47 protein-coding genes (1 of these 47 running past the window's edge) are annotated in these 57,671 nt (G+C 75.1%); 27 read left to right on the top strand and 20 right to left on the bottom strand.

From position 1 onward, the window contains the following. On the bottom strand, positions 1 to 446 hold the 5' end (the start) of the coding sequence (locus ACZ402_RS04165) for an ATP-binding protein (RefSeq protein ID WP_375824168.1). Its footprint begins 886 nt before the window's first position; only the first 446 of its 1,332 coding nucleotides appear in the window; its start codon is at positions 444 to 446; its stop codon lies beyond the left edge, outside the window. A gap of 38 nt (positions 447 to 484) precedes the next feature. Then, a complete protein-coding gene (locus ACZ402_RS04160; RefSeq protein ID WP_031316534.1) occupies positions 485 to 1,168 on the bottom strand; it encodes a response regulator transcription factor in 684 nt (227 codons plus the stop codon). Positions 1,169 to 1,273: 105 nt separating this feature from the next. Here ACZ402_RS04160 and ACZ402_RS04155 point away from each other — a divergent pair, with 105 nt between their 5' ends. The 5 genes from ACZ402_RS04155 (at position 1,274) to ACZ402_RS04135 (ending at position 11,681) form a co-directional block, all read left to right on the top strand. After that, complete coding sequence (locus ACZ402_RS04155) at positions 1,274 to 2,839, top strand: sensor histidine kinase (protein ID WP_375824167.1); 1,566 nt, start codon at positions 1,274 to 1,276, stop codon at positions 2,837 to 2,839. Next, positions 2,836 to 3,579: a response regulator gene (locus ACZ402_RS04150; protein WP_375824166.1), complete on the top strand. Its 744-nt coding sequence runs from the start codon at positions 2,836 to 2,838 to the stop codon at positions 3,577 to 3,579. The genes ACZ402_RS04155 and ACZ402_RS04150 overlap by 4 nt, the downstream gene beginning before the upstream one ends. A gap of 251 nt (positions 3,580 to 3,830) precedes the next feature. Beyond that, positions 3,831 to 4,655 carry an ABC transporter ATP-binding protein gene (locus tag ACZ402_RS04145; RefSeq protein WP_375824165.1) on the top strand — a complete coding sequence of 275 codons (825 nt, stop codon included), beginning with the start codon at positions 3,831 to 3,833 and terminating at the stop codon, positions 4,653 to 4,655. A gap of 23 nt (positions 4,656 to 4,678) precedes the next feature. Next, a complete protein-coding gene (locus ACZ402_RS04140) occupies positions 4,679 to 7,213 on the top strand; it encodes an ABC transporter permease (RefSeq protein ID WP_375824164.1) in 2,535 nt (844 codons plus the stop codon). A gap of 112 nt (positions 7,214 to 7,325) precedes the next feature. Continuing rightward, complete coding sequence (locus tag ACZ402_RS04135; RefSeq protein WP_375824163.1) at positions 7,326 to 11,681, top strand: FtsK/SpoIIIE domain-containing protein; 4,356 nt, start codon at positions 7,326 to 7,328, stop codon at positions 11,679 to 11,681. Positions 11,682 to 11,700: 19 nt separating this feature from the next. On the opposite strand, the gene ACZ402_RS04130 is transcribed toward ACZ402_RS04135, so the two are convergent. Next, positions 11,701 to 12,162, bottom strand: a complete 462-nt coding sequence (locus ACZ402_RS04130) for a hypothetical protein (protein WP_375824162.1) — start codon at positions 12,160 to 12,162, stop codon at positions 11,701 to 11,703. Between the two features lie 236 nt (positions 12,163 to 12,398). On the opposite strand from ACZ402_RS04130, the gene ACZ402_RS04125 reads away from it, so the two are divergent. Then, positions 12,399 to 12,647, top strand: coding sequence for a WhiB family transcriptional regulator (locus ACZ402_RS04125; protein WP_021481972.1), 249 nt, complete (start codon positions 12,399 to 12,401; stop codon positions 12,645 to 12,647). A gap of 192 nt (positions 12,648 to 12,839) precedes the next feature. Here ACZ402_RS04125 and ACZ402_RS04120 read toward each other — a convergent pair whose 3' ends face one another. After that, a complete protein-coding gene (locus ACZ402_RS04120) occupies positions 12,840 to 14,321 on the bottom strand; it encodes a sensor histidine kinase (protein WP_375824318.1) in 1,482 nt (493 codons plus the stop codon). A gap of 155 nt (positions 14,322 to 14,476) precedes the next feature. Here ACZ402_RS04120 and ACZ402_RS04115 point away from each other — a divergent pair, with 155 nt between their 5' ends. From ACZ402_RS04115 to ACZ402_RS04085, 7 genes are all read left to right on the top strand, one after another. Further along, positions 14,477 to 14,977, top strand: coding sequence for a DUF2505 domain-containing protein (locus ACZ402_RS04115; protein ID WP_375824161.1), 501 nt, complete (start codon positions 14,477 to 14,479; stop codon positions 14,975 to 14,977). Positions 14,978 to 15,239: 262 nt separating this feature from the next. Next, positions 15,240 to 16,574, top strand: coding sequence for an ABC transporter substrate-binding protein (locus ACZ402_RS04110; RefSeq protein WP_375824160.1), 1,335 nt, complete (start codon positions 15,240 to 15,242; stop codon positions 16,572 to 16,574). 122 nt (positions 16,575 to 16,696) lie between these two features. Further along, entirely contained in the window at positions 16,697 to 17,821 is a 1,125-nt protein-coding gene (locus ACZ402_RS04105) for a carbohydrate ABC transporter permease (RefSeq protein ID WP_375824159.1), read from the top strand. Next, positions 17,818 to 18,738 carry a carbohydrate ABC transporter permease gene (locus tag ACZ402_RS04100; protein ID WP_375824158.1) on the top strand — a complete coding sequence of 307 codons (921 nt, stop codon included), beginning with the start codon at positions 17,818 to 17,820 and terminating at the stop codon, positions 18,736 to 18,738. Before ACZ402_RS04105 ends, ACZ402_RS04100 begins: the two co-directional genes overlap by 4 nt. 139 nt (positions 18,739 to 18,877) lie before the next feature. Continuing rightward, positions 18,878 to 20,413, top strand: a complete 1,536-nt coding sequence (locus ACZ402_RS04095) for a glycoside hydrolase family 1 protein (protein WP_375824157.1) — start codon at positions 18,878 to 18,880, stop codon at positions 20,411 to 20,413. A 55-nt stretch (positions 20,414 to 20,468) separates the two neighbouring features. After that, the gene (locus ACZ402_RS04090) at positions 20,469 to 21,485 is read left to right on the top strand and encodes a LacI family DNA-binding transcriptional regulator (RefSeq protein WP_375824156.1); all 1,017 of its coding nucleotides are present in this window, start codon (positions 20,469 to 20,471) and stop codon (positions 21,483 to 21,485) included. An 80-nt stretch (positions 21,486 to 21,565) separates the two neighbouring features. Then, a complete protein-coding gene (locus ACZ402_RS04085; RefSeq protein WP_375824155.1) occupies positions 21,566 to 22,756 on the top strand; it encodes a DNA glycosylase AlkZ-like family protein in 1,191 nt (396 codons plus the stop codon). 132 nt (positions 22,757 to 22,888) lie between these two features. Here the strand turns inward: ACZ402_RS04085 and ACZ402_RS04080 are convergent, their stop codons facing one another. Beyond that, positions 22,889 to 26,497 carry a proline dehydrogenase family protein gene (locus ACZ402_RS04080; RefSeq protein ID WP_375824154.1) on the bottom strand — a complete coding sequence of 1,203 codons (3,609 nt, stop codon included), beginning with the start codon at positions 26,495 to 26,497 and terminating at the stop codon, positions 22,889 to 22,891. A 53-nt stretch (positions 26,498 to 26,550) separates the two neighbouring features. On the opposite strand from ACZ402_RS04080, the gene ACZ402_RS04075 reads away from it, so the two are divergent. The 3 genes from ACZ402_RS04075 to ACZ402_RS04065 all read left to right on the top strand — a co-directional run bounded on the left by ACZ402_RS04075 (position 26,551) and on the right by ACZ402_RS04065 (position 29,655). Next, entirely contained in the window at positions 26,551 to 27,300 is a 750-nt protein-coding gene (locus ACZ402_RS04075) for a helix-turn-helix transcriptional regulator (RefSeq protein WP_375824153.1), read from the top strand. A gap of 136 nt (positions 27,301 to 27,436) precedes the next feature. Then, positions 27,437 to 28,243, top strand: coding sequence for an aldo/keto reductase (locus ACZ402_RS04070; RefSeq protein ID WP_375824152.1), 807 nt, complete (start codon positions 27,437 to 27,439; stop codon positions 28,241 to 28,243). A gap of 86 nt (positions 28,244 to 28,329) precedes the next feature. Further along, the gene (locus ACZ402_RS04065; protein ID WP_375824151.1) at positions 28,330 to 29,655 is read left to right on the top strand and encodes a Glu/Leu/Phe/Val family dehydrogenase; all 1,326 of its coding nucleotides are present in this window, start codon (positions 28,330 to 28,332) and stop codon (positions 29,653 to 29,655) included. Between the two features lie 84 nt (positions 29,656 to 29,739). Here ACZ402_RS04065 and ACZ402_RS04060 read toward each other — a convergent pair whose 3' ends face one another. The 3 genes from ACZ402_RS04060 to ACZ402_RS04050 all read right to left on the bottom strand — a co-directional run bounded on the left by ACZ402_RS04060 (position 29,740) and on the right by ACZ402_RS04050 (position 32,747). Beyond that, positions 29,740 to 30,564: a tryptophan-rich sensory protein gene (locus tag ACZ402_RS04060; RefSeq protein WP_375824150.1), complete on the bottom strand. Its 825-nt coding sequence runs from the start codon at positions 30,562 to 30,564 to the stop codon at positions 29,740 to 29,742. 165 nt (positions 30,565 to 30,729) lie between these two features. Beyond that, complete coding sequence (gene hemQ / locus ACZ402_RS04055) at positions 30,730 to 31,464, bottom strand: hydrogen peroxide-dependent heme synthase (protein WP_375824149.1); 735 nt, start codon at positions 31,462 to 31,464, stop codon at positions 30,730 to 30,732. A gap of 53 nt (positions 31,465 to 31,517) precedes the next feature. After that, positions 31,518 to 32,747, bottom strand: coding sequence for a ferrochelatase (locus ACZ402_RS04050; RefSeq protein WP_375824148.1), 1,230 nt, complete (start codon positions 32,745 to 32,747; stop codon positions 31,518 to 31,520). A 204-nt stretch (positions 32,748 to 32,951) separates the two neighbouring features. Here ACZ402_RS04050 and ACZ402_RS04045 point away from each other — a divergent pair, with 204 nt between their 5' ends. Further along, on the top strand, positions 32,952 to 33,983 hold the full coding sequence (locus tag ACZ402_RS04045) for a DUF2804 domain-containing protein (protein ID WP_375824147.1): 1,032 nt from the start codon (positions 32,952 to 32,954) through the stop codon (positions 33,981 to 33,983). Between the two features lie 130 nt (positions 33,984 to 34,113). Here ACZ402_RS04045 and ACZ402_RS04040 read toward each other — a convergent pair whose 3' ends face one another. From ACZ402_RS04040 to ACZ402_RS04020, 5 genes are all read right to left on the bottom strand, one after another. Further along, positions 34,114 to 35,187, bottom strand: coding sequence for a carbohydrate ABC transporter permease (locus ACZ402_RS04040; RefSeq protein WP_375824146.1), 1,074 nt, complete (start codon positions 35,185 to 35,187; stop codon positions 34,114 to 34,116). After that, positions 35,184 to 36,149, bottom strand: a complete 966-nt coding sequence (locus tag ACZ402_RS04035) for a carbohydrate ABC transporter permease (RefSeq protein ID WP_375824144.1) — start codon at positions 36,147 to 36,149, stop codon at positions 35,184 to 35,186. Before ACZ402_RS04035 ends, ACZ402_RS04040 begins: the two co-directional genes overlap by 4 nt. A gap of 158 nt (positions 36,150 to 36,307) precedes the next feature. Next, complete coding sequence (locus ACZ402_RS04030) at positions 36,308 to 37,708, bottom strand: ABC transporter substrate-binding protein (protein WP_375824143.1); 1,401 nt, start codon at positions 37,706 to 37,708, stop codon at positions 36,308 to 36,310. A 123-nt stretch (positions 37,709 to 37,831) separates the two neighbouring features. Next, positions 37,832 to 39,529 (bottom strand): glycoside hydrolase family 13 protein, encoded by a 1,698-nt coding sequence (locus ACZ402_RS04025; RefSeq protein WP_375824317.1) that lies wholly within the window; start codon positions 39,527 to 39,529, stop codon positions 37,832 to 37,834. A 514-nt stretch (positions 39,530 to 40,043) separates the two neighbouring features. Next, complete coding sequence (locus ACZ402_RS04020; RefSeq protein WP_375824142.1) at positions 40,044 to 41,075, bottom strand: LacI family DNA-binding transcriptional regulator; 1,032 nt, start codon at positions 41,073 to 41,075, stop codon at positions 40,044 to 40,046. A gap of 278 nt (positions 41,076 to 41,353) precedes the next feature. Between ACZ402_RS04020 and ACZ402_RS04015 the strand changes: the two genes are divergently transcribed. The 4 genes from ACZ402_RS04015 to ACZ402_RS04000 are packed head-to-tail and all read left to right on the top strand — an operon-like array spanning position 41,354 to position 46,760. Further along, complete coding sequence (locus ACZ402_RS04015; RefSeq protein WP_375824141.1) at positions 41,354 to 43,207, top strand: beta-N-acetylhexosaminidase; 1,854 nt, start codon at positions 41,354 to 41,356, stop codon at positions 43,205 to 43,207. Continuing rightward, positions 43,204 to 44,880: an N-acyl-D-amino-acid deacylase family protein gene (locus ACZ402_RS04010; RefSeq protein WP_375824140.1), complete on the top strand. Its 1,677-nt coding sequence runs from the start codon at positions 43,204 to 43,206 to the stop codon at positions 44,878 to 44,880. The genes ACZ402_RS04015 and ACZ402_RS04010 overlap by 4 nt, the downstream gene beginning before the upstream one ends. 52 nt (positions 44,881 to 44,932) lie before the next feature. Then, entirely contained in the window at positions 44,933 to 46,300 is a 1,368-nt protein-coding gene (locus ACZ402_RS04005; RefSeq protein WP_375824138.1) for an alanine racemase, read from the top strand. Positions 46,301 to 46,352: 52 nt separating this feature from the next. Continuing rightward, positions 46,353 to 46,760: a RidA family protein gene (locus ACZ402_RS04000; RefSeq protein ID WP_375824136.1), complete on the top strand. Its 408-nt coding sequence runs from the start codon at positions 46,353 to 46,355 to the stop codon at positions 46,758 to 46,760. Between the two features lie 85 nt (positions 46,761 to 46,845). Here the strand turns inward: ACZ402_RS04000 and ACZ402_RS03995 are convergent, their stop codons facing one another. Beyond that, a complete protein-coding gene (locus ACZ402_RS03995; RefSeq protein ID WP_375825992.1) occupies positions 46,846 to 47,505 on the bottom strand; it encodes a manganese efflux pump MntP in 660 nt (219 codons plus the stop codon). Between the two features lie 209 nt (positions 47,506 to 47,714). Here ACZ402_RS03995 and ACZ402_RS03990 point away from each other — a divergent pair, with 209 nt between their 5' ends. Continuing rightward, the gene (locus ACZ402_RS03990; RefSeq protein ID WP_375825991.1) at positions 47,715 to 48,926 is read left to right on the top strand and encodes an AAA family ATPase; all 1,212 of its coding nucleotides are present in this window, start codon (positions 47,715 to 47,717) and stop codon (positions 48,924 to 48,926) included. Between the two features lie 48 nt (positions 48,927 to 48,974). Here the strand turns inward: ACZ402_RS03990 and ACZ402_RS03985 are convergent, their stop codons facing one another. The 3 genes from ACZ402_RS03985 to ACZ402_RS03975 form a co-directional block, all read right to left on the bottom strand. Beyond that, positions 48,975 to 50,183, bottom strand: coding sequence for a glycerate kinase (locus tag ACZ402_RS03985; protein ID WP_375825990.1), 1,209 nt, complete (start codon positions 50,181 to 50,183; stop codon positions 48,975 to 48,977). Between the two features lie 69 nt (positions 50,184 to 50,252). Then, a complete protein-coding gene (locus tag ACZ402_RS03980) occupies positions 50,253 to 50,798 on the bottom strand; it encodes a MarR family winged helix-turn-helix transcriptional regulator (RefSeq protein WP_375825989.1) in 546 nt (181 codons plus the stop codon). 59 nt (positions 50,799 to 50,857) lie between these two features. After that, a complete protein-coding gene (locus ACZ402_RS03975; protein WP_204542751.1) occupies positions 50,858 to 51,619 on the bottom strand; it encodes an isoprenyl transferase in 762 nt (253 codons plus the stop codon). Positions 51,620 to 51,965: 346 nt separating this feature from the next. Here ACZ402_RS03975 and trhA point away from each other — a divergent pair, with 346 nt between their 5' ends. Next, positions 51,966 to 52,673 carry a PAQR family membrane homeostasis protein TrhA gene (trhA, locus tag ACZ402_RS03970; RefSeq protein ID WP_375825994.1) on the top strand — a complete coding sequence of 236 codons (708 nt, stop codon included), beginning with the start codon at positions 51,966 to 51,968 and terminating at the stop codon, positions 52,671 to 52,673. Between the two features lie 10 nt (positions 52,674 to 52,683). Here trhA and ACZ402_RS03965 read toward each other — a convergent pair whose 3' ends face one another. Genes ACZ402_RS03965 through mca form a run of 3 tightly spaced genes read right to left on the bottom strand, consistent with a single transcriptional unit; the run spans position 52,684 to position 54,823 of the window. After that, positions 52,684 to 53,490: a carbon-nitrogen hydrolase family protein gene (locus ACZ402_RS03965; RefSeq protein ID WP_375825988.1), complete on the bottom strand. Its 807-nt coding sequence runs from the start codon at positions 53,488 to 53,490 to the stop codon at positions 52,684 to 52,686. Positions 53,491 to 53,492: 2 nt separating this feature from the next. Further along, positions 53,493 to 53,885, bottom strand: coding sequence for a hypothetical protein (locus tag ACZ402_RS03960; RefSeq protein ID WP_375825987.1), 393 nt, complete (start codon positions 53,883 to 53,885; stop codon positions 53,493 to 53,495). Beyond that, the gene (gene mca, locus ACZ402_RS03955; RefSeq protein ID WP_375825986.1) at positions 53,882 to 54,823 is read right to left on the bottom strand and encodes a mycothiol conjugate amidase Mca; all 942 of its coding nucleotides are present in this window, start codon (positions 54,821 to 54,823) and stop codon (positions 53,882 to 53,884) included. The genes ACZ402_RS03960 and mca overlap by 4 nt, the downstream gene beginning before the upstream one ends. Positions 54,824 to 55,019: 196 nt before the next feature. On the opposite strand from mca, the gene ACZ402_RS03950 reads away from it, so the two are divergent. The 4 genes from ACZ402_RS03950 (at position 55,020) to ACZ402_RS03935 (ending at position 57,515) form a co-directional block, all read left to right on the top strand. After that, positions 55,020 to 55,454 carry a DUF4307 domain-containing protein gene (locus tag ACZ402_RS03950; protein WP_253053047.1) on the top strand — a complete coding sequence of 145 codons (435 nt, stop codon included), beginning with the start codon at positions 55,020 to 55,022 and terminating at the stop codon, positions 55,452 to 55,454. 299 nt (positions 55,455 to 55,753) lie between these two features. Further along, positions 55,754 to 56,236 carry a transcription elongation factor GreA gene (gene greA / locus ACZ402_RS03945; RefSeq protein ID WP_375825985.1) on the top strand — a complete coding sequence of 161 codons (483 nt, stop codon included), beginning with the start codon at positions 55,754 to 55,756 and terminating at the stop codon, positions 56,234 to 56,236. Positions 56,237 to 56,532: 296 nt separating this feature from the next. Next, the gene (locus ACZ402_RS03940) at positions 56,533 to 56,892 is read left to right on the top strand and encodes a hypothetical protein (protein WP_375825984.1); all 360 of its coding nucleotides are present in this window, start codon (positions 56,533 to 56,535) and stop codon (positions 56,890 to 56,892) included. Next, the gene (locus ACZ402_RS03935; RefSeq protein ID WP_375825983.1) at positions 56,889 to 57,515 is read left to right on the top strand and encodes an endonuclease domain-containing protein; all 627 of its coding nucleotides are present in this window, start codon (positions 56,889 to 56,891) and stop codon (positions 57,513 to 57,515) included. The genes ACZ402_RS03940 and ACZ402_RS03935 overlap by 4 nt, the downstream gene beginning before the upstream one ends. Positions 57,516 to 57,671: the final 156 nt, after the last annotated feature.

The following is a 57,671-nucleotide window of genomic DNA, read 5'->3' as shown; positions in this document are numbered from 1 at the left end:
GCCATCCCGATGCCCGCGGCGAACGCGACGATGGCCGCGGCCACGACGAGCAGCACGACCTGCGCCGCCCGGAGGTACGCGTCCCAGTAGGAGACGGTGAGCGTGACGAGCGCACCCGACTCGGAGTGCAGCGGTTGCTCGATCCCCCGCCCGGTGATCTCCTCGCCCGCCGTGAGCACCGTCCCGTCGGGCAGGGTGACGTAGACCTGCGCCGGAGGGTCGCTCGCGCGGGGCTGGACCGCGTCCGTGATGACGTAGTCCGGGATCTCGTCGCCCGCGGCGAGGCGCGCGTCGATCGAGCGCGAGAGACGCTCGACGCGCGACGTGACGTCGTCGACCTCCCCCTGCAGCACGAACCGCGCGCCGTAGAACGCCAGCGGGAACCCGAGGAGGATGACGGCGACGGCCACGGCCGCCACCGTCGCCTGCAGCATCCGACGCCGCACGCTGCTCCTCGCTCCCCGTGTCCCTCGTCCCCGGTCGGTCAGCTCTCGCCGGTCTCGAAGCGGAAGCCGAGACCGCGGACGGTCGAGATGTAGCGCGGCGCGTTCGCGTCGTCGCCGAGCTTGCGGCGCAGCCACGACACGTGCATGTCGAGCGTCTTGGTCGAGCCGACCGGCTCGGAGCCCCACACGTCGCGCATGAGGGCGTCGCGCACGACGACCGAGCCAGCGCTCGCGACGAGCACGCGCAGCAGCTCGAACTCCTTGGTGGTCAGGTGCAGCTCGCGCTCGCCCTGGAACGCGCGGTGCGCGGAGACGTCGATGCGGACGTCCTGCGCCGCGAGCTCCTCCTCGTCCACCTGCTCGCCGTGCGAGCGGCGCAGGAGCGCCCGGACCCGGGCGAGCAGCTCGGCGAGCCGGAACGGCTTCGTCACGTAGTCGTCGGCGCCGGCGTCCAGGCCCACGACGAGGTCCACCTCGTCGGCCCGGGCGGTGAGCACGAGCACCGGGGTGGTGAGACCCTTGTGCCGGATCTCGCGCGCGACGTCGAGGCCGTCCATGTCCGGAAGGCCCAGATCGAGCACCACGATGTCCGCACCGCTCGCGGAGTCGATCGCTCCTTGACCAGTTCCTTGGACGACGACGTTGTAACCCTCACGTGTCAGTGCGCGCGCCAAAGGTTCGGCAATCGCCGGGTCGTCCTCCGCTAGCAGTACGTGGGTCATTCGCTCATGCTAGGGCATCAGTACGACTTCGGTCCCATCGTGTCTCGTGAACTCTGCGACCCTGGTCGGACGCCCCGTCGCCGCCCTCTGCCTAGGCTTGACGGCATGGGATGGTACGAGCGGCTCGGGCAGTGGTCCGACGAGCACCGGTTCGGTGTGGACCTCACCGTCACGCTCGTCCTCGCCGTCGTGTTCGTGCCCGCGTCCGCGGCGTTCTCCTCGGCCGGCGCGAGCGGCGTCGGCACGAGCGGCGGCTGGGCCGCGTTCTGGGCGGCGCTCCTGCTCGCGCCGCTGCCCTGGCGCCGGTCCCGACCGCTCGCGTCGGCGATCACGGTGTACTCCGTCGCGCTGGTGCACCTGCTGGCCGGCTACTTCCTGATCTTCCCCGCCGACTTCGCGGTGCTCGTCGCGCTCTACTCCGTCACGGTCTACGGGCCGCGCTGGGCGCACCGGACGGCCATCGTGTCCTCCCTCGTCGGCGCGGTCGTCCTCGGGGTGGCGCTGGGCCTCATGTCCGGTCGCCTCACCGACCTCGCGACGATGGTCTTCTTCACGTCCGCGTTCGGCGGCATGACGTTCCTCGCGGTGTGGGCGTTCGGCCTCGTGCGCCGCTCCCGGCGCGAGACGATCGCCGCGCTCGTCGACCGCGCGGAACGCCTCGAGGTCGAGCGCGACCAGCAGGCGCAGATCGCGACCGCCGCCGAGCGCGCCCGCATCGCGCGCGAGATGCACGACATCGTCGCCCACTCGCTCTCCGTCATCATCGCCCAGGCCGACGGCGGCCGGTACGCCGCCGCGCACGACCCCGACGCCGCGACGCGCGCGCTCGCGACCGTGTCCGAGACGGGGCGCACCGCGCTGGCGGACATGCGCCGGCTCCTCGGCGTCCTCCGGACGGAGCAGCCGCGCGTCGTCGCGCCGCCGGGGGCCGCCGTCGGGCCCGGGGGGACCCTCGCGCTGCCGGGACGGGGCCCGGCGGGCGCGCCGCCCGCCGGCTCGCCGTACGGGCCGGCCGCACCCGGCCACCCGGCGCCCGCGAGCGGCGCGACGGCGGCGCTCGAGCGCGCCCCTCAGCCCGACACCGCCGACCTCGAGACGCTCGTGGCCCAGGTGCGCGACAGCGGCATGCGCGTGTCCTTCGTCCGCGTCGGGCAGGCGCGCCCGCTGCCGCCCGGGGCGGGGCTCACGGTCTACCGCGTGTGCCAGGAGGCGCTGACCAACGTGCTCAAGCACGCCGGTCCCGACCCGGAGGTCACCGTCGTCGTGCGGTGGGGCGTCGCGACCCTGGACCTCGAGGTCGAGGACGACGGGCGGGGCGCGTCGACCAGCGCCGCGGCGCGCCAGGACGCCCGGCCCGGGGGCTACGGCGTGCTGGGCATGCGCGAGCGGGCCGCGCTCTTCGGCGGGACCGTCCAGGTGGGCCCGCGTCCCGGCGGCGGCTTCCGCGTGCACCTGCGCATCCCCGTGCCCGCCCTGCCGGGCGCGGCTCCCGGTCCGGGGGCCCTCCCCCGGCCCCCGGGGCCGGTCGTCCCCGCACCCGCCCCCGCGCCGTCGGGCAGGATGGCCCCGGGCCGCCCGGTCACGCCGACGGCCGCGCCACCACCGCCACCGCCGGCCGGGGCCGACCCCTCGCGCCCGGCCCTGCACCGACCGACCGACAGGACACCATGACCGACGCCTTCCCCGACCTCGACGGGGCGTACGCCGCCGACCCGCTCGCTCCCCTCGAGCCCGTGCGCATCGCGCTCGTCGACGACCAGCAGCTCGTGCGCGCGGGCTTCCGCATGGTGATCGACTCGCAGCCCGACCTCACGGTCGCGGTCGAGGCCGGCGACGGCCTGCAGGCGCTGCGCCTCCTCGCGGACCACCCGGTCGACGTCGTGCTCATGGACGTCCGCATGCCGCACCTCGACGGGCTCCAGACGACGGCCCGGCTCACCGCAGCGGCGGCCGACGGCGGGCACGCGCCCAAGGTGATCGTCCTCACCACGTTCGACCTCGACGAGTACGTGCTCGAGGCCATCCGCTCCGGCGCGAGCGGGTTCCTGCTCAAGGACGCGCCGCCCGAGGAGATGCTCGCCGCCATCCGCACGGTGCACCGCGGCGACGCCGTGATCGCGCCGTCCTCCACCCGGCGCCTGCTCGAGCACCTGGTGACCGCCCTGCCCGCGGAACAGGCCGACGACTCCCCCGCGCACGCCGCCGTCGAGGGCCTCACCGAGCGCGAGCGCGAGGTGCTCGTGCTCATGGCGCGCGGCCGGTCCAACACCGAGATCGCGAGCGACCTGTTCGTCGCCGAGGCGACGGTCAAGACGCACGTCGGGCGCATCCTCGCCAAGCTCGGCGCGCGCGACCGCGTGCAGGCCGTCGTCACGGCCTACGAGACGGGCCTGGTCCGCCCGGGCGCCTGACCCGCCGCGACCCGACGGCGCCCCACCGGTCCCCGGACCCGTGGGGCGTCGTCGTGTCAGCCCTCGACGCGGGGCCCTCTACGACCACGGGATGACCTGCCTCCCGTGCAGGACCCGACCCTCGCCGGACGCGGCGGGCCGGGCCGGTCCGTAGCGTCGTCCACGATCCCCGGCGCGCGCCTCCGACCCTGGTCGGCGTGAGCGCGCGACGGACCCGACGACCGTCCTCGACGACGAACCCAGGAGATGACGTGGACACGACCGTGTACCGACCCACCGACCCCGCACCCGCCGGCCCGCCCGCGGTGCGGGCCCGCTCGCTGCGCAAGACCTACGGCGCGGGCGAGGCGGCGGTGCACGCGCTCGACGGCGTGGACGTGGACTTCGAGCGCGGCCACTTCACGGCCATCATGGGGCCGTCGGGCTCGGGCAAGTCGACGCTCATGCACCTGCTCGCCGGGCTGGACACCGCGACGAGCGGCCACGCCTTCATCGGCGACACCGAGGTCACGGGCCTGAACGACAACGCGCTCACGCAGCTGCGCCGCGACCGGGTGGGGTTCGTGTTCCAGTCGTTCAACCTGCTGCCCATGTTCACCGCGGAGCAGAACATCACGCTGCCCGTCGAGCTCGCGAGCGGCAAGGTCGACCGCGCGTGGTTCGACACCCTGGTGCGCACGCTCGGCCTGGAGGCGCGCCTCAGCCACCGGCCGAGCGAGCTGTCGGGCGGGCAGCAGCAGCGCGTCGCCATCGCGCGCGCTCTCATCGCCGGGCCGGAGGTCGTCTTCGCCGACGAGCCGACGGGCAACCTCGACTCGCGCTCGGGCGCCGAGGTCCTGAGCTTCCTGCGCCGGTCCGTCCGCGAGCTCGGCCGCACGATCATCATGGTGACGCACGACCCGACGGCCGCCGCGTACGCGGACCGCGTCGTGCTCATCGCCGACGGGCGGATCGCGGGCGACATCAGCGACCCGACGCCCGAGTCGGTGCTCGCGGGGCTCGACGCGCTGCGCACGCTCGAGGCGCCCGGCGCCGACGGCTCCGCCCCGACCGCGTCGCAGGCGGTGCGCGCCTGATGCTCCGCCTCACCCTGGCGCAGATGCGCCGCAGCATCGGCCGCCTCGTCGCGGCCGGCGTCGCGATCGTCATCGGGACGGCGTTCGTCACGGCGACCCTCATCGCGGGCAACGTCATCACCCAGACCACGAACGACTCGATCGCCGCGCAGTTCGCGGACGCGGACCTCGTCGTCTCCGCGCCGAGCGACCTCACGGCGTCCGACGTGGACGCCCTGCGCTCCGTCGCGGGCGTCGACGCGGTGGACGCGGTCCAGTTCACCTACCTCGACCTGTCGCACGGCGCGAAGCGCGTGTTCCAGCTCGGCGTCCCCGCACCCTCCGACCCGCGCTTCGAGGCGCTCGAGGTCGTCGAGGGCTCGATGCCGACGGCGCCCGGCCAGCTCTCGCTGCCGACCGCCGTCGCCGAGCGCCTGGGCGTCGGCATCGGCGACACCGTCACGAGCTCGCGCAACGTGTGGGACGCCTCCGCGCCCGACGGCGGCGCGTACGAGGAGGTCCGCGACGAGCTGACCGTCGTCGGGACGACCGACGACCCCTACGGGGCGTACGCCCAGATGGGCGGGGCCGTCGTCGTGACGGCGGAGGACGTGGCCGCGTGGGAGGCCGCCCAGGCGAGCCCCGACGACGCGGAGCGCCTGTACTCCGCGGCGATGGTCGGCCTCGCGCCGGGCACCGACCTCGAGACCGCGCGCGCCGACATCGTCGCCGCGTCGCCGGACGAGGCCGAGGCCGTCACCCCCGCCGAGCACGCCCAGGCGCAGGCCAAGAAGATGACGGGCGGCCAGGACGTCTTCACGTACGTCATCCTCGGCTTCGCCGCCGTCGCGCTGCTCGTCGCGGCACTCGTCATCGCGAACACGTTCCAGGTGCTCGTCGCGCAGCGCACGCGCACCCTGGCCCTCCTGCGCGCCGTCGGCGCGAACCGCTCGCAGCTCGCCCGGTCGGTCCTGTCCGAGGCGACGATCCTGGGCGTCCTGGCGTCCGTGGGCGGCATCCTGCTCGGCTGCCTGCTCACCCAGGTCGCGCTCCTCGTGGCCCGCGGTGCCGACCTGGGCGTGCCGATCCCGGCGACCATCACGGTGACGCCCGCGGTCGTGCTCGTGCCTCTGCTCGTGGGAACCCTCGTGACGGTCGTCGCGTCGTTCGCCCCGGCCCGGGCCGCCACGCGCGTCGCGCCGCTCGAGGCGCTGCGCCCCGCCGACGCGCCGAGCCTGACGCGCGGCGGGGGCCGCGTGCGCCTCGTGATCGCGACCCTGCTCACCCTCGGGGGCCTCGCCGTCCTCGGCGGAGGGATCTGGCTCGGCAGCACCGGCAGCCCCGAGATCGGCCTCCTCGCCGGGGTCGCGGGCGGCGCCCTGTCGTTCGTCGGCGTCCTCGTCGGCGCCGTGTACTGGCTGCCGGGCGTCGTGTCGTTCGTGGGCCGGCTGCTCGCCGGCACGGGGTCGACGGCGCGGCTCGCCACCGCGAACACGCTGCGCAACCCGCGCCGCACCACCGCGACCAGCACCGCGCTGCTCATCGGCGTCACGCTCGTCGCGATGATGTCGACGGGCGCCGCGAGCGCCCGCACGTCGCTCGACGCGGCGCTCGACGACCAGTACCCGGTCGACGTCCTCGTCGCGACCGACGCCTACGGGTCGACCGAGGACGCGGTGCCGAGCGACGTGGTGCGCGCCGTCTCGGGGACCGAGGGCGTCTCGCGCGTCGTCGAGCTCTCCGCGGCGACGGTCACGCTGCTCGACGGCGCCGAGATGACGATGCACGGGGTGGACCCGGACCAGGCGCGCGCCGTCGTGCGGTCGCCCGAGGTGCTCGCGGCGTTCGCCCCGGGCACGGTCATGGTCCCCGAGGCCGACGCCGAGGCCTGGGACGTCGCCGAGGGCGACACCCTGGAGCTCACCGGGCCGGACGGGGCGACCCTCGACGTGACGGCCCACGTCGGGGCCATCGGGGACGGCTGGCTCCTCGACGCGGACGACGCGAGGACCCTGGCCCCGGACGCCCTCGTGTCCCGGCTGTGGGTCGGGCTCGACGACACGGGCGACGCGACGCAGGTCGTGCCCGCGATCCAGGACGCGATCGTCGAGTCGGACACGCCGGTGGAGGTGGCCGGCATCGCCGTCGAGCGTGCGGCCATGCAGAGCGTCATCGACACGATCCTCGGGGTCATCGTGGGCCTCCTCGCGGTCGCCGTCGTCATCGCGCTCATCGGGGTGGCGAACACGCTGTCGCTCTCCGTGATCGAGCGGCGCCGCGAGTCGGCGACGCTGCGGGCGATCGGCCTCAGCCGGGCACAGCTGCGGTGGATGCTCGCGATCGAGGGCATGCTCATCGCCGGCGTGGGCGCGGTCCTCGGCATCGTGCTGGGCGTCCTGTACGGCTGGGCCGGTGCCGCGACGGCGCTGAGCGTCATGGGCGACGTGTCGCTCGCGGTGCCGTGGCGGGACGTCGCGCTCGTGCTCGTCGTGGCACTCGTGGCAGGGCTCGTCGCGTCCGTCGTGCCCGGCCGGACGGCCGCCCGCACGTCGCCCGTCGCGGCGCTCGCCGTGGACTGAGCCCGGCTCGCCGGGCCCCACGGTCGACGCGCGCCCCTGTGGACGGACCTCCGTCCACAGGGGCGCGCTCGTTCCCCGGCAGGGAGGCCGCGCAGTCGGGCACCATCGGCGCGTGCCGCCTGCTTCAGCCCTCCCCTCCCCCACCACCGGTCCCGCGTCGTCCGGCCCGGAGCACGCCGTGCACGCGGGCGAGGCGTGGTTGCGGGTCACGGTGCACCCGGGCACGGACGTCCTGCTCCCTCCCGGGGCGCGTCTCGGCGACGTGCGCGCCGGTGTCGCCAATCTCGTGTGCCGCCCGGAGCTGCGCACGGCCGCCCTGCTCGTGGACGGCGTCCCGGTCGACGACGACCAGCGCTGCGGGACCCGCCCCCTGCTCCCCGGGGCGACGCTCGCGGTCGCGCCCCACGGCGGGAGCACGGTCACGGGGGCGTCCCGCCCCGACGACGCGCTCGCCGCCCCGCTCCACGTCGCCGTCCTCGCCGGGAGGGACGCGGGGCGGCTCGTCGCGGTCCCGGAGGGCCAGGGCCGGACGCGGGTCGACGGGCTCGACGTCCACCGGCGCGTCACGCGCCGCGGCGTGCGGGTCCGGGTCCGCGCGCCGCGCGGCTCCCGGCGCGTGCCCGACGACGCGGCGGTCCTCGTCGCGCGGCCCGCCCGGGCCGGTCGCCGGGTCGCGTCGTGGCGCGCAGTCCGCTGGCGTGCGGGCGACGCCCTCGCCACCCCGCGGGGCGTCTACGCCCTGCGGCCCCGCCCCGTCCTGGTGCACGGGCCTCGCACCGGCCCCGCCGACCCCTCGTCCGTCGATGCGGAACGGGGCCGGCCGAGCGCCGGCCTCCTCGCGACCGCGGCCGCCCCCGCGGTCGCCTCGCTCGCCCTCGCCGTGACCTTCCGCCAGCCGCTCTACGCGCTGCTCGCGCTCGCCGGGCCGCTGGCGCTCCTCGTCCCCGCGCTCGTCGAGGCCCGCCGACGCCGCGCCGCGCGCCGGACCGCGCAGCCCCACCGGCCGGGCCCCGACGGCGCGGGTCCTCCCGGCGCCGACGTCGCCCGCGCGACGACGCCCGTGGACCCCCTGCGGCCGCGGCCCGCCGACGCGCTCACCTGGGCGGTGGTCGCCCGGCTCGCACCGGCCACGCCTCTCCCCGGGACGGCTCCGCCGAGCCCCGGCGTCGGTCCCGACGGCCCCCCGGTCGCCCCGGCCCGGCCGGTTCGGCTCCCCGACGGCTGCGCCGCCGTCGTCGGTCCGCGCCCCGCCGCGCTCGCCGCCGCACGGGCCGTGCTCGGCGAGCTCCTGTCGACGGGCGCGGTGCCGATCGTCCGGCACCCGCCGCACGCCGCGACCGACTGGGCCTGGTGCCGCTGGCTCCCGCGCGCGAGCGCCGTCGAGACGCTGGAGTCCGCACGGCCTCCGACCGGTGCGGCGACCGTGCTCGTCGTCGACGGCGCCCCGCCCGCCGGCGAGCTGGCGCGGGCCTGGGAGCGGCTCGGGCCGGCGGGGACCGACCTGCTCCTCGTGCTCGACGACGCGGCCCGCGTCCCGGCGTGGTGCCGGACGGTCGTGGACGTGACCGGGCCGACCGCCGTGGTCACCGGCCCGGACGGAGCGCGCACCGTGCGCGAGCACGTCGGGGCGGGCGAGGACTGGGCGGTCGCGCTCGCGCGCCGGCTCGCCGCGGCGGACCACCTCGGCCGGCTGGTCGGCACCGCGCCCGCCGAGCACGACCCCGGCGACCCGACCTCCCCGTCGCTCCCGGCGGACGTCGCGCTCGGCGACCTCCTCGGCCTGCCGACGTCGCCGGACGACCTCACCGGGTGGGTCCGCGCCCGCTGGCAGGACGCGGACCGCCGCGACCGCACCGGTCTGCGCGCCGTGCTCGGCGTCGGCCCCGGGGGCGACCCGGTGGCGGTGGACCTCGTCCGTGACGGCCCGCACGTGCTCGTCGCCGGGACCACCGGCGCGGGCAAGTCGGAGCTCCTGCAGACCCTCGTCGCGGGGCTCGCGCTCGGCCGCTCGCCGGAGGAGCTGTCGCTCGCGCTCGTCGACTTCAAGGGCGGCGCGAGCTTCGGCGCGTGCGGGCGCCTGCCGCACGTCGTGGGCACGGTGACCGACCTCGACCCGGGCCTCGCGGGCCGCGCGCTCGCCGGGCTGCGCGCGGAGCTGCACCGGCGCGAGCGCGTGCTCGCCGCGGCGGGGGCGACGAGCGTCGACGAGCTGCCCCGGGGGCGTCTGCCGCGGCTCGTCGTCGTCGTGGACGAGTTCCGCGCGCTCGCCGACGACCTGCCCGACCTCCTGCCCGGCCTGCTGCGCGTCGCCGCCCAGGGCCGCTCGCTCGGCGTGCACCTCGTGCTCGCGACGCAGCGTCCCGCCGGTGCGGTGAGCGCGGACGTACGGGCCAACATCACCCTGCGGCTCGCCCTGCGGGTGGTCGACGTCGCCGACTCGCGCGACGTCGTCGAGTCGCCGCTCGCGGCGGTCGTCCCGGCCTCGGCGCCGGGGCGGCTCGTCCTGCGCCGGGGCGCCGAACCGCCGCTCGCGGTGCAGTGCGCCCGCGCCGGCGCGCCGGCGCGCGTCCGGCCGTCGGGTGCGCGCGCCGCTCCCCCGTGGGGCGCCGCACGCGGGCTCCTCCGCGGAAGCTCCCCGGCCGACGACGCTCCCGGCACGGGAGCGCCCCTACCCGGGGACGACCAGCTCCCCCGGATCGTGGCCGCGGCCCGCGACGTCGCGGAGCGCACCGGTCTGCGCCCGGCGCCGCCGCCGTGGCTGCCCGCCCTGCCCGACCGGGTCGGGCAGGACGACCTCGCCGACGTCGTGCGCGCGGCCCCCGCCGTGACCCACCACGGCCCCCTCGGGTCCGGCCCGCGCCCCGACGACCCCGCGCACCGCGGCGACGGTCCGTCCGACCTCGTGGACGGCACCGCGCTCACCGCGACCGCGACGCTCCCCCTCGCGCTCGGCGACGCGCCCGACCTCCAGCGCCGGACGGTCGTCCGGTGGGACCCGCACGACGGGCACCTCGCGGTGCTGGGCCGCGCGCGCTCGGGCCGGACGACGGCCCTGCGTGCCGTGGGGTGGGCCGCTCTGGAGCGCGGGTGGACGGTCCACGCGGTCGGGCCGGGGCTCGCCGACCTCGCGGCCCACCCGGGCACCGGGACGGTCGTCGACCGCGGCGACCCGCGCCGCCTCGTGCGCCTCCTGCGGCTGCTCGCCGGTCACGACGACGGGCAGGAGCGCCCCGCGGGGATCGACGCCGCCGACCGGGCGCTCCTGCTCGTGGACGACGTCGACGCCGTCCGGTCGGTGCTCGCGGGGGTGGCCGGCGGGGCCGGTGCGGACGCGCTGGCGGACGCGCTCGCCGGCCCCGCCGCCGTCGCCGTGTCGTGCGCCGGCCCGACGGTCGCGGGGCTGTCGTCGCTGGTCGGGGTGCGTGCGGTCATGGTGTCGCGCGACCGCCACGACGACGTCTCGCTGGGCGTGCCGTCGGCGCTCGCGGGGCGGGGAGGTCCGGCGGGGCGCGCCGTGTGGCTCGGGACCGACGAGCCGGTCCTGTGCCAGGTCGCCCTGCCCGCGCAGCCGCTGTCGGGGCCCGTTCCCGGGGGGACGACGCCCCCGGCCGCCGACACCGGGACGGGTCCTCGACGCGGAGACGCGCGCCCGGGAGCGTTCCGGCTCCTGCCGCTGCCCGAGCGGGTCGTGCCTGCCGACCTCGCCTCCCCCGTCCCACGCCCGCCGGTGTCCGGGCCGCGCCCGGCTCGGGACGACGCGCTCCGGGTCCCGGTGGGCCGGGGCGGCGACGCCGTCGGGACCGTCACGCTGGACGTGTCGCGAGGAGCGCTCGTGGTCGGGCCGCCCGGCTCGGGACGCACGAGCGCGCTGGCCCTCCTCGCGCGGCACCTCGCGCGCGCGGGCGTCCTGCGCGCTGTCGTCGCCCGCGACGACACGCTCGCCGCGGCGGCCGGTCCTCCGACGGCCGTCGTGCGGCGCTACGCGCCGGCCGACGTCGGCGCCCTCCTCGACGCCGTCGCCGGCACGCGCGAGAGCGCGCGCGGGACGCCGCGGGAGGACGCGCCCGACGGCGGGACGCCGGGACCGCCCGGGGTGGTCGTCGTCGACGACCTGGACGTCCTCGTCCAGCTCTGCGTGGTCGAGGGCGAGCGTCTCGCGGCAGCGTGCCGGGACGGCCTCGTGCTCGTCGCGTCCGCGACGACCGGCGGGGCGGCGTCGGCGCTGCGCGGTCCGCTCGCCGACCTGCGCGGCGTGCGCGCCGGCGTCGTCCTGGCGCCGGGTGAGCGCGGCAGCGCCGAGGTGTTCGGTCGCGGCCTGGAGTGGCTCGCCGAGCCGGGGCGGCCGCGGCCCGGGCGCGGGGTGCTCGTCCAGGGCGCCCGGCTCACCCCGGTGCAGCTCGCGCTGCCGCTGGCAGGCGATTGGCCGTCAGGGGCGTCCGGGGACGAGCCGTCGGGGCGTCGGCCGTGACGCGCCGGGTGCCGAGACGTCAGGCGGCGGCCCGGGAGTCGCGGGTCGTCGCCTCGACGACCGGGCGCAGCATGAGCAGGACCAGGACCACGACCGCGAGCACGAGCGCCGCGACGACCCACGGCGTCACGCCGACCTGGAGCGAGCTGATCGCGACGACGCCCTGCAGGATCTGCCACGTCGCGACGGGCGACCGCGCCCAGCGCTGCCCGCGCAGCAGGCCGCGCAGGCTCGCGGCGAGCACCGCGGCGACGCCCAGCGCGAAGACGACGAGGAACGCGCTCACCCCGAACGACTGCGACCCGCCGCGCACGAGCTCGACGAGGAGGAGGACGGCACCGACCACGAGGACGGCGACCTCGATCCCGACCCCGACGAGGAGCGCGGTCAGCGCCAGGGGTCGCGGCGCGCCGTCGGGCACCGCGCCAGGCGTCGTCGGGGGCTGCTCGGGCGGGTGTCCGGAGGGCTTGCGGGGAGGCACGATCACCCAGCGTACGCGCCGACCTGCGGCTTCACACCCGTGTGACGAAGACCTCACGATTCATGCGACGGAAACTCTCTCGTAACCCCTTGTGCTGCGCTTCACGAGGTGTGAACCTGGTTCAAGCATCAATCACCCCCGCCTCGAGCCCTGGTCCAGGCAGCCCCCTGCCGGGCATCACCGCGACGAGTCATCACCTCGCGACCAGGCTCCCCTCTGCCAAGGAGACGACGACCATGGACTGGCGCCACCGCGCAGCCTGCCTCGACGAAGACCCCGAGCTCTTCTTCCCGATCGGCAACACGGGCCCCGCGCTCCTCCAGATCGAGGAGGCGAAGGCCGTCTGCCGCCGCTGCGACGTCGTCGACACGTGCCTCAAGTGGGCCATCGAGTCCGGGCAGGACGCGGGCGTCTGGGGCGGCCTCTCCGAGGACGAGCGCCGCGCCCTCAAGCGCCGCACCGCCCGCGCGCGTCGCGCCGGCTGACACGCTCCACCGCGTTCCGCCCGCCACGGGCGTCGAGCAGCAGTCGACGACAGGCCGTCACCCTCCGGGGTGGCGGCCCGTCGTCGTCTCAGGCGTTCGAGCCGTGCGGTCGCGCCATGCGGTCGAACCGGGCGGTCGCGCCAGACGGCCGCGCCAGATGGTCGAACCTGGCGGTCGCGCCGGCCCGCAGGCTCAGGCCTGCCGGTTGCCGTCGCGCAGGACGAGGGCGAGCACGACCTGCGTGCCCCCGCCCGGCCGCGGCGACCACTCGATGGTGCCGCCGAGCTCGTTCGTCACGAGCGTGCGCACGATCTGCGTACCCAGCCCGCTCTTCGCGGCCTTGCCCGCCCGGGCGACGTCGCCGTCGGGCATGCCGACGCCGTCGTCCGCGACCACGATGCGCAGGGCGGAGCCCTCGCGCTCGACCGCGACCTCGACGGTCCCCGTGTCCTGCTTCGCGAGGCCGTGCTCGACGGCGTTGGTGACGAGCTCGGTGAGGATGAGCGCGAGCGGGGTCGCGTCCTCCGCGGGCACGAGGCCGAAGCTCCCGGTCCGGACGGTGCGCACGCTCGTGTCCGCCGACGCGACGTCGGCGGCGAGGCGCAGGGCCCGGCCCACCATGTCGTCGAACTCGACCTCCTCGTCGAGGGTCTGCGACAGGCTCTCGTGCACGAGCGCGATCGTCGCGACGCGGCGCATGGCCTCCTCGAGCGCCGCGCGGGCCTCGGGCACGTCCATGCGCCGGGCCTGCAGGCGCAGGAGCGCGGCGACGGTCTGGAGGTTGTTCTTCACGCGGTGGTGGATCTCGCGGATCGTCGCGTCCTTGGTGATGAGCTCGCGCTCGCGCCGCCGCAGCTCGGACACGTCGCGGCACAGCAGGACGGCGCCGATGCGCTGGCCCGACTCGGTGAGCGGCAGCGCGCGCAGCGACAGGGCGACGCGCTGCGCCTCGATCTCCGTGCGCCACGGCGCCCGGCCCATGACCACGAGCGGGAGCGACTCGTCGACGGGGTTCTGGTGCTCGATGAGGTCTGCCGTCACCTCGGCGAGCGACCGCCCGACGAGCGGGCCGATGACGCCGAGGCGGTGGAAGCAGCTCAGCGCGTTGGGGCTCGCGTAGAGGACCTCGCCCTCGGAGTTCAGCCGGATGAGGCCGTCGCCGACGCGCGGCGCACCGCGGCGCGGGCCGGTCGCGGCGTTGGGGAAGGGGAACTCGCCGCGCGAGATCATCGCGACGAGGTCGTCCGCGGCCTCGACGTAGTTGAGCTCGAGGCGGCTGGGCGTGCGCCCGCTGCCGAGGTTCGTCTGCCGCGCCACGACCGCGATCGCGCTCCCGGAGTGCACGACCGGGATGGCCTCCTCGCGCACGGCGTACGCGCCGAACCAGCGCGGCTCGCGCGAGCGCTGCGAGCGGGCCTCGGTGAGGGCACGCTCGAGCTGGGGGCGCTGCCCCTCCGGCGCGAACGAGCCGACGATGTCGTCGTAGTGGACGGTCGCCCCGGTCGACGGGCGGCACTGCGAGACCGCGACGAAGTTCCCGTCGGTCGTGGGGAGCCACAGCACGAGGTCGGCGAACGCGAGGTCGGAGATCACCTGCCAGTCGCCCACGAGCAGGTGCAACCACTCGTTGTCCGCCGGGCTGAGGTCGGCGTGGCGGGAGATGAGGTCACTCATGGCAGACACGGACCCCAGCGTAGAGGGGTCGGACGGGTAGAGTCCCCTCAGCGCCCGCGCGCGCGGTCGCCCGAACCCGTCGACCGACCTGCGACCGACCTGTGGCCGACCCGCCCGGGCCGGCGGCAGGTCGACCCAGGGCCCGAGGAGGTCCCGTGCACCTGAGCGTCGAGCTCCGCTACCCCGCCGCCGTCCCCGTGGTCGGCGCCATGCTCGCCGACGAGGAGTTCGTCCGCTGGCGCGCCGCGCGCTCGGGGGGCGACGGTGCCCGCGTCGAGCAGGTCGACGTCACCGGCGACGCCGTCGAGGGGTTCACGGTGACGGTCCGCCGCACCCTGCCCACCGACCAGATCCCGGCCCACGTCCGGTCCTTCGTCGGCGGCCAGCTCGAGATCCGGCAGGCCGAGGCGTGGGAGCCGGAGCGCGACGGCGAGCGGTCGGGGACCGTGTCGCTCGAGATCACCGGCGCCCCGGTGCGGCTCACCGGCACGGTCACCCTCTCCCCGGACGGCGACGGCGCCGTCGAGCGCTACGCGGGCGAGGTGAAGGCGTCGGTGCCCCTGTTCGGGGGCGCGATCGAGCAGGCCGCCGCGGGGGCCGTCCGCGCCGCCCTGGCGGCGGAGGAGGCCGCGGGCCGGGAGTGGCTCGCCCGCTGAGCACGCGCGGGGGCTCGTCCCCGCCCGCGGAGCCGGTCTCGAACCGGTAACGATTTCCCGCAAAGCCGACCACCCGGTAGGTCACGAAAACGTCCTGACCTGCGCAGATGCTTGTGTGGGAGCGCGACCACACCCAGTCACCACCTTCCGGCGCTTGACACGGGTTCGGCGGGGAAAGCACGATCACCCCGTTGTGTGGAAGCGCTACCACTTGGAGGTGGGAGCGCTGCCACGACCCCGCCCCACCGACAAGGGAGTCACCGTGCTGAGCAGCACCCGTACGACCCGCCGGCCCCGCAAGGCGATCGCCGCCGTCGCAGGCCTCGCGGCCATCACCCTCACCCTGACCGCGTGCTCGAGCGGCTCCGGCTCGAACGACGACGAGACGGGCTCCGGCGACGGCGAGAAGATCACCCTCACCGTCGCCACGTTCAACGACTTCGGCTACACCGACGAGCTCCTCGCGGCGTACACGGAGGCGCACCCGAACGTCACCGTGAAGCAGACCAAGGCCGCCAAGTCCGAGGACGCGCGCACCAACCTCACCACCAAGCTCGCCGCCGGCGGCGAGGGCCTGGCGGACATCGAGGCCATCGAGGTCGACTGGCTCCCCGAGCTCATGCAGTACCCCGACCTCTTCACCGACCTCACCGACTCGTCGCTCGACGGCCGCTGGGTGGACTGGAAGGTCCAGCAGGCGACGACGCAGGACGGCAAGCTCATCGGCTACGGCACCGACATCGGCCCGAGCGCGATCTGCTACCGCCAGGACCTCTTCGAGGCCGCCGGCCTGCCGACCGACCCCGCCGAGGTGGCGGAGCTCCTCGGTGGCGAGGACGCGACGTGGGACGACTACTTCGCCGCGGGCGCGACCTTCGTCGCCGCGAGCGACTCGGCCTGGTACGACTCCGCGATGTCCATCTCGCAGGCGATGGTCAACCAGATCGACAACGCGTACGAGGAGTCCGACGGCACGCCCAAGGACCTCGCCACGAACCAGCCGATCATCGACATCTACGACACGGTGCTCGAGCAGTCGACGACGAACGAGCTCTCCGCGGGCCTCGAGCAGTGGTCGGGCGACTGGGACGCCGCGTTCCAGAACGACGGCTTCGCGACGATGATCTGCCCCGCGTGGATGACCGGCCCGGTCGAGGAGCGCTCGGGTGGCGTCACCGGCTGGAACGTCGCCGACGTCTTCCCCGGCGGCGGCCTCAACTGGGGCGGCTCGTTCCTCACGGTCCCGGCCTCCGGCCCGAACGCCGAGGCTGCCAAGGAGCTCGCTGCCTGGCTGACCGACCCGGCGCAGCAGACGACGGCCTTCGAGAACGCGGGCACGTTCCCGTCGCAGATCGAGGCGCAGGAGTCCGACGCCGTGCAGTCGTTCACGAACGACTTCTTCAACGACGCCCCGGTCGGCACGATCTTCGTGAACCGTGCGCTCGCGATCGACAGCGCGCCGTTCAAGGGCGCCAACTACTTCTCGATCCACACGACCGTCCAGGACGGCATCAAGCGCGTGGACGTCGAGAAGACCGACGACGCCGCGTCCTCGTGGCAGAAGACGCTCCAGTCCTTCCAGGACCTGGGCCTGTGACCTGACGGGGCCGGGGCGGCACCACGGTGCCGCCCCGGCCCCGCTCGCGTCCACCGCCGGGCGCCGCCGCCCGGCGGCCACCCGACCGCCACCCGCAGTCACCAGCAGCCCAGGAATCCCACATGGCCGTCCTCTCGCCCACCCAGCCCTCCCCGGGGCTCAGCGGGCCGACGCCGCGCACGCCGCGACGCGTCGGCTTCTCCCAGCGCCTGAGCCGCTGGGACGTCAAGGTCTCGCCCTACCTCTACATCTCGCCCTTCTTCATCCTGTTCGCGATCACGGGTCTCTTCCCGCTCGTGTACACGGCCGTGGTGTCGGTCTACGACTGGAACCTGCTCGGCGGCCAGGGCGACTTCGTCGGCCTCCAGAACTACACGGACGTCCTCGCGCAGCCGACGTTCTGGAAGTCGCTGCGCAACACCGTCTCGATCTTCGTCCTGTCGTCCGTGCCGCAGGTGATCGCCGCCATCGCGATCGCCGCGCTGCTCGACCAGAACCTCCGTGCCGCGACCTTCTGGCGCATGGGCGTCCTGCTCCCGTACGTCGTCGCGCCCGTCGCGGTCTCGATGATCTTCGGCCGCCTCTTCGCCGACCAGTACGGCCTCATCAACGAGCTCCTGGGCTTGGTCGGCATCGAGCCGATCCGCTGGCACGCGGACGCGCTCGCGAGCCACGTCGCCATCGCGTCGATGGTGAACTTCCGCTGGACCGGGTACAACGCGCTGATCTTCCTCGCCGCGATGCAGGCCGTGCCGCGCGAGCTGTACGAGGCCGCGATCATCGACGGCGCCGGCCGCGTGCGCCAGTTCTTCTCGGTGACCGTCCCGCAGATCCGCGCGACGATCATCTTCGTCGTCATCACCTCGACGATCGGCGGCCTCCAGATCTTCGACGAGCCCCGCATGTTCGACGCGCAGGGCCTCGGCGGCGCCGACCGCCAGTGGATGACGACCGTGCTCTACCTCTACGACGTCGCGTGGGGCAACCAGAAGAACTTCGGTCGCGCGGCCGCGGTCGCCTGGCTGCTGTTCCTCCTCATCATCCTCGTCGGGATCGTCAACTTCCTCGTCACCCGGCGGATCGCCACGTCCAACGCCCAGCCGCGCCCGCCGCGGTGGGTCCGACGGCGTCGTGAGACCCAGAAGCGCCTGCGCGCCGAGGGTGCCATGTCCGCCCAGCGCTCGGCCCCGGGGGACCGGGCGCCCGCACCGACCGCCACCCGCACGACCGACCGGAGGAAGCGATGAGCTCCGTCCCCGTCATCGCCCAGACCGCCGGGCCGGGCGCGGCCCGCGCCGCCGCCCGACGCCGCGGCGCCGGGAAGAACGTCGGCGGCACCCAGCGCCGCCCCCGGTGGGTCACGTACACGATCCTCGGGGTCGTCCTGCTGGTGTCGATCTTCCCGCTGTACTTCACGCTGATCCTGGGCTCCTCCACGCCGGAGGAGATCTCGCGCAGCGCGCTGCCGCAGCTCCTGCCGGACGCGAGCCTGTTCGACCGGTTCGCCGAGGTCATCAGCTCGGACGCGATCAACTTCTGGAAGGCCGCCTGGAACTCGGTGGTCGTCGCGGTGCTCACGTCGCTGTCCGTCGTCCTCTTCTCGACGCTCGCGGGCTTCTCGTTCGCCAAGCTCCGGTTCCGCGGGCGCGGGCCGCTGCTCGTGTTCGTCATCGCGACGATGGCGGTCCCCACGCAGCTCGGCGTCATCCCGATGTACATCCTCATGTCGGACCTCGGGTGGATCGGCAAGCTCCAGGCCGTCATCGTGCCGGCGCTCGTCACCGCGTTCGGCGTCTTCTGGATGACGCAGTACCTCGGGGAGGCGCTGCCCTACGAGCTCATCGAGGCGGCCCGCGTCGACGGCGCGTCGATGTTCCGCACGTTCTGGTCGATCGCGCTCCCCGCGGCGCGTCCCGCCGCCGCGATGCTCGGTCTGTTCACGTTCGTGCAGCAGTGGACGAACTTCTTCTGGCCGTCGATCGTGCTCAACCAGAACAACCCGACGCTGCCTCTCGTGGTGCGGTCGCTCCAGTCGAACTTCTTCGTCGACTACTCGCTCGTCATGGCGGGGATCTTCCTCGTGACCCTGCCGCTGATCGTCATCTTCATCTTCACCGGCCGCCAGCTCGTGGCGGGCATCATGCAGGGCGCCGTCAAGGGCTGACGCCCGGCGCCACCGCGCGGCACCCGGTCGCGTGCCACCTCGACGTGGCGCGCGACCGGCCGTGCGGCCGACCGTCGCGCGGGCGGCCCACCGGCCCGCCCGCGTGCCACTCCTCGACCTCTCGAAGGACAATCGACCCATGACCAGCTTCGTCCCGTCCGTGCCCCTCCTCCCGAACCCGGCGACCGCGACCGGGCGCGTCGAGATGCCCCCGGGCTTCCTCTGGGGCGCCGCGACCGCCGCGTTCCAGATCGAGGGGGCCGGGCACACGGACGGTCGGACGGACTCGGTGTGGGACGCGTTCGCCCGCGTCCCGGGCGCCGTCGTGAACGGTGACGACGGCATGGTCGCGTGCGACCACTACCACCGCTACCGCGAGGACGTCGCGCTCATGCGCGACCTCCACCTCGGGACCTACCGGTTCTCGACGTCGTGGGCCCGCGTGCGTCCCGACGGCGGTGCCGTGAACCCGGCCGGGCTCGCGTTCTACGACCGCCTCGTCGACGAGCTGCTCGGCGCGGACATCCTCCCGTGGCTCACGCTCTACCACTGGGACCTGCCGCAGGCGCTCGAGGAGAAGGGCGGCTGGACGTCGCGCGACACGGCCTACCTCTTCGCGGAGTACGCGGTGACGATGCACGAGGCGCTGGGCGACCGCGTCGGCGTGTGGACGACGCTCAACGAGCCGTGGTGCTCCGCCTTCCTCGGGTACACGGCCGGCGTGCACGCCCCCGGGCGCCAGTCGCGCGAGGACGGCCTCGCCGCGGCGCACCACCTCCTGCTGGGCCACGGCCTCGCCGTCCAGGCGCTGCGCGAGCGCGCGCCCGAGGCGAACCTCGGCCTGACCCTGAACTTCACGGTCTCCGACCCGGTCGACCCGCAGGACCCGGCCGACGTCGACGCGGCACGCCGCATCGACGGGCAGTTCAACCGGATCTTCCTCGACCCCGTCTTCCACGGCGAGTACCCCGCGGACGTCCTGGAGGACGTCGCGCCCTACGGGCTGCTCGACCACGTCAAGGACGGCGACCTCGAGATCATCTCCACCCCGATCGACACGCTCGGGGTCAACTACTACAACGGCGGGGCGGTCTCGGGGCACCCGCTGCCCGTGACCGAGTCCGGCGGCGGGACGCGCCCCGAGGGCGTGCGCGACGAGCCCGCGGACGACGCGCCGGTCCGCGCGACGTCGTCCCCGTTCCCGGCCGCCGACGACGCGCACGACCGCTCGCGCGGGCTGCCCCGCACGGACATGGGCTGGGAGGTGCAGCCCGAGGGGCTGACGCGCCTGCTCACGCGTCTGCAGCAGGACTTCACCGGCCCGCGCGGCGTGGCGATGTACATCACGGAGAACGGCGCGGCCTACCCCGACCAGGTGGGCGAGGACGGCTCCGTGGACGACCAGGACCGGCTCGAGTTCATCGACGCGCACCTGCGGGCGACGCGCGACGCGATCGACGCCGGCGCGGACGTGCGCGGGTACTTCGCGTGGTCGCTCCTCGACAACTTCGAGTGGGCGCTCGGCTACACCAAGCGGTTCGGCATCGTCCGCGTCGACTACGAGACGCAGGAGCGCACGGTGAAGGCGAGCGGCGCCTGGTACGCGCAGGTCGCGCGCGACAACGCCCTGCCCGCGCGCGCGGCGTCCGCCGCGGACGCCACCGCCGGGGAGTGACGACACGGTGAGCGGGGCGGTGCGGTCGGCCGGGCGCGCGCGGGATACTGTCCTGATGAACAGCCTGCGCTCCGCGCCGACCCTGGACGAGGTGGCCCAGACGGCGGGCGTCTCGCGCTCGACAGCGTCGCGCGCGATCAACGGCGGCCTGCGCGTGTCGCCCGAGGCCCAGGCGGCGGTCGACGCCGCCGTCGCCCAGCTCGGCTACACGCCCAACCGGGCCGCCCGCTCCCTCGTGACGCGCCGCACCGACTCGATCGCCCTCGTGGTCCCCGAGCCGGACGAGCGCATCCTCACCGACCCGTTCCTCGCGGGCACGATGCGCGGCGTCAGCGCGGCGCTCGGTGGCACGGACCTGCAGCTCGTCCTGCTGTTCGCGCGTCCCGATGAGCAGCCGGGCCGCATCGTGCGGTACCTGAGCAGCGGGCACGTGGACGGCGCGATCGTCGCGTCGCACCACCGCGACGACGAGCTCGAGGAGGCGCTGCTCGCGGCCCGGCTGCCCGCCGTGTTCGTCGGGCGGCCGTTCCGCCCGACGCCCGACCTCCTCTACGTCGACGTCGACAACGTCGAGGGGGGCCGTCTCGCGGCGCGCCGGCTCGTCGAGGCGGGCCGGCGTCGCATCGCGACGATCGCCGGACCGCAGGACATGACCGCCGGCGTCGACCGGCTCACGGGCTGGCGCGAGGTGCTGCAGGGTGCCGGCCTGCCCGACGACGCGGTCGAGATCGGCGACTTCGCCGTCGCGGGCGGGGCCGCCGCGATGGAGCGCATCCTCGCGGCGCACCCGGACGTCGACGGGCTGTTCGTCGCCTCGGACCTCATGGCCGAGGGCGCGCTGCGCGTCCTCGCGGCGCACGGGCGCGACGTGCCGCGCGACGTGTCCGTCGTCGGGTTCGACAACCTCGCGACCGCGGCCTCGACGGTCCCGCCCCTCACCACGGTCCAGAACCCGATGGTCGAGATGGTGCGCGGTGCGACCGACCTCCTGCTCGAGCTCGTGGGGGGGCGCGGGGACGAGATCGCGTCGCAGGTCCTCTCCCCCGAGCTCGTCGAGCGCGACTCGGTCTGACCTCCGCTGGGCGGGGACGCGGCGAGGCGTGCCCGTGCCCGGGCTGCGGCGGCGTGGGTGGGCGACCGTAGCCTGAGGTCGTGAACCCGACCACGGTCTCGCGGACCGCCGTCCTCGCCGCGCGCTGGCACGCCCAGCAGCTCGACCGGGCGCCCGGCACGGCCGCCTCCCCCGCCGACGTCGCGGTGCTCGACCTGGGCGTGCAGGACACCGGCCCCGACGGCGCGGCCTGGGCGCTCGCCGTGCGCGGCGCCCCAGCCGCGCGGCCGGGCACCCTGCCGCCCGACCTCGCCCTCGCGTGGACGCTGCGCGGCGCGCCGCACGTGTACCGGCGCGCGGACCTCGGCGACGTCGCGGTCGCGACCGCCCCGCTCTCGGAGGCCGACGCCGCGAAGCGCGTCTTCGACGCGAGCAAGCCCCTGCGCGCAGCGGGCGTCGCGGTGCTCGACGCGCTGCGCACCGAGGCGCGGCTCGAGCGCGAGCTCGTCGTCGACCCGACCGTCAAGGGCGACCTGTCGTCACGGCTGTCGCCGCGACTCCCCGAGCCGCACCTGCGCTGGTGCCGGTCGTGCGGCGCGACCCACAGCTACGAGCAGACGTTCCGCCTCGCGGCGCTCCAGGCGGGGCTCGAGCTCGAGCCCGGCACGTCGCCGCCGGTGCTGCGGCGGGTACCGGGCCTCGACCCGCCGCTCTACGGTCGGCTCGGGGTCGAGGCCGAGCCGCGGCTCGACGTCGTGCGCGGCTACCTGCGCTTCTTCCCCGCCGCGAGCGTCCAGGACGTCGCCGGGTTCCTCGACGCGCCGGTCAAGGACGTGCGAGGCCGCTGGCCCGACGACGCGGTGCGCGTCGACGTCCCCGACGCGGACCCGGGCGCGCGCCCGGTCGACCGCTGGGCGCTGGCCGACGACGTCGAGCAGCTCGCGGGGGCCGCGGCGCGGCTCCGGGACGCCCGCGCGGGGGCCGGCACCCCCGTCGTCCGGCTCGTGGGCCCGTACGACCTCTACCTCCAGCTCCGCGACCGCGCCACGCTCGTGCCCGACGCGGCGCGCGCCAAGGACCTGTGGCGCGTGCTCGGACGGCCCGGAGCCGTGCTCGCCGACGGCGAGGTCGTCGGGACCTGGCGGCCGCGCGCGTCGGGGCGGCGGCTCACGGTGCTCACGGACCCGTGGGTCTCGTGGGACGCCGGGCTCGCGGACGCCGTCGGCGAGCAGGCCGAGCGCCTGCGCGCCTTCCGCGACGCGGCCTCGGTCACCGTCGCCCCGCCCGGCTGACCGAGCACCCTGGTCACGCGACGGAGAGGCCCGGTCCGCCGAGGGTGAGGCCCGGCCCGCTCAGGTAGAGGGCTGGTCCGTCGGGCGAGAGGCCCGTCGTACCGGGCCCCCTCGCTCGGCGTCGACACAGGCTCAGCCCTTGACGTGGCCGTACCGGTGCGTGGTGCGGCTGACGGCCTGCTCGTGGACGACCGTGAGCAGCTCGCGGCGTCCGCTCGCGACGACGGGGTGGTCCAGGACCGTCACCTCGCCGACGCGCTCGGCGGCGGCCTCGTGCAGCCCGGGCGCCGACCCGACGACGCGGACGCGACCCCGGACCGCGCCCGACGCGACGCGGTGCGCGAACTCCTCGTGGCTCACCGCGGCGTCCCCGGACGACGGCACGACCACCGCCGGCACGCCCGCCGTCCGCGCGGCGTGCAGCACGCGCTCGACCTCGACCGGCAGGGCGTCCGCGCCGGCGCGCACGGTGAGCACGTCGACCGGCCGGTAGCGGAGGACGTTCGACTCGGCGCGCAGGCCCGACGGGTCGTGCTCGACGGAGAACTCCTGCTCCCACCAGCGCGCGTCGTCGTCCCGCGCCCACGCGAGCCACGCCTCGGGCGCGGTGTCGCGCGCGGGCGGCGCGGTCTCCCCCACCGGGCCCGACGCCGCCCCGTCCGTGACCGAGGTCTCCTCGCCCGGCGCGTCGCTCCAGCGCCCGAGCTGTGCGACGTAGCTCGGCCCGCCCGCCTTGGCGCCCGGCCCGACGGCCGACTGCTTCCAGCCGCCGAACGACTGCCGCTGCACGATCGCGCCGGTGATGTGCCGGTTGACGTAGGCGTTGCCGACCTGGACGGCGTCGAGCCACCGCGCGACCTCGGCGTCGTCGAGGCTGTGGATCCCGCCGGTGAGACCGAACGGGACGGCGTTCTGCAGCGCGATCGCCTCGTCGAGCGTCGCGGCGGTCATGATCCCGAGGACGGGGCCGAAGTACTCGGTGAGGTGGAACGGCGACCCGGGCGCGACGCCCTCCTTGAGGCCGGGCGTCCAGAGGCGGCCCTCCAGGTCCGGCCCGCCGTCCAGCTGTCGGGGCCGCACGAGCCACGACTCTCCGGGCTCGAGCGTCGTCAGGGCGTGCAGGAGCTTGCCGGACGCGGGCTCGGTGAGCGGCCCCATGGTCGTCGAGACGTCCGTCGCAGGCCCGACCGCGAGGGAACGCACCGCGTCCACGAGCTGGCGGCGCACTCGGCGCCCGGTCTCGGTCCGCGGGTCGCCGGCCGACCCCACGAGGATCGCGAGCGACGCGGCCGAGCACTTCTGCCCCGCGTGCCCGAACGCCGAGCGCACGAGGTCCGCGACGGCGAGGTCGAGGTCCGCCGACGGTGTGATGACGAGCGCGTTCTTGCCCGACGTCTCGGCGAGCACGGGGCGCGACGGCTTCCACCGCGCGAAGAGCTGCGCGGTCTCGATCGAGCCCGTGAGCACGACGCGCGCGACGTCGTCGTGCGTGACGAGGCGCGTGCCGAGCTCGTCGTCGGGGACGCGGACGTACTGCACGACGTCGGTCACCGAGCCGGCGTCCAGGCCCGCGAAGTCCCCCGGCGCCGCCGCGACGGCGTCGCGCAGGCCCGCGTGGATCGCCTCGGCCGCCACCTCGAGGCAGCGCGGCGTCGGCGGCGCGGGCTTGGCGAGCACGGCGGACCCGGCCGCGAGCGCCGCGAGGACGCCGCCGACGGGGATCGCGACGGGGAAGTTCCAGGGTGGGGTGACGAGCGTGACGCCGTCGGGCGTGAACCGCGCGCCCGGGACGTGCTCCAGGTCCTCGGCCGACCGCGCGTAGTAGTTCGCGAAGTCGACGGCCTCGCTCACCTCGGGGTCGGCCTCGGCGACGGTCTTGCCCGGCTCGTGCACCATCGCGGTGACGAGGTCGGTGCGCGCCTCCTCGAGCCGCCGGGCGACGGCGCGCAGCGCAGCCGCGCGGGCGGTCGGGGCGACCCTCGACCACGCCGCGGTCGCGCGCACGGCGGTCGCGACGGCGTCGTCCACCTGCGCGACGGAGGTGAGCGGGGACGTGCGGACGGGCACGTACCCGGACTCGGGCCCGGTCACGTGCCGCGCCCACTCACGCGCGGCGACGACGGCGGGGTCGGTGTCGGCCGCGTTCACGAACCCGCCGAACCCGGGGTTACGGGTGGGTTCGTCGCCGTGATGGCCGACAACCCCGGGTTCGGCGGGTGGGTGCGGTCCGGCGGCGGTCGGGGTGGCCGCGCGCGGGCGGCGGCGCGGTGTCACGTCGGCATCCTCGTAGTGCACGCCGTGGCGCACGGATGCGCGGAACGCGGCCTCCTGGCGCTCCATCGGGCTGCCCGCGGGGGCGCCGCCGTCCGCGAACATGGCGTGCAGGAAGTTCTGCTCGGCCGCGTTCTCCTCCAGGCGGCGCACGAGGTAGGAGATCGCGACGTCGAAGTCCTCGTCGCGCACGACGGGCGTGTACAGCACGACGCGCCCGCCGCGCCCCGCGTGCGGACCGGTCTCGACGCGGTCGGCCGCGACCTCGTCGCGCACGGCGCGCGCCTCGCCGGGGGCCATGCCCTGCAGCATCTCGACGTCGAGCGCGTGGCTCACGCCGCGGGCCCGGCCGAGCAGCACGGCGAGCGCGACGTGGAACAGGTTGTGGCTCGCGACGCCGATGCGCACGGCGTCGGTGCGGGGCGCGCGCAGTGCGTGGTCGAGCAGGCGGACGTAGTTCGCGTCGACGTCGGGCTTGGTCGGGTACGGCGCCTGCGGCCAGCCGTGCAGCTCGGCCTCGACGGCCTCCATCGCGAGGTTCGCGCCCTTGACGAGGCGGACCTTGATCGGCGCGCCGCCGGCGGCGACGCGCTCGGTCGCGAACCGGGTGAGCCCGTCGAGCGCGCCGAGCGCGTCGGGCAGGTACGCCTGGAGCACGATCCCGGCCTCGAGGTCGTGCAGGTCGTCGTGCGCGAGGATCTCGCGGAACACCGCGGTCGTCAGCGCGAGGTCCTTGTACTCCTCCATGTCGAGGTTGAGGAAGACGCCGTGGTCGCGCGCCGCCCGGTACAGCGGCAGGAGCCGCGCGACGACGCGCGCGCACGACCCGTCGAGGTCCCACGTGACGAGCTGCGACGCGACGGACGACACCTTGACCGACACGTAGTCCACGTCCGGGCGACGCACGAGCGCGAGCGTGCGCTCGAGCCGCGCGTCAGCTTCGGCCTCGCCGAGCACCGCCTCGCCGAGGAGGTTGACGTTGAGCGCGTAGCCCTCCGCGCGGGTCCGGGCGAGGTGCGGGCCGAGGCCGCTCCCGGCGTCGGCCACGAGGTGGCCCACGAGCTGGCGCAGCCGGACGCGCGCCGCCGGCACGACGACGCGCGGCAGCACCGGCGCGACGCCCGCCCCGACGCGCAGGAGCGTCCGGTCGACCGGCCCGAGGAACGATCCCGCGCTCCCGGCGAGCTCGCCGAGGCGGCCGAGCGCCCGCGCGGCGACGTGCACGTCCTGAGGGCGCGCGACGTCGTCGACGAACCGGACGGCGAGCTCGAGGCCCGTGGGGTCGGAGACGAGCGCGCCGAGCCGTTCGGCGGTCTTCCGGGCGCGGGCGTCACCGGCGCCCTCGCTGGCGGCGAGCCAGCGATCGGCCAGGGCGACGGCCTCCTCGACGAGGTCTTCCGGGGAGGTGAGGGTCGTGTCGCCGACGGCTCCGGGGGTGGGGAGCGGCCGGGCGGGCGCGTCGTTGCTCATCCCTCCAGGGTGCCTCGGGTCGTGGTGGCTCGTCTTGTACGATCCGGGGCGACATGGCACCCGTCCGCGACAACCTGTGGCCCGAGGGCGCGGCGCTGCTCGCCGCGCTCAGCCCCGCCATGGTCGCGCTCATGGACGAGCTGCCGGACACGATGTTCTGCGCCAAGGACGTCACGGGCCGGTACGTCGCGGTCAACCCGGTGTTCGTCGCGCGGACCAACGAGCGGTCGCGCCGCGCGGTGCTGGGGCGGCGGGCCCGGGACCTGTTCGTGCCGCAGCTCGCCGAGCGCTACGAGCAGCAGGACGCCGAGGTGCTGCGCGGGCGCGCGCTGCGCGGCGAGCTCGAGCGCATCCGTCGGCTCGGCGGCACGTCGGGCTGGTTCCTCACGTCCAAGCTCCCCGTGCACGACGACGTCGGACACCTCGTGGGGATCGTCTCGGTCTCGCACGACCTGCGCGCGGGCGCGGCCGACGACGCGACGATGGACTCCCTCGCCGCGCTCGTCGCCGCTGTCGAGGCCGACCTCGGGGCGCGCTGGACGACGGCGCGGCTCGCCGAGGCGGCCGGGTCCACGCCCGCGGTGCTCGACCGGCGCGTGCGGCGCGTGTACGGCGTGACGCCGCGCCAGCTCGTGCTGCGCACCCGGGTCGACCACGCGACGCGCCTGCTCGCCGGGAGCACCGTCTCGATCGGCGAGATCGCGGCGGAGAGCGGCTTCTACGACCAGCCGTCGTTCACGCGCACGTTCGCCCGCCTCGCCGGCGAGACCCCGTCCCAGTACCGCCGCCGCACGCGCCGCTGACCGCCCGCGCCCTGCCGCCGAACCCTGGTTCGCTCCTCACCGTCTGCCGGTTCTGGGGAGAGATCCAGGGTTCGGCGAGGACCTGGTGGGGGCCGCGCGGTGGCGAGAGGCGGCGTCGGGCGCGGAGACTGGCGGCATGACCTCCTCCGGCTCCTCCCCCGGCCCTGTCCCGACCGTCGACCTGCCCGGCGGGGCGATGCCGCTGCTCGGGCTCGGCACGTGGCAGTCCGAGGGCGACGACGCGTACCGCGCCGTGCGCCACGCGCTCGACGTGGGATACCGGCACGTCGACACCGCGACGGGCTACGGCAACGAGGCGCAGGTCGGGCGCGCGCTCGCCGACTCGTCGGTGGACCGCGCCGACGTGTTCGTCACGACCAAGCTTCCGCCGGACGCCGCGGGGCGCGAGCGCGAGACGCTCGAGGCGTCGCTGCGCGACCTCGGCACGGACCACGTGGACCTGTGGCTCATCCACTGGCCGCCGGCGGGCGAGGCGTCGCCGTGGGTCTGGGAGCGGTTCGTCGAGCTGCGGAACGAGGGCAAGGTGCGGTCGATCGGGGTGAGCAACTACTCGGTCGAGCAGGTCGACGTCCTGTCCGACCAGGTCGGCGAGACGCCCGCCGTCGACCAGATCCCGTGGAGCCCCGCGGACTACGACCACCACCTCGCGCACGAGCTCGCGCAGCGCGGCGTCGTGCTCGAGGGGTACAGCCCGTTCAAGCGCACCGACCTCGACGCGCCGGTGCTCGCCGAGGTCGCGGCCGCGCACGGCGTCACGCCCACGCAGGTCGTGCTGCGCTGGCACCTCGACCACGGGTTCGTCGTCATCCCCAAGTCCGTGACGCCGGAGCGCATCGAGGCGAACTTCCAGGTGACCGGGTTCACCCTCTCCGCGGACGAGCTCGCGGCGATCGACGCGCTGGGGCACCGCCGGGGCGTGTGAGCGGCGAGCGCTCGCGCCGGGGGTAGCGTGACCCTCGGTGCCGCACACCCCCGCGGCACCGAGGAGAACCTCGAACCGGAGGAACCGTGACGACGACGTCCGTGCCGCCCACCCTCACGAGCGGCGATACCACCACCCCGCACCACCCCGCCCCGACCCCGCAGACGACCCCCGCCTCTGCCCTCGACACCGCGCACGCGCAGCTCGCCGGCGCGGTCGGCTTCCTCGGCTACGACGACGGCCTGCACGAGATGCTCGCGACGCCGCGGCGCGAGGTGAACGTCGCCGTCCCGCTGCGGCGCGATGACGGCCGCACCGTCCTCTTCCACGGCTACCGCGTGCAGCACAACGTCTCGCGCGGTCCCGGCAAGGGCGGGCTGCGCTACTCCCCGAGCGTCGACATCGACGAGGTCCGCGCGCTCGCCATGTGGATGACGTGGAAGTGCGCGCTCGTCGACCTGCCGTACGGCGGGGCGAAGGGCGGCGTCGCGATCGACCCGCGCTGCTACTCCGAGGCCGAGCTCGAGCGCGTCACGCGCCGCTACACGTCGGAGATCATGCCGGTCATCGGCCCGGAGCGGGACATCATGGCGCCCGACATGGGCACGAGCGAGCAGACCATGGCGTGGGTCATGGACACCTACTCGGTGAACCAGGGCTACACGATCCCGGCCGTCGTGACGGGCAAGCCGATCACCGTGGGCGGGTCGCTCGGCCGCACGACGGCGACCAGCGCGGGCGTCGTGCACGTCACCGCCGCGGCGCTCGACGAGGCGGGCGTGCCGCTGTCCGACGTGAGCGTCGCGATCCAGGGCTTCGGCAAGGTCGGGTCGCACGCCGCCGCGATCTTCGCGGCGCGCGGGGCGCGCGTCGTCGCGGTGTCCGACCAGTACGGGGGCGTGCACGACCCGGACGGGCTGGACGTCCGTTCGCTGCTCGAGCACGTCGCCGCGACCGGCAGCGTGGTGGGGTTCGACCGCGCCGACCCGGTCGACAACGACGCGCTGCTCGCGCTCGACGTCGACGTGCTCGTCCCGGCCGCGGTGGAGGGCGTGCTCGACGGCGACACCGCGCGCACCGTGCGCGCCCGCTGGGTCGTCGAGGGCGCGAACGGTCCGACGACCGCCGAGGGCGACCGCGTCCTCACCAAGAACGGCGTGACCGTCGTGCCGGACGTGCTCGCGAACGCGGGCGGCGTCGTCGTGTCCTACTTCGAGTGGGTGCAGGCGAACCAGGCGTACTGGTGGACCGCGGAGGAGATCGGCGAGAAGCTCGAGCACCGCATGCTGCACGCGTACGAGGAGGTCGCGACCCTCGCGCGCCGCGAGGAGCTGAGCCTGCGCGACGCCGCGCTCGTCATCGGCGTGCAGCGCGTCGCCGAGGCGCACCAGATCCGCGGTCTCTACCCCTGACCCGCGAGGCTCGGCCCCGCCGAGCACGGGCTCCGCGACCGTCCTGGGCTCGATCCGGTCGTGACTCCCGTGCTCGGCGGGTGATCAGGCGCGCGCCGGGCGGGTCGCGGCGACGACCGCGGCGACGAGCGCGACCGCGGACGCACCGACGGCCGCCCAGGCCACGGTGGTGTCCACGAGCTCGCCCTGGAAGCGCCCGGCGGCGATCCACGCGAGACCCCAGGACATGGCGAGGCCGACGCCGAGGGCGACCGCGCGGCGACCGGCGGCGAACGCCGCCCACGCGACGGACAGCGCCGCCGCGAGCACGACGAGCACGAGCGACCAGCCCCTCGCGCCGAGGCCGAGCTCGCCGACGCCCGCGTCCGCGAGCGCCGCCGCGACGTTCGCGAGCGTCGCGACGCTGACCCAGCCGGTGTAGAGGCCCATGGTCCCGTCGAGCACGACGGCCTGCGCCGTCGACTCGGGTTGCCGGCGCACGAGCCGCACCACGACCACGGCGTCGACCGCGAGCAGCGCCGCGATGACGACCACGCTGAACGGGACCCACCCGGCCTGCACGACGCCGATCCACGCGGCGTTGAGGACCATGGAGACGAGGACCCACCACGCCGTCGCGCGCAGCCGCGGGCTCGTCGCGTGCCGCGGCAGCACCTGGTAGACCGCGAACGCGAAGAGACCGAGGTAGATCACGGACCAGATGCGGAACGCCGGGTTGTCGGGCGCCACGGGCGTCGCGGTCGAGGACAGCGCGCCTCCGGCGGTCTGCTCGACGGCCGTGCCGCCGAACGCGCCCGCGCCGTAGGCCGCAGCACCGGCGGCGACGAGCGAGCCGACGAGGACGACGACCTGACGGACGCGGTCGGAGGGCGCGGGGACGGCGCCCGCCGGGACGGCTGCGGTGGTCATGCTCCACCGTCGCATCGATCAGCATGCTGAGCATCTGGGGGAGCCCCGCAACGGACGAACCCGCTGCCCCGCCCCGCCGAGAACGACCCTGCGCGCCGCCGAACACGACTCTGGTGTCGTTATCCGAGGGATAACGACACCAGAGTCGTGTTCGGCGCCGTGGGGTCAGGACAAGGGCTGGCGGTCCGCCCAGGCCGTCAGCGTGGTGCGCGGGCCCGTGAAGAACGGGACCTCCTCGCGCACGTGGCGGCGGGCCTCCGTGGCGCGCAGCTCGCGCATGAGGTCGACGATGCGGTGCAGCTCGTCGGCCTCGAACGCGAGGATCCACTCGTAGTCGCCGAGCGCGAACGACGCGACCGTGTTGGCCCGCACATCCGGGTAGTCCTTCGCCGCGAGGCCGTGGTCGCGCAGCATGGTGCGGCGCTCCGCGTCGGGCAGCAGGTACCAGTCGTACGACCGCACGAACGGGTAGACGCTCAGGTAGTCGCGCGGCGCCTCGCCCGCGAGAAAGGCCGGCACGTGGCCGCGGTTGAACTCGGCGGGGCGGTGCAGCGCCACGTTCGACCACACGGGCTCGAGGTGCGCCCCGAGGCCGCTCGCGCGCAGGTGCTGGTAGGCGCGCTGCACCGACTCGACCGTCGGGCCGTGCCACCACACCATGAGGTCGGCGTCCGAGCGCAGCCCGGCGACGTCGTACCACCCGCGCACGACGAGGTCGCCGTCCGTCGCGGCCGGGTCGTCACCGCCCCCGACGGCGGTCAGCGCATCGGCCACGAGGCCCGCGCGCTCGTCCGCGTCGGCGGGCAGCGGCGCCGCCGTCGCGAAGACGGACCACATCGCGTAGCGGAGGGTGGTGTTGATCTGCTCGTGGTCCGCAGGGACGCGCGCGGCGTCGTTCATCGGGGGTTCCTCCCTGGTCGGTGCGGGTTCTTCGGCGTCGAGCTCAGCGGGGCTCAGCTGTGGAGGTCCGTGCTGCACAGCGCGGGGACGCCGCTCGGCTCGCCGTCGCGGCGCAGGCAGCAGCCGGGCGCGCACACCGACCGGAACGCCGGGAGGTCGCCGACGGTGGCCTCCTCGACGTCCTCCCCCCGTGCGAGGGCCGCGCGCTCGACGAGCAGGTCGATCAGGCCGCGCACGAACGGCTCGCGCGTGCCGACGGTCCCGGCGCGGACCGCGGTCATCCCGAGCCCCGTCGCGGTCTCCATCGCCTCGGTGTCGAGGTCGTAGGCGACCTCCATGTGGTCCGACACGAAGCCGATCGGCGAGAGCACGACGTCGCGGACGCCGTCCTGCGCGAGCGCCTCCAGGTGGTCGTTGACGTCGGGCTCGAGCCACGGCTGGCTCGGCGGGCCGGAGCGCGAGCAGTACGCGAGGTCCCACGCGACGTCGTGCCCGAGGCGCGCCGACACCTCGGCGGCGATCACGCGCGCGAGGTCGAGGTGCTGCTCCGAGTACGTCGCGTGCGAGACGCGCGACGCGGCCTCCATCGTGTCCGGGATGGAGTGCGTGACGAACACGAGGCGCGCGGCCGCGCCGTCGCCGCCCTTCTCCGCGAGCGCCGCGTACGCGTCGAGCACGGCGTCGACGTTCGCCTGCGCGAAGCCCGGGTGGTTGAAGTAGGAGCGCACCTTGTCGAACTGCACGCCGGTCGAGCCGTCGGGGCCGAGCTGGCCGCGCCCGTCGAGCACGACGGCGAGGTCCTCGCGGTACTGGCGGCACCCAGAGTACGACGAGTACGCCGACGTCACGAGCGCGACGGCGTTCTTCGCGCCCAGCGCCTCGAGCTCGTCGATCGCGTCGGTCGTGTACGGCTCCCAGTTGCGGTTGCCCCAGACGACCGGCAGCTCGACGCCGCGGCGCGCGAGCTCGGCCTCGAGGGCCGCCTTGAGCGCGAGGTTCTGCTCGTTGATGGGGCTCTTGCCGCCGAAGCCGTAGTAATGCTCGCCGACCTCCTCGAGGCGCGCGTCGGGGATGCCCTTGCCCGCGGTGACGTTGCGCAGGAACGGCACGACGTCCTCGGGCTTGTTCGGGCCGCCGAACGAGTAGAGCAGGAGCGCGTCGTAGGGGCTCAGGTCAGGGGTGGGACCGGCGTCGACGGCGCTCGCGGGGGCACCGGCAGGCTCAGCGGGCTGGGCGGCCCGGCCCGCGTCGGCAGCGACGTCCTGGGGGGAGAACGGGGGCATGCTCCCGATCATGGCACCTGCTCCGACCCCCGCCCGCCCGGAAGTCGACCGGAGGGACGTGACATTGACGGGACAGAGTGTCACCTCGTCAGGGCCCCTCGCCGCGGGCCCTAGAATCGGCCTCGCTCGCTCCTCGGGCCGGGCACCGGGCACCGTTGCCCGCCGCGCAGGACCGCCCGAGCCGTACCACGTGGAGGTGGAGCGGTGCCGCTCCCGGAGATCACCGAGCGCGTGCCGCTCACCCTGCCCGACGGCCTGCTCGACCGCCGCTCGATCGGCTGGGCGCGCCAGCCGCTCGTCGACACGTCCGGCGTCGCGCGGGACGGCCGCCGCCATGCGGGCCGGAACAAGCGCTGGGAGTACTGGGGCGTCGTCACCCCGACGCACGTCCTCGCGCTGACCGTCTCGTCGCTCGACTACGCGGCCGTGCACGAGGTGTGGGCGCTCGACCGGGAGTCGGGTCGCACGTGGGGCGCGGACGCGACCGTCGTGCCCGCGCGCGGTGTCGAGCTGCCCGGCTCGCTCGGTGACGGTCCCGCCCGGGCGCGGGCGAAGAACCTCGCGATCGACCTCGACGAGGTCGACGGCGGGACGCGCCTGCGCGCGCGGACCCGCGACGTCTCGTTCGACGTCGTCGCCGAGCTGCCGCCCGGGCACGAGCGGCTCGCCGTCGTCGTGCCGTGGAGCGACTCGCGCTTCCAGTACACGGTCAAGGACGTCGCGCGCCCGGCGCACGGCACGCTGTGGGTCGACGGCCGGACCGTCGACGTCCCGGCCGGGTCGTCGTGGGCGGTGCTCGACCACGGCCGGGGACGCTGGCCGTACGACGTCCGGTGGAACTGGGGCGCGGGCTCGGGCGAGAGCCACGGGCGGGTCGTCGGGATCCAGGTGGGCGGACGGTGGACCGTCGGCACGGGGTCGACCGAGAACGCGGTCCTCGTCGACGGGCGGCTCCACCACCTCCCCGACGAGCTCGTGTGGGACTACGACCTCGCCGACCCGCACCGGCCGTGGCGCGTCACCGGCGGCGGTCTCGACGCGACGTTCGAGCCCTTCCACACCAAGGTCACGCGGACGCACCTCGGCGTCGTCTCGTCGTCGACCGACCAGTGCTTCGGTCACTGGTCCGGCACGTTCACGCCACCCGCCGCGGGGGCCGTCGGCGACGCCGCACCGGAGCCGGTGCGGTTCGACGGCCTCGTCGGCTGGGCCGAGGAGGTCCACAACCGCTGGTGACCACCCGCCGCCGGCCCCCGCTCCCCCCTCCCCCCGATCGAACCCGACCCTGCTCGCGGTCGAGAACGACGTTGGTGTCGTTGTCCGCGGGATAACGACACCGACGTCGTGTTCGGCGGCGGACCGGAGGTCAGCCCTTGACCGCGCCGCCCAGGCCGGCGCCCTGGAGGAACATGCGCTGGAAGACGAGGAACAGGCCCACCGGGATGAGCGTCGAGATCGCGAGCGCCGCGAGGAACACGCCGAGGTCGGTCGACGCCTCGATGGACGGCAGGCGCACGGACAACGGCTGGATCGCCGGGTCCTTGAGGACCAGCAGCGGCCAGAGGAAGTCCTTCCAGGCCGCGATGACCGCGAACACCGAGACGACGCCGATGATCGGCTTGGACATCGGCAGCACGATCGACCAGAACAGCCGGTACGGCCCTGCGCCGTCCATGCGCGCAGCCTCGAACACCTCGCGCGGGAGGCTGTCGAAGAACCGCTGGACCAGCAGGACGTTGAACGCGCTCGCGCCCGCCGGCAGCCACACGGCCCAGAAGCTGTTGATGAGCGACCGGCCCAGCAGCGGAGGGTCGAGGATCGTCAGGTACAGCGGGACGAGCAGCACGATCGACGGGACGAACATCGTGGACAGGACGAGCGCCTGCACGACCTTCCCGTACCGGGGCCGCAGGACGGACAGCGCGTAGCCGCCCGTCGTCGCGACGAGGATCTGCGACGCCCACGACCCGACCGCGAGCCAGATCGTGTTGAGGAAGTACCGGCTGACCTGGACGTCGTTCCACGCCTTGTCGAGGTTGTCCCACGCGATGCCGTTCGGGAAGATCGCCATCGGCGTGCGCAGGATGTCCTGCGTCGGGGTGACGGCGTACTTGGCGAGCAGGAGCATCGGCCCGAGGCCCGCGACGACGAGGATCACGAGCAGCAGCACGTGCGTGCTCCCCATCCCCCATCGGATGGACGGGCGGCGCCAGTCCGCCTCGGAGAGCGCCCCGCGGTCCTCGACGCCGTCGAGCGCCTTGCGACGCCGCGAGCTCACCTTGCGACGCTCGGACTCGCGCCGGTTGCGGCTGGCCTCGGCGGCGCGGCGGGACGTGCCCGTGCCGTCTGTCGGGCCCGTCGGCGTGCTGTCGGCCGTCGCCGCGGAGTCCTGCGAGACGACGCCGATCTCGCTCGGGTTGTCGGTGGGCGAGAGAGTCATGACGTGCTCCAGGACCGGGTGAGCCGGAAGTAGAGGATCGAGAAGACGGCGAGGACGGCCGCGAGCATGATCGACAGCGCGGTCGCGGCCCCGTAGTCGCCGCCGAGGCTGTTCTGGAAGGCGTAGCGGTAGATGAGCAGCAGGATCGTGAGGGTCGCGTTGTTCGGCCCGCCGCCGGTGAACAGGTAGGGCTCGAGGAAGACCTGCGCGGTCCCGATGACCTGGAGGATGAGCGTGATGAACAGGACGCCGCGCAGCGCCGGGAGCGTCACGTGCCAGATCTTGCGCCACAGCCCTGCGCCGTCCACCTCGGACGCGTCGTAGAGCTCGGGCGGCACGCTCGTCAGGGCGGCGAGGTAGATGATGATCGTCCCGCCCGCACCGGCCCACGTGGCGGCGAGGACCAGCGAGGGCATCGCCGTCGACGCGTCCTGCAGCCACGGGTACGGGCCGAGGCCGACCCAGCCGAGGATCGTGTTGAACACGCCCGTCGGGCTGCCGTTGTAGAAGAACTTCCACAGCAGCACGGCGACGACCGGCGGCACGACGACCGGCAGGTACGCGAGCGCGGAGTACAGCCCGCGCGCCCGGCGGACCTCGCGCATGAGCACCGCGGCGACCAGCGGGATCGGGTACCCGAACAGCAGCGCGAGGAACGCGAAGTACAGCGTGTTCTTCACGGCCTTCCACAGGAGCGGGTCGTCCAGCACCTGACGGAAGTTGTCGAGCCCGACGAACGTCGGGTCGCTGACGAGGTTCGTCTCCTGGAAGCTCATGATCACCGCGCGCACGATGGGGAACCACGAGAAGACGCCGAAGATCAGGATGAGCGGCAGCAGGAAGACGAGGTTGCTCAGGCCGCCGCCGCGGAACCACGTCACGGGGCTGCGGCGTCGGCCGTCGCGGTCGGCCCGCGCGTGCGAGGCGGGTCCCCGTCGCGGCGGGGCGGTGGTGGCGGTCACGGGCGAACGTCCTTCGGTGCGGTGGGAGGTGCCCGACGACGCGAGGTGCGTCGCGCCGTCGGGCACCGGCGGGGTACGGGTCGGCCGGCAGGGGGCGCTGCCGGCCGACCCGGGTCTGCGGGTCGCGCGGCCCGTACGGACCGCGCGCCCTCGGGTCGTCAGCCCTGGTCGAGCAGGGCCTGCGCCTCGGTGTTCGCCTGCTCCAGCAGCGCGTCCACGTCGGCGTTCTCGTCCGTCAGGACGGCCTGGACGACCGGGTCGAGCAGGGCGTAGATCTCCTGCGTCTTCTGCGACGGCTCACCGACGAGCGGCAGGTCGAACATCGTGTCCGTGTAGCTCGTCATCTGGTCGAGCGGGACGTTGATGAAGTCCTTGATCCACTCCTGGTTCTGCTCGTACTGCTCCTGGGAGAACATCGGCAGGACCGGGGTGCCCACGGGCTGGTCGTTCGCGACGAGCGTCTCGGCGTCGGCGACGGCGCGCTTCTCGTCGACGAGCTTCCCGAGGTAGAAGAAGTCGATCCACTTGATCGCGGCCTCCTTCTTCGACTCGTCGACGTTCGCGGGCATCGCGGCGAGCGTGCCGCCGGTGAGGACGCCCGCGTCGTCGCCCTCGAGCGGGAGCGCCGCAAGACCGTAGGTGGCGGGGTCGATCGCGTTCGTCTGGACGAGAGAGGTGAAGACGTCCGAGCCCGAGGTGTACATCGCGACCTGGCCGGCGGCGAACGCCTGGTTCATGGTGCCCCAGTCGAGGAGGAAGTTGCTCCCGAGGGAGTTGTCCTCCCAGCGCATGGCCTTGAGCCACTCGAGCGCTTCCTTGGTGCCGTCGTTGGTGAGCGTGGAGGTGGCGGTGCCGTCCTCCGCGACCTCCTGCGTGCGGCCGCCGCGCGCGAACGTGTTGACGGTGAGCTGCCAGCCGCCCGTGTTGTTCTGCGACATCTGCATGTAGCCCGCGACGCCGGGGTTGGCGTCGGCGATCTTCTTCGCGTCCTCGCGGACCTCGTCCCACGTGGTCGGCGGCTGGTCGGGGTCGAGCCCGGCGGACTCGAAGAGCGCGCGGTTGTAGTGCAGGCCCACGCCGTACACGTTCTTCGCGGGGATCGCGTAGACGTGGCCGTCGGCGCCCGTCCCGGCCTCGATGATCGCCGGGTTGAACTTGTCGGCGTAGGGCAGGGTGCGGAACTGCTCGTCGAGGTCGGCGAGCTGGCCGTTCTCGACGAGCGTCTTCGCGTCGGTGAACGGGATCTCGAAGACGTCGGGCAGCGTGCCGCCGGCGAGCTGGGGGGCGAACGTCGTCGCCTTCCACTCGTACTCCTCCGGCACGATGTCGATGTCCGGGTTCGCGGCCTCGAACTCCTCGACCTGCGCGTTGAAGGCGTCGATCGCCTCCTGCTCGGAGCCCGGGAGGAGGGAGACCACCTTGAGGGTGACCTTCCCGTCGCCGTCGGTGCCGCTGCTCTCGTCGTCGCTGCCCGAGCCGCCGCTCGAGCACGCGGCGAGCGTGCTGATCGCGAGCGCCCCCGCGAGGGTGAAGGCGATCGCCTGACGTGTGGACTTCATCGTCACTCCTGTGTTCCGGTGGTGCTGGGTGGGTGTGCTGGGTGGGTGCTGGGTGTCCGGGCCGACCGGCTCGCGGCCCGGGGACTGGGGGCGGTCAGGCCTCGTGCCGGCCCGTGCGCGACGTCATGCGCGCAGCCAGACCGCGGTGTCGGGGGCGAGTCGCGTCGGTGGCTCCGACACGTCCGCCCCGTGCGGGGTGTCGCTGTGGAGGAGGACCTCGGCGTCCGCGGGCAGCGGCACGTCCTCGGCCCCGAGGTTGACGACGCACGTGACCGCGCCGTCACGGTCGTCGCCGCGGGTGTCCTCGCGGACGAAGGCGAGCACGTCGTCGCCGAGCGCGACCCCGCCCAGGGAGTCGAGCCAGCGGAACGCCTCGCCGTGCAGCGCGGGCTCCGCCCGTCGCGTCGCGAGGACGCGGCGGTAGAGCGCGAGCATCGACGTCTCGTCGTCGGCCTGCGCCTCGACGGACATCTCCCCCCAGCCCGCGGGCTGGGGCAGCCAGGGCCGCGCACCGCCGTCGGGCCCGAACCCGTGGCTCGTGCCGCCGCGCGTCCACGGCAGGGGGACGCGGCAGCCGTCGCGGCCGGGGTCGACTCCGTCGGAGCGGAAGTGCATGGGGTCCTGGATCGCGTCGAGCGGCAGGTCCTCGACCTCGGGCAGCCCGAGCTCGTCGCCCTGGTAGAGGTAGAGCGACCCCGGCAGCGCCGCGGAGAGCAGGGCCGCGGCTCGGGCCCGACGACGCCCGGTCTCCAGGTCCGTCGGCGTGCCGAAGCGCTTGGTCGCGAACGCGAACGAGCTGTCCTCGCGGCCGTAGCGCGTCACGGGGCGCGTCACGTCGTGGTTCGACAGCACCCACGTCGCGGGCGCGGCGACGGGAGCGTGCGCGTCGAGCGTCGTCTGGACCGACTCGCGCAGCGCCTTCGCGTCCCACGGGCGGGCCATGAAGTCGAAGTTGAACGCGGTGTGCATCTCGTCGGGGCGCAGGTACTGGGCGAACCGCGCGCGGTCCGCGAGCCACACCTCGCCCACGAGCACGCGCGGCTCCTCGTACGAGTCGGCGACGGCGCGCCAGCCCCGGTAGATGTCGTGCAGCTCGTCGCGGTCGACGTGCGGGTGCTCCCCCGGGCCGGGGTGGGCCGGGACCTCGGGCAGCGCCGGGTCCTTGACGAGCTGTGCCGCGGAGTCGATGCGGATCCCCGCGGCGCCGCGGTCGAACCAGAACCGCAGGATGTCCTCGTGCTCGCGGCGCACGTCCGGGTGGTTCCAGTTGAGGTCCGGCTGCTCGGGCGCGAACACGTGCAGGTACCACTCGCCGGGCGTGCCGTCGGGGTTCGTCGTGCGCGTCCACGTGCTGCCCTGGAACTCCGAGACCCAGCGCGTCGGGATCTCGGACCCGTCCTCGCCCTTGCCCGGGTGGAACCAGAAGCGCTCGCGCTCGGGCGACCCGGGGCCGGCGGCGAGGGCCGCCCGGAACCACTCGTGCTCGGACGAGACGTGGTTGGGGACGACGTCGATGATCGTGCGGATCCCGAGCTCGCGGGCCTCCGCGATGAGCCGCTCCGCCTCGGCCAGCGTGCCGAACTGGGGATCGATCGCGCGGTAGTCCGCGACGTCGTAGCCCCCGTCCGCGAGCGGGGACACGTACCAGGGGGTGAACCAGATCGCGTCGACGCCGAGGTCGCGCAGGTAGGTGAGGCGCTGGCGCACGCCCGCGAGGTCGCCCGTGCCGTCGCCGTTCCCGTCCGCGAAGCTGCGCACGTACACCTGGTAGATCACGGCGCTGCGCCACCAGTCGGGCGACGACGCCCCCGGCTCCCGCACCGCCTGCGCGCGGGTCGCGTCGGGGGTGGGTTCGCCGTCGGCGACTCGGGGGTGATCGTTGCTCACCGCGTCCTCTTCCGTGAGTTCGTGGGCTGCACGTGCCGGGGCCGTGCCTCGCCTGCTGCTGCGCACTGCGTCCGTTCCGACCGGGGGCTCCCGGGACGGCCGTCGTGCACCGGGTGCCGACCGCGCCGTCGTGGACGACTGTAACTAGGCGACAGGAAGCGCGCAAGAACCCGACAGTGTCGTTATCGAAACGCTATCTCTCGACGTCGAGAGACCTACGTTCTATTGCGGCCGGCGCTCGGACACGGCGCGTCGCGCACGACCCCGAGACCCGGGCGCGAACCCGGGGTTGCGGGCGATGGGGAGCCCCGGGCCGCGCGAGACCCCGGGTTCGGCGGCGGGCGTGGCCGGAGAACCCCGGGTTCGGGCGCCCACGGGCACGACGACGAGGGCCCCGGCCCGGCGCGTTCGAGGCGGCCGGGCCGGGGCCCTGGTGAGGAGCGGGCGGCTAGGAAGCCGTCGTCTCCCGGCCCGCGGCGTGCGCCGCCGCGGTCGAGCCGCGCACGACGAGCTCCGGCTCGAACAGGAGCTCGTCGCGCGAGACGTCGGCGCCCGCGATCATGCTCGCGAGCAGGTCGACGGCGGCCCGGCCCATCGGCTCGATGGGCTGGCGGACCGTCGTCAGCGCCGGGTCCGTGGAGTTCATGAGGTTGGAGTCGTCGTAGCCCACGACCGACACGTCCGTCGGGACGTCGAGGCCCGCACGCCGGACCGCGCGCACCGCGCCGAGGGCGAGCGGGTCGCTCGCGCACACGATCGCCGTCGCGCCGGCCTCGAGCAGGCGGTTCGCCGCGGCCTGGCCGCTCTCGAGCGAGTACTGGCTGTGCACGACCAGGGTCGGGTCGAGCACGTGCCCCTGCCGCTCGGCGAACGCCTGCGCCGCGGCGAGCTTGCGCTCGGACGGCACGTGGTCCGCCGGGCCGAGCAGCAGGCCGACCTTCTCGTGACCGAGCGAGAGCACGTGGCCGAGCGCCTGGTTCATCGCGACGAGGTCGTCGCACGAGACGCGCGGGAAGTCGAGGTCCTCGATCGAGGCGTTCATGAGCACGACCGGCAGCCCGAGCTTCTCGAGCCGGCGGAAGTGCGCGTGGTCGGCCAGGCGCTCGGCGTAGAAGCCGCCCGCGAAGATCACGCCCGAGACGTGCTGGCCCAGGAGCAGGTCGATGTACTCGGCCTCCGTCACGCCGCCCGCGGTCCGCGTGCACAGCACCGGGGTGAAGCCCTGCTGCGCGAGCGCGCCGCCGATGACCTCGGCGAACGCCGGGAAGATCGGGTTGACGAGCTCGGGGAGCACGAGCCCGACGAGGCGCCCGCGCTCGCCGCGCAGCTTGGTCGGCCGCTCGTAGCCGAGCACGTCGAGCGCGGTGAGCACCGCGTCGCGCGTCGCCTGCGACACGCCGGGCTTCCCGTTGAGCACGCGGCTCACCGTGGCCTCGCTGACACCGACCTTGGTGGCGACCTCCGCCAGACGTCTCGACATGCCGTCGACTATACGCGCCGCTGCAAGCCGCTTGCGTAATTCGGGGAACGCCGAACGCACACTTGCGTCGCCCCCTCTCCCTCTCCCCCCTCCCTCTCCCCGCCGAACACGACATGAGGGTCGATATGACGTTCATACCGGCCCTCAGGTCGTTCTCGGCGCGGGGTGGTGTCGTTCTCGGCGCCGGCGGACGCGGGCCGGGGCGCGCGGCGCGGGGCGGGGCCGGTCTCGTCCGGGGCGAGTGGGGAGTCGACGGCGGTTGCGGCTAGGCTCGTTCGGTGTCCTTCCAAAAGGTGCCCACGTCACGCTCCGAGTCCACGACGGACCCCTCCGGGATCCTCCCCGCTCCGGTGGCGCTGACACCCGGGGACGGGACGACCGTCGTCGCCGACGGGACGCGGGTCGTCGCGGACCCGGCGCTGCGCCCCGCCGCGCGCTGGTGGCGCCGCGCGACGGAGGACGCCTTCGGCATCGACCTCGTGCCCGTCGACCCCGCTGCAGACACCCCGGCGCCTCACCCCGGTGACGCCGCTCCGGAGATGCCCACGCGGGGGTCCGGCGTCCGCCCGGCCACGGTGACGTTCGCGCTCGGCCGCGGCCTCCCGCCGTCGGGCTACCGCCTCACCGTCGATGCCACGGGTGTCCGCGTCGACGCCGCCGACCTCGACGGCGCGCACGCCGCCGCGCAGACGCTCCGCCAGCTCGCCGGGCCCGCCACGTTCCGCCGGGCGCGGGTCCTGGCCGCCACGAGCGTGGCAGCGGACGACCACCACGGGCGGCTCGCGCTCCCCCACGTCACGATCGTCGACCACCCCCGGTTCGCGTGGCGCGGCGTGCTGCTCGACGTCGCGCGCCACTTCCTGCCCAAGGCCGACGTGCTGCGGTTCGTCGACCTCGCCGCCGCGCACCGGCTCAACGTCCTGCAGCTCCACCTCACCGACGACCAGGGCTGGCGCATGGAGGTCGCGCGCTACCCGCGGCTCACGCAGGTCGGGGCGTGGCGGCGCGAGTCGGGCGTCGGCACGTGGCGCGCCGGCGTCTTCGACGGTCGCCCGCACGGCGGCTACTACACGCAGGACGACCTGCGCGAGATCGTCGCGTACGCACGCGAGCGCGGCGTCACGGTCGTGCCGGAGATCGACGCGCCGGGTCACGTGGAGGCCGCCGTGGCCGCCTACCCCGAGCTCGGCACGCGCAAGCAGCCGCACGAGGTCCGCACCACGTGGGGCGTGAGCACCGAGGTGCTCGACCCGTCCGAGGAGTCGCTGACGTTCTTCCGGCACGTGCTCGACGAGGTGCTGGACGTGTTCGACGCACCGTTCGTGGCGCTCGGCGGCGACGAGGTCCCGACGACGCTGTGGCGCGAGAACCCGGAGATCGTGGCGCGCGCGGAGGCGCTCGGGCTCGACGACGTCGGCGGGCTGCACGGCTGGTTCCTCGCCCGGCTCGCGGAGCACGTCGCGTCCCGCGGGCGCCGCGCGGTCGTGTGGGACGAGGCGTTCGGCCCCGCGCTCCCCCGCGACGTCGTCGTGACGTCGTGGCGCGGCTGGGCCGTGGGGACGGACGCGCTCGCCGCCGGGCACGACGTCGTCATGGCCCCGGAGCAGGTCGTCTACCTCGACCATCGCGGCGGCGACACCCCCGACGAGCCGGTGCCCGTCGGGTTCCTCACCACGCTCGACGACGTCTACGCGTTCGAGCCTCTGCCGGCGGGGCTCGCGGGCCCACAGGCGGGCTCGGAGCCGGGCACGAGCGTCGACCGGCCGGGCGTCCTGCTCGGCGGCCAGGCCGAGCTCTGGTCCGAGCACCTCGACTCCGCCCGCCGCGTCGACTACGCCGCGTTCCCGCGCCTCGCGGCGTTCGCCGAGGTCATGTGGTCGCCGGAGGAGGACCGGGCCCCGGGGTCGCCGGCGTCGGTCGCGTTCCGCGAGCGCCTCGTGGCGCACCACCTCCCGCGCCTGGACGCGGCGGGCGTGGAGTACCGCCCGCTCGACGGCCCGCACCCCTGGCAGACGCGGCCCGGCGTCGCGGGCTGGCCGCGCGACCGTGCGGCCGAGCTCGCCGCGGGCGGCCTGCGCGGCGTCGGCGGCTGGGTCGAGGGCCGCGACGAGGACGAGGGCGGCCCCGCGTGAGCGCGCTCGTGGTCCGCGGTGCTCGGCTGGTCGGGCCCGACGGCGGTGCCTCCTCGCCCGTGGACGTGACGGTCCGCGAGGGCCGGGTCGAGAGCGTCGACCCCGCGGCAGGGGCCGGGGCGCTGCCCGACGACGTCGCGGTCGTCGAGGCGGACGGTCGGCTGCTGCTGCCCGGGTTCGTGGACGCGCACGTGCACGGCGAGGCCGCGGTGCTCGACGAGGACGTGCAGCTCGCGATGCTGCGCCAGGGCGTGACGAACGTCGTCGTCGGGCAGGACGGGGTGTCCTACGCGCCGTCGCCCGCCCCGGGCGAGCAGCGCGCGCCGGGCGACGAGACGGCGTCGGGCCTGCACGACGCCGCGGCCTGGGCGAGCGGGTACTTCGCCGCGATCAACGGCACCCACCCCACGTTCCGCGGCGGGTCGGTCGCCGACCTCCTCGCGACGTACGACCGCACGACCCGCGTGAACGTCGGTTACCTCGCCCCGCACGGCACCCTCCGGTACGCGGTGCTGGGCGCCGCCGCCCGACCCGCGACGCCCGCCGAGACCGACCGCATGCGCGCCCTGCTCACCGCGGCGCTCGACGACGGCGCCCTCGGGATGTCGACCGGCCTGGAGTACGTCCCGGCGGCGTACGCCGACGAGGCCGAGCTCGTCGCCCTCACGAGCGTGCTCGCGGCGCGCGGGCTCCCGCACGTGTCGCACATGCGCGGGTACGAGGACAAGGCCGGCCCGGCGTTCGCCGAGCTCGTGCGCGTCGCGCGCACCTCCGGCGTCGCGACCCACGTCTCGCACTACCACGGCCCGGCCGCGGAGCTGCTGGGCTACGTCGACGACGCCCACGCCCAGGGCCTGGACGTCACGTTCGACTCCTACCCGTACCTGCGCGGCTGCTCGATCCTGTCGATGGTGTCCCTTCCGACCTGGCTGCCCATCGCGGACGTCGACGCGACCGTGGCCGCGCTGACCGACCCGGCCGTCCTCGACCGCCTGCACCGCGAGCACTTCCCCACCCTGGCCGACCTGTGGCCCCGGGTGACGATGGCCGCGGTCCCCACCGGGGCATCGGCAGGCGCACCGGCCGGCGAGCCCGCCGACGACCTCTCCTGGGCGGAGGGCATGACCCTGCCCGACGTCGCCGCCCGCCTGACCCTGACGCCCGCCCAGGCCGCGGTGCACCTGCTCGTCGCGACGCGCCTGCGCGCCTCGTGCGTGTTCGCCCAGCCCCCGACCAACTCGCCGGAGTCAGTGCGGGCACTGCTGCGCCACCGGGCGCACGTCGGCGGGTCCGACGCGATCTACGCGCCCGTCGGAGGTGGCGGCCGACCCCACCCGCGCGGGTGGGGCGCCTTCGCGCGCTTCCTCGCCGAGCACGTGCGTACGCTCGGGGACTGGACGTGGCACGACGCCGTCACGCACCTGTCCACGCGGCCCGCCGAGCGGTTCGCGCTCGCCGGGCGCGGCGCGGTGGAGCCCGGCGCGGTCGCGGACCTCGCGCTCGTCGACCCCGACCGGGTGCGCGACGAGGCGACGTACGAGGACCCGCGCCGCCCGGCGTCGGGCGTGGACGACGTGCTCGTGGCGGGCGTGCCCGTCCTGCGCGACGGCCGGCTCACCGACGCCCTGCCGGGCCGGCCGCTGCGCCCGGGCACCGGCGTGCGGTCGGTGTGACCCGCGCGACCGCCCCGTCCAGCACGAGAGCCCTACTCCCGAGGAGGACCCCATGACCGGCACCACGCACCGCGCGACGGACCCCGATCGCCCCTGGGCGTGCGACGGCGTCGGGCCCCGGACCAAGGGCCTGCGGCTCGCCGCCCCGGCGACCGTCGCGGACGTGCTCGCGGGCAGCCCGCGCGTCACGGACGACGCCTTCTCCTGGCCGCTGCTCACGCTCGACGACACGACGCTCGACCACAACGTCGGCGTCGTCGCGCGCGTGTGCGCAGAGCGCGGCGTCGAGCACGCGCCGCACGTGAAGACGACGATGTCGCGCGCGCTCTACGCGCGCCAGGCCGCGGCGGGCGCGTGGGGGGCGACGGTCGCGACGCCGTCGCAGCTGCGCACCGTGCGCGACTGGGGCGTGCCGCGCGTGCTGCTCGCGAACGAGCTGCTCGACCCGCGCGAGATCGCGTGGCTGCGCGACGACCTGACCGGCGTCGTCGACGGCGCCCTCGACGAGGTGTGGCTGTGCGTGGACTCGCCGCACGGCGTCGACCTGCTCGCGCGCGGCCTCGCGGACGCGCCCGCCGCCGTGCGGGCGCGCGTCGGCGTGCTCGTCGAGCTCGGCGTCCCGGGCGGGCGCACGGGCGTGCGCAGCACCGCGGCCGCGCTCGACCTCGCGCGCGCGGTGCGGGCGTCGGACCTGAGGCTGCTGGGCGTCACCGGGTACGAGGGCTCGGTCGCGGGCGGCACGAGCGCCGACGAGCTCGCCGCCGTCGCCGCGTGGTGCGACGGCCTGCGCGACCTCGGCGCCACGTTCGTCCGCGAGGGCCTCGCCGGTGCCGACGAGCCGCTCGTGCTGTCGGCGGGCGGCAGCTCGTTCCTCGACGTCGTGCTCGCCGAGCTGCCCGGGCCGGTCGCGGGCGCCGACGGGCGCGAGGTGGAGGTCCGCGTCGTCGTGCGCTCGGGCGCGTACGTCACGCACGACCACGGCTTCTACTCGCGCACCGACCCGTGGAGCCGGCTCCCCGGCGCCGAGCCGCTGCGCGGGGCCGCGACCGTCTGGGGGCAGGTGCTCTCGGTCCCGGAGCCGGGCCTCGCGATCTGCGGCATCGGGCGCCGCGACGTGTCGTTCGACATCGACCTGCCCGTCGCGCTCTGGCTGCGCTCGCAGTCCGACGACGGCTGGCTGCCCGCGCGCGAGCTCGCCGGGACGCGCGTCACCGCGCTCAACGACCAGCACCTCTACCTCGCGCTCGACGCCGACGAGGCAGGGGCCAGCCACGTGACCGGCCCCGCGACCGCCCAGGTCCGCCCGGGCGACGTCGTCGGGTTCGGCATCTCCCACCCGTGCACGACGTTCGACCGCTGGCGCGTGGCCGCCGTCGTGCGCGGCGACGAGGTCGTCGACCTCGCGACCGTCGACCTCTGACCACCGCCACCGCCACGTTCACCCCGCGACCCCGAACGACCGAGAGGACACCATGACCAGCGAGAAGACCGCGATCTCGACCCCCGACGCCCCGGCGCCCGCGCACACGTTCCACCAGGGCGTGCGCAAGGGCCCGTTCGTCCAGGTCTCCGGCCAGGGCCCCGTCGACCCCGCGACGAGCGAGTACCTCTACCCCGGCGACGTCGCCGCGCAGACCACGCGCACGCTCGAGAACGTGCGCGCGATCGTCGAGGCGTCCGGCGCGACCTTCGACGACGTCGTCATGCTGCGCGTCTACCTCACCAAGCGCGAGGACTTCCCGATCATGAACGATGCCTACGGCGCGTTCGTCGCCCAGCACACCACGAAGGGCGTGCTCCCCAGCCGCACGACGGTGTTCACCGGCCTGCCCCGCGAGGAGATGCTCGTCGAGATCGACGCCTTCGCGATCACGGACTGATCCCCACCCCGCGCTGTGGGCGTGAAATGGGCCCGGTTCTCGACCGAGAACCGGGCCCATTTCACGCCCACAGCGGGGCGGTGGGTCAGAGGAGGTGTGCTAGGAGGATGCGCAGGCCCAGCAAGACCAGCACGGCGCCGCCCGCGACGGTCGCCCAGCGGCCCAGACGCTCGCCCGCGCGGGCACCGAGGCGCACCCCGAGGCCGGACAGCACGAGCGTCACGACGCCCACGAGGACGACCGCGGGCAGGATCGGCACGCCGAGCACCGCGAACGTGACGCCCGAGGCCGCGGCGTCGATCGACGTCGCGACCGCCAGCGGGAGCAGCACCCGGTAGGCCACGCGGGGGCGCCGGGTGACGGGCGGCGCGAGGGTCGCGACGGCGGCCGGCTCGCCGGGCGTCCCGGCCTCTGCGCCGGTGGCCTGGTCGTCGGCCGGCCCCTCCACGTGCTCGACGGCGTGCCCGGCCTCGTCCTGGAGGCCCTCCTTGACCATGTGCGCGCCCACGAACGCGAGCATCCCGCAGGCGATCCACGGCGCGACGCCGGAGACCGCGTCGGCGAACCACGTGGACAGCGCCCAGCCGGCGAGCGGCATGAGGGCCTGGAAGAAGCCGAAGAGGACCGCGACGCGCGCGGTCTCGCGCCACGTCGGGCGCCGCATCCGGGTGCCCTGCGCGAGCGCCACGGCGAACGCGTCCGCGGCGAGCGCGACGGCGACGACCACGAGCTCGAGAATTCCCACGAGAAAGCAGCCTAGAAAGCGCCGGACGAATGCGTCCAGGTGCGTCGTGGTGACGCTGGTCTCGGCATTTCCGGACGCGGCTCCCGGTATTTCTGGACGCGCTTTCCCGCATTCCTGGATGCGGGTGTCCGCAACCTCGGGTGCGGATGTCCGCGGCACCGGCGCGCCCGCGTGGGAGGCGGCGCGTAGCGTGCGCGGCGGAGGTGACGATGCTCGCGACGATCGCCGTGGAGGGGTACCGCTCCCTGCGCAGCCTCGTGCTGCCGCTCGACCGGCTGACGGTCGTGACCGGGGCCAACGGGACCGGCAAGTCGAGCCTGTACCGCGCGCTGCGCCTGCTCGCCGAGTGCGCGCTCGGGGGCGCGGTGGGGGCGGTCGCGCGCGAGGGCGGGCTGCGCTCGACGCTCTGGGCCGGACCGGAGCAGGGCGGTGCCCGCGCGGTCCGCGACGGCGTCCCGGTGCAGGGCACGCGGCGGACCGCGCCCGTCGCGCTGCGGCTGGGGTTCGCGGGCGCCGCTCCGGACGACCTCGGCTACGCCGTCGACCTGGGGCTCCCGCAGCACCCCGGGTCGGCGTTCGGGCTCGACCCCGAGATCAAGGTCGAGACGATCTGGTCCGGACCGGCCCCGCGCGCGGCGACGCTCCAGGTCGAGCGACGCGGACCCGCGGTCCGCGTCCGGGACGACGCCGGAGGCTGGGCCCCCTCACCCGCCCGGCTCCGGTCGTTCGACAGCGTGCTCACCGAGCTCGTCGACCCCGTGGGAGCGCCGGAGGTCGTCGCGGTGCGGGAGACCCTGCGCTCGTGGCGCTTCTACGACCAGCTCCGCACCGACGCCGGCGCCCCGGCGCGCGCGCCGCAGGTCGGCACCCGCACGCCGGTCCTCGCGCACGACGGCGCGGACCTCGCCGCCGCGCTCGAGACCGTACGCGACCTCGGCCGCGGCGACGAGCTCGACGCCGCCGTCTCGCGCGCGTTCCCCGGGAGCAGGCTCGCGGTGCACGCCGACGACGGGCGGTTCGAGATCGCCCTCCACCAGGACGGGCTGCTGCGGCCCCTCACCGGCGCGGAGCTGAGCGACGGCACGCTGCGCTATCTGTTCCTCGTCGCGGCGCTGCTCTCGCCGCGCCCGCCCGAGCTTCTCGTGCTCAACGAGCCCGAGACGAGCCTGCACCCCGACCTGCTGCCCGCGCTCGGCGCGCTCGTGCACGCCGCGGCCCGGGAGACGCAGGTCGTCGTGGTGACCCACGCGGCGCCGCTCGTCGCGGCGCTGCGGGACGCGACGGCGTCGGGCACGGCCGACCTGCCGGGCCCCGGCGACCTCCTCGAGGTCGAGCTCGTCCGGTCGCCGTCCGGCGAGACGACTGTCGCGGGCCGCGAGGGTCTGCTCGACCAGCCGCCCTGGACGTGGCCCCGGCGGTGACACCGCGGGCCGGGGCATCGGGCTCGGCCCCCGGCCTCGGGGCGGCGGTCAGCGCCGCGAGGCGACGTGGAGGCTCGTGACGGTGGCGGCGAGGTCGGTGAGCCGGGAGGCCGTCCGGTCGAGGAGCTCGTCGAGCTCGATGGGTCCGGGGGCGATGCTGAACGCCGCGGCGATGCCGGCGTCGCGCGCCTGGTGCGCCGGCAGCAGCACGCGCCCCGCGAGGACGACGACCGGCGGACGGTGCGGTGCCTCGGCGGCGAGCGCGCCCATGGCGTCGGCGACCTTGCCGTTGACCGACTGCGAGTCGAACGACCCCTCGCCCGTGAAGACCAGGTCCGCGCGGCGGATCGCGTCCGGCAGCCCGACGGCCTCGGCGACGAGGCGCGCGCCGGGCTCGAGCTCCGCGCCGAGGATGCCGACCATCGCCGCGGGCACACCGCCCGCCGCGCCCGCCCCCGCGAGCTCGGACACGTCGAACCCCGCCTCCTCGACGAGCACCCCCGCCCAGCGGCGCAGCGCGTCGTCGAGGAACGCGACGTCCGCCTCCTGGGCGCCCTTCTGCGGGCCGAACACGTGCGCCGCACCCCGCTCGCCGTGCAACGGGTTGGTCACGTCGACCGCGAGGCGCCAGCGCACGTCGCGGGCGCGGGGGTGCAGCCCGGACAGGTCGAGGCGCGCGACCCGCGCGAGCCCCTCGCCGCCGTCGGGCACCTGCGTGCCGCCGTCGTCCAGGAGCCGCGCGCCGAGACCGGTGAGGATGCCCGCGCCGCCGTCGGTCGACGCCGACCCGCCGAGGCACACGATCACCTCGTCCACCCCGGCGTCGAGCACCGCCGCCGCAGCCGCCCCCGTGCCGAGGGTGTGCGCGTGCAGGGGCTGCAGCGCGACGTCGCTCACCTGCGGCAGGCCGCTCGCCTCCGCGAGCTCCACGACGCCCAGGCGCCCGTCGGCCGAGACCCCGAACCGCGCGGTGCGGGGGCGTCCGATCGCGTCGACCGTCGCGACCTCGCGCGCCGGCACGCCCCACACGGCGAGGAGCGCGTCGAGGGTGCCCTCGCCGCCGTCGGCCATGGGGAGCTCGACGACCTCGGCGTCGGGGACGACGCTGCGCGCCCCGGCGGCGACGGCGTGCGCGACGTCCGCGGCGCTCAGGCTGCCCTTGAACGAGTCGGGCGCGACGACGACGCGCAGCGGGCCGTCGGGGCGCTGCGGGGAACCGGTCTGGGTGGTGCTCGGCGTTGAGGACACGCTTCGCATCCTAGGCAGCGGGACCCGTCCCGGTCCGCCCGGGAACGGACGGACCGGACGTGTTCCCCGCCACAGCGCTCAGGGGCGCCGCTCGTCCGCCCGCGGCGCGGGGAGCGCTGCCCGGGCCACGTCGGGGATCACCTGCTGGGCCGCGCGCAGCCGCTCGAGCAGGTCGCCGAGCGTCGCAAGGTCGTCGTCGTCGAGCGCGCCGCCCACGTAGGTCGCGATGGCCCGGGCGTGCGCGCGGCCGGTCGCCCGCTGGAGGTCCCGACCCGTCCGCGTGAGCCGGACGAGCGTGCCGCGTGCGTCGTCGGGCGCGGGCGTGCGCTCGACGAGGCCGCGCGTCGCGAGCCGGTCCACCATGCGGCTCAGTGACGGCTGGCTGAGCAGGATGTAGACGTTGAGGTCGCGCAGGCGCATCCCCTCGTCCGGGCCCTTGGTGAGCGAGAAGAGCACGTCGTACTCGCGCAGGGTGAGGCCGTCCCAGACCGGGTCGGCCTGCAGCCGACGCATGACGGTGACCTGCGCCCGGAACAGCGACTCCCAGGTCTCCACCGCGAGCCGCGGGCTCCCGTGGCCGGGCGCCGTCACGTGCTCGACCTCGCGCCTGCCCTGCTCGACCATGACACCCCCGGACGGCTCGATCGATGCGTTCGCATCGACCCTACCGGTCGCGGGCGCGCTCAGCGGCCGAGGCGACGCTCGCGCTGGGAGTAGGCGCGCAGGGCGCGCAGGTAGTCCACGCGCCGGAAGTCCGGCCAGTACGCCTCGCAGAAGTAGAACTCCGAGTGCGCGCTCTGCCACAGCAGGAAGCCGCCGAGGCGCTGCTCGCCCGACGTGCGGATGACCAGCTCCGGGTCCGGCTGCCCCTTGGTGTACAGGTGCTCCTCGATGTGCTCGACGTCGAGGTTCTCCGCGAGGTCCTGCAGCCGCGCGCCCGCGGCCGCCTGCTCGCGCAGGTACGAGCGCACCGCGTCGGCGATCTCGTGCCGCCCGCCGTAGCCGATCGCCACGTTCACCTGGAGCCCGTCGACCGAGGCCGTGCGCTGCTGCGCCTCGCGCAGCGCGCCCGCGAGGCGCTCGGGGAGCAGGTCGAGGCGGCCCATGACCCGCAGGCGCCAGCGGCCCGAGTCGGCGAGGTCGCGCACCGCGTCCTCGATGATGTCGAGCAGCGCGGAGAGCTCCTCCTGCGAGCGCGAGAGGTTGTCGGTCGAGAGCATCCACAGCGTGACGACCTCGACCCCCTGGTCCTCGCTCCAGCCGAGGAACTCCGTGATCTTGTCGGCACCCCGCCGGTGACCGGTCGCCGTCGACTCGCCGAACGAGCGCGCCCACCGGCGGTTGCCGTCGAGGATGACGCCCACGTGGCGCGGCACGCTCTCGCGCGAGAGGGTCGCGGCGAGACGACGCTCGTAGAGTCCGTAGACAGGGCGGGGCAGGCGCACGACGGTTCCTCGACGGTGGAAGGACGGGTGTCGCCCGGCGGGCTGGTCCCTGGTCGGGGACGCGCTGGCCGAACCCGCACACGCTACCGCTCTGGAGAGTGCGGACGGCAGGGTGGCCACGACCGTGCGCGGCCCTGCCCAGGATCTTCACACCGCGGCGCGACGACAGGTCGCGAACCTACGCTCGCGTAACTTACGATGGCGTAGGTTCGAGAGGACGACGCCGTGCGCTCGTCCGTCCGACCCACCGCCCGACCCGGCCCGACCCCGAGGAGACGCCGTGGACCGACCGACCGACAGCGACCCCACCCCGAGCGCGCCCGCCACCGACGCCGGACGTGCGCGCCTGCCCGGCGCCGACGCCGTGCAGGATGTCCGCGAGAGCGTGGGCGACGCCGTCGAGAAGGTCGCCGAGGCGGTCAAGCCGCGCCTGCGGGGCTGGATCCACGCGGGCACGTTCCCCGTCGTCCTCGTCGCGAGCATCGTCCTCGTCGTCGTCGCCCCGCCCGTCGCGGGCAAGGTGTCGTGCGCGATCTTCGGGCTCAGCGCCTGCCTCCTCTTCGGCACGAGCGCCGTCTACCACCGCGGCACGTGGTCGCCGCGCGTCGCCGGGGTGCTCCGCCGCGCCGACCACTCGAACATCTTCCTCATCATCGCCGGCACCTACACGCCCCTCGCGGTGCTCCTGCTCCCCCAGCGGACCGCGACGATCCTGCTCGCGATCGTCTGGGGCGGCGCCGTCCTCGGCCTCCTCGCCCGGATCTTGTGGCTCGACGCCCCGCGCTGGGTCTACGTGCCCATCTACGTCGCCCTCGGCTGGGTCGCCGTCGGCTACATGCCGCAGTTCTGGACCACGACGAACGGACCGGCGATCGTCTGGCTCGTCGCCGCGGGCGGCCTCGCCTACACGCTCGGCGCCGTCGTCTACGGCATCAAGAAGCCGAACCCCAGCCCCCGTTGGTTCGGCTTCCACGAGATCTTCCACGTGCTCACCGTCGTCGGCTTCACGTGCCACTACGTCGCGATCATGCTGGCCGCGGTCGCGGCACGCTGACCGCCGCCGCTCAGTCCCGGGGGACGACGGCGTAGCGACGGTTGGCGAGGGAGGGGTTGCGCTCGCGCGCGCTCGCCAGGGCCGCGGGGTCGAGGTCCGCGCTGCGCAGCTCGGCGCGCTCTCCGAGCTCCAGACCGACCTGGCCGTCCGGGCCGACGAGGAGCGAGCGGCCGGTCACGCCCCTGCCCGCCTGCCCGACCGCGAGCACGACCGCCGTGTTCTCGATCGCCCGCGCCCGGGCCAGGGTGCGCCACTGGTCCGCCTTGAGGTCGCCCGCCGCCCACGCCGCGGGCACGACGAGCACGTCCGCGCCGACGTCGACGAGCCGCCGCGCGCTCTCGGGGAACCGCAGGTCGTAGCACGTCATGACGCCGAACGTCAGGTCCCCGACGGGCAGGACCAGCGGCGGCGCCGCCGGGTCGCCGGCGTCGAGCCGGTCGGACTCGCGGTGCCCGAACGCATCGTAGAGGTGCACCTTGCGGTACGAGCCCACGAGCTCGCCGGACGCGTCCACCGCGACGACGACGTTCACCGCGCGCCCCGCCGCGGCACCCGGTACGAGCGTGCCCGCGATCACCGCGACCCCGTGCTCGCGCGCGAGCCGGCGCAGGGTCGTCACGAACGGCCCGTCGAGCGGCTCCGCGTGCTCGACGCCCGTGCCCCGGGGGTCGAACCCCGCCGCGTACTCGGGCAGCACGAGCAGGTCCGCACGCACGCGCGCCGCCTCCCGGAACGCGGCACCGACCGTGACGAGGTTCGCCGCGTGGTCGGCGGAGACCTCGAGCTGGCCGATCGTGACCCGCGCCCCGGTGGCCACGGTCAGCCCTGCCGCGCGGGACCGCCGCCGGGCGCTCCGTCGGGAGCGCCGCCGTCGCCGGTCGGCCCGTCCGGGCCCTCGGCTCCGGGCTCCGCGCCGTCGGCACCCGCCTCCAGCGGGCCGTCCGCGCCGATGCCCTGCACCTCGGCGTTGTGCCGCATGCGCCGGAGCTGGCGGGACAGCGCGAAGAAGAGGCCCACGGTCGCGAGCGCCACCAGGAAGATCGCGAGGAAGCCGACGAGGCCCGGCGACACGTCGTTCGGGTCGAGGTCCTTGCGCAGCGGGTCTTCGGACGGGCTCGGCGTCGCGGTCTCGGCGACGACGTCGGCCGCCCAGCCCGGACCGCCCGCGACGGTCGGCACCAGGGTTTCCACCAGGGACGTCGTCGTGCTCACGAGGCCGCCCCCTCGCTCGCGACGAGCTCACGGACGCCCGCGAACAGGTCGTCCTCGGGCAACTGCGTGGGGACGCGCGACTCGGCGAGCTCGAACTCCTCGAACGGCCACACGTCGACCTCGAGGTCGCGCGGGATCGCGAAGAAGAAGCCGTCGGGGTCGATCTGCGAGGCGTGCGCGATGAGCGCGGCGTCGCGCTGCGCGTAGTAGCGCGCGACGTGGACGCGGGTCGTGACCTCGCGCTCCGGGATCTCGCGCGCGGACCGCGACTCGACCCAGTCGCCGAACGGCGACTCGAGCCCCGCGCCCTGCATCGCCTCGTGCAGCGTGCGGATGCGGTTCATCGAGAAGTCGTGGTTGTAGTAGAGCTTGAGCGGCGACCAGGGCGCCGCCCCGCCCTCGCGGCGGTAGCGGTCGGGGTCGCCCGCGGCGTGGAACGCCTCGAACGCGACGCGGTGGCACATCACGTGGTCGGGGTGGGGGTACCCCCCCGACGGGTCGTACGTCGTCACGACGTGGGGCCGGAACTCGCGCACGAGCTCGACGAGCGGCGCGGCTGCCTCCTCGAGCGGGACCAGACCGAACGAGCCCTCGGGCAGCGGGGGCAGCGGGTCGCCCTCCGGGAGGCCCGAGTCGACGAACCCCAGCCACTGCTGGCGGACCCCGAGCGCGCGCGCCGCCGACGCCATCTCGACGCGGCGCAGCGCGCGCATGCCCTCGATGTCCTGGGGCCCCTCGCCGAAGCCGGGGTTGAGGATGTCGCCGCGCTCACCCCCGGTGCACGTCGCGACGAGCACGTCGACGCCCTCGGCCGCGTAGCGGGCGGCCGTCGCCGCGCCCTTGCTCGACTCGTCGTCGGGGTGGGCGTGCACGGCGAGGAGACGGAGCGTCTCCGGCTGCTCGCGGTGGGTGGTCGATCCGGCCGCGGGTTCGGCCACTGGTCCTCCCGGGTACGTCGTACGTCTCCTCGCACGGCCGGACCTGTCGTGGGTGCACGACGAGCGCCCGGGCTCTGCGAAGATGGGTCGAGGACATGATCCCCCACCGCGCCCACACCTGACGAACCGCCGGGAACCACCGGCACGACGCCGGGCGTGCGACCGGGCGCGGCGGCACCGACCACGGGACCGCACCATGACGAACGAGACCACCGCCCCGCAGCCGAGCCCGGGCGCACCCCTGCGACCGCCGGCGGGCCGTTACGGGCCCGAGCCGACCGAGCGACGTCGGCGCCTGGCCGTCGTCGGGATCGTCCTCGTCGCGATCGTCGGGCTCGCGATCACGCTCGTCATCGGGCTGCGGTACGCGAACGAGCCGGTGCGGTTCAAGGACTTCGGCTACACGGTCGTGAGCCCGGAGCGCGTGGACGTGACGTTCGAGGTCTACATGGACCCGGGGACGACGGCGACGTGCACGCTCGACGCCCTCGCGGAGAGCTTCGCCCAGGTCGGGACGGTCGACGTCACGGTCGGCCCGGTCGAGGTCGCCGAGTCCCGGTACACGGTGAGCGTCGCGACCTCCGAGCTCGCCACGACCGGCATCGTCCAGTCCTGCCGCGTCGCGCCGTGAGGCGCCCCGGGCTGCGCGCGCGCTGACCTGCGGCGTCGCTGTCGGTGCCCTGTGCTTTGCTATCCTGAGGGATTCCCGCACCCGACCGTGTGGAGCCCGAGACTGCGTGCCGGTGACAAGCACGCCGTCCGCCGGGCGCCGCGGTTCCCGGCGGGAGACCAGTCCTACGCGCTGCCACCCGGCCAGCGTCACCGACCCGGGCAGGCAGGCGCACCGCGAACGCACGCGCCCCGGCTGCCCGTACCCGCACGGCCGTGCGACCGACCCGGCCGTCGACCATGGAAAGGAAGGAGCGAACCGTGACCGACACCACCGTCACCTGGCTGACCCAGGAGGCGCACGACAGGCTGCAGGCCGAGCTCGCCCACCTGTCCGGCGAGGGCCGTACCGCGATCGCGGAGCGCATCGCCGCCGCGCGTGACGAGGGCGACCTCAAGGAGAACGGCGGCTACCACGCCGCGCGCGAGGAGCAGGCCAAGAACGAGGCCCGCATCCGTGAGCTCACCGAGAAGCTGCGCAACGTGCAGATCGGCACGCCGCCGGACGACGGCATGGTCGAGCCCGGCATGGTCGTCACCGCGGTCGTCGCGGGCGACGAGATGACGTTCCTCCTCGGCTCGCGCGAGATCGCCGGCACGACCGACCTCGACGTGTACTCGCCGACGTCGCCGCTCGGTGCCGCGATCAGCGGCAAGTCCGTCGGCGACGAGACGAGCTACGCCGCGCCGAACGGCAACGAGATCACGGTGAAGATCGTCGCCGCGAAGCCCTTCGAGGGCTGACGCGCCACCGGCGGCCACGCCGCCGGTGAGACGTGAGAAGTGGGCCCACCGGGTCGGGGGGGGGGGGGGGCGGCTCGGGGGGGGAACACTCGGGCCCCGGGGGGGGACAGCTGCGGGGGGCGCGGGGGGGCGGCGGGCGCCCGGGGCCCCCGGGGGGCGGTTGTGGGTTTGTTCGCCCCCGGTGCCGTCCGGCTGGGGGGCCCCACTTCTCGCTTCTCGAACCCTCGCGCCCGGGTCGTCCACAGGTCCGGGGCGCTCGTCGGCGCGGCGACGGTGCTCTCCGCCAGACTCTCGGCATGCCCGTCCCCGACCCGCCGTTCCTCGTCTCCGAGGCGCTGCGCCTCGGTATCACCCGCAAGCAGCTGCGCTCGCCGCGGCTCCACGCCCCGGTGCGGGGTGTCCGCATGGACGCCGCACGCCGGGAGGACCTGCGGTCGGTCGCGACCGCGGTCCGGCTCGCGCTCCCGCCGACCGCCGCCTTCTCCCACACGACGGCCGCTGCGCTGTGGGACCTGCCGCTGCCCCGGGACGTCACGGGCCTCGCACCGGTGCACGTGTCGGGACCGTCCGGCACGCGGGCCCTCGACGCCACCGGTGTCGTGTCGCACGGGGCCTGCCGGCGCGCGACGTCGTGGTCCGGCACGGGCTCGACGTGACCAGCCTCGACCGGACCGTCGCGGATCTCGCGACCCTCGTCGCCGCGGGCGGACCCGGGTTCACGGAGACCGACCTCGTCGTCGTCGTGGACGCGGTCCTCGCGGGCCGGGGGCGTGCCCGTCCGTACCCGCCCGACCTGCTGGCCGAGCGTCTGCGAGGGATGCGGGGTCGGCGCGGCGTCGTCCCGCTCGCGTCCGCCCTCGACCGGGCCCGGCGCTTCGTGGACTCACCCATGGAGACGCGGCTGCGTCTGCGGCTCGTCGGCTCCGGCTTCCCCTGCCCGGTCGTCGGCGCCGACGTCTTCGACGACGACGGGCGCTGGCTCGCGCGCCCGGACCTGTGCTGGCCGGACCTGCGGATCGCGCTGGAGTACGACGGGCAGCACCACCTGACCTCCGCGCGCCAGCGCCTGACCGACGTCGCGCGGCAGGAGGAGCTGGAACGCCTGGGCTGGCGGGTGATCGTGCTCTTCGCGTACGACGTCCTCGGCCGCTGGCCGTCGACCGAGGGCCGGGTGCTGCAGGCGTTCCTCGACCGCGGCGTCCGCCCGGCGGAGGTCCCGGACGCGCCCGACGCCGGCACGCGCCCGCGCGTCGTCACCTCGGCACGCCGGATCGTCTGACCCGCGTCGACGGACCCGGGCGTACCACGGGAGCCGAGAAGCGAGAAGTGGGGGGGGCGGCGGCGCGGGGGGGGGGGGCGGCTCGCCGCGAGGGAGTGTGGGGGGGGGGCGCCGCGCCGGCGGGGCTCGGGGGAGGGGCCGGCGGGCCCGGGGGCG

The sequence above is a fragment of the Cellulosimicrobium sp. NPDC030954 genome (assembly GCF_055571305.1).
This window is presented reverse-complemented; position numbering and strand designations above follow the sequence as displayed.

Bases quoted from the DNA above. Each gene is read 5' to 3' on its own strand.
- ACZ402_RS04160 (WP_031316534.1), bottom strand. From the start codon at position 1,168: ATGACCCACGTACTGCTAGCGGAGGACGACCCGGCGATTGCCGAACCT.
- ACZ402_RS04155 (WP_375824167.1), top strand. From the start codon at position 1,274: ATGGGATGGTACGAGCGGCTCGGGCAGTGGTCCGACGAGCACCGGTTC.
- ACZ402_RS04150 (WP_375824166.1), top strand. From the start codon at position 2,836: ATGACCGACGCCTTCCCCGACCTCGACGGGGCGTACGCCGCCGACCCG.
- ACZ402_RS04140 (WP_375824164.1), top strand. From the start codon at position 4,679: ATGCGCCGCAGCATCGGCCGCCTCGTCGCGGCCGGCGTCGCGATCGTC.
- ACZ402_RS04125 (WP_021481972.1), top strand. From the start codon at position 12,399: ATGGACTGGCGCCACCGCGCAGCCTGCCTCGACGAAGACCCCGAGCTC.
- ACZ402_RS04120 (WP_375824318.1), bottom strand. From the start codon at position 14,321: ATGAGTGACCTCATCTCCCGCCACGCCGACCTCAGCCCGGCGGACAAC.
- ACZ402_RS04105 (WP_375824159.1), top strand. From the start codon at position 16,697: ATGGCCGTCCTCTCGCCCACCCAGCCCTCCCCGGGGCTCAGCGGGCCG.
- ACZ402_RS04100 (WP_375824158.1), top strand. From the start codon at position 17,818: ATGAGCTCCGTCCCCGTCATCGCCCAGACCGCCGGGCCGGGCGCGGCC.
- ACZ402_RS04095 (WP_375824157.1), top strand. From the start codon at position 18,878: ATGACCAGCTTCGTCCCGTCCGTGCCCCTCCTCCCGAACCCGGCGACC.
- ACZ402_RS04090 (WP_375824156.1), top strand. From the start codon at position 20,469: ATGAACAGCCTGCGCTCCGCGCCGACCCTGGACGAGGTGGCCCAGACG.
- ACZ402_RS04080 (WP_375824154.1), bottom strand. From the start codon at position 26,497: ATGAGCAACGACGCGCCCGCCCGGCCGCTCCCCACCCCCGGAGCCGTC.
- ACZ402_RS04075 (WP_375824153.1), top strand. From the start codon at position 26,551: ATGGCACCCGTCCGCGACAACCTGTGGCCCGAGGGCGCGGCGCTGCTC.
- ACZ402_RS04070 (WP_375824152.1), top strand. From the start codon at position 27,437: ATGACCTCCTCCGGCTCCTCCCCCGGCCCTGTCCCGACCGTCGACCTG.
- ACZ402_RS04060 (WP_375824150.1), bottom strand. From the start codon at position 30,564: ATGACCACCGCAGCCGTCCCGGCGGGCGCCGTCCCCGCGCCCTCCGAC.
- hemQ (WP_375824149.1), bottom strand. From the start codon at position 31,464: ATGAACGACGCCGCGCGCGTCCCTGCGGACCACGAGCAGATCAACACC.
- ACZ402_RS04050 (WP_375824148.1), bottom strand. From the start codon at position 32,747: ATGCCCCCGTTCTCCCCCCAGGACGTCGCTGCCGACGCGGGCCGGGCC.
- ACZ402_RS04040 (WP_375824146.1), bottom strand. From the start codon at position 35,187: ATGACTCTCTCGCCCACCGACAACCCGAGCGAGATCGGCGTCGTCTCG.
- ACZ402_RS04030 (WP_375824143.1), bottom strand. From the start codon at position 37,708: ATGAAGTCCACACGTCAGGCGATCGCCTTCACCCTCGCGGGGGCGCTC.
- ACZ402_RS04020 (WP_375824142.1), bottom strand. From the start codon at position 41,075: ATGTCGAGACGTCTGGCGGAGGTCGCCACCAAGGTCGGTGTCAGCGAG.
- ACZ402_RS04005 (WP_375824138.1), top strand. From the start codon at position 44,933: ATGACCGGCACCACGCACCGCGCGACGGACCCCGATCGCCCCTGGGCG.
- ACZ402_RS04000 (WP_375824136.1), top strand. From the start codon at position 46,353: ATGACCAGCGAGAAGACCGCGATCTCGACCCCCGACGCCCCGGCGCCC.
- ACZ402_RS03990 (WP_375825991.1), top strand. From the start codon at position 47,715: ATGCTCGCGACGATCGCCGTGGAGGGGTACCGCTCCCTGCGCAGCCTC.
- ACZ402_RS03985 (WP_375825990.1), bottom strand. From the start codon at position 50,183: ATGCGAAGCGTGTCCTCAACGCCGAGCACCACCCAGACCGGTTCCCCG.
- ACZ402_RS03980 (WP_375825989.1), bottom strand. From the start codon at position 50,798: ATGGTCGAGCAGGGCAGGCGCGAGGTCGAGCACGTGACGGCGCCCGGC.
- ACZ402_RS03950 (WP_253053047.1), top strand. From the start codon at position 55,020: ATGACGAACGAGACCACCGCCCCGCAGCCGAGCCCGGGCGCACCCCTG.
- ACZ402_RS03940 (WP_375825984.1), top strand. From the start codon at position 56,533: ATGCCCGTCCCCGACCCGCCGTTCCTCGTCTCCGAGGCGCTGCGCCTC.